This is a genomic window from Haloarcula amylovorans (genome assembly GCF_004681185.1).
Taxonomy (GTDB): domain Archaea; phylum Halobacteriota; class Halobacteria; order Halobacteriales; family Haloarculaceae; genus Haloarcula; species Haloarcula amylovorans.
Genome location: NZ_SRIF01000002.1, coordinates 1,035,960 through 1,089,679, shown reverse-complemented (window position 1 = coordinate 1,089,679; position 53,720 = coordinate 1,035,960). Strand labels below are relative to the sequence as shown.

Annotated in this window: 57 protein-coding genes and 3 tRNA genes (2 of these 60 cut by a window edge); 30 read left to right on the top strand and 30 right to left on the bottom strand. The window is 64.5% G+C overall.

What is annotated here, in order from left to right:
* The 8 genes in view from E4S61_RS12810 to E4S61_RS12775 are tightly spaced (at most 4 nt apart) and all read right to left on the bottom strand, a layout consistent with a single transcriptional unit that may run on beyond the window.
* Positions 1 to 273, bottom strand: the 5' end (the start) of a protein-coding gene (locus tag E4S61_RS12810) for a 30S ribosomal protein S3 (RefSeq protein ID WP_135304321.1). The gene continues 672 nt to the left of window position 1, outside the view; 273 of the gene's 945 nt are visible here — the first part of the coding sequence; its start codon is at positions 271 to 273; the stop codon falls past the left edge of the window.
* Complete coding sequence (locus E4S61_RS12805) at positions 273 to 734, bottom strand: 50S ribosomal protein L22 (RefSeq protein WP_135304320.1); 462 nt, start codon at positions 732 to 734, stop codon at positions 273 to 275. The genes E4S61_RS12810 and E4S61_RS12805 overlap by 1 nt, the downstream gene beginning before the upstream one ends.
* Positions 735 to 736: 2 nt before the next feature.
* Positions 737 to 1,159 carry a 30S ribosomal protein S19 gene (locus E4S61_RS12800; RefSeq protein WP_135304319.1) on the bottom strand — a complete coding sequence of 141 codons (423 nt, stop codon included), beginning with the start codon at positions 1,157 to 1,159 and terminating at the stop codon, positions 737 to 739.
* Positions 1,156 to 1,878, bottom strand: a complete 723-nt coding sequence (locus E4S61_RS12795; protein ID WP_135304318.1) for a 50S ribosomal protein L2 — start codon at positions 1,876 to 1,878, stop codon at positions 1,156 to 1,158. The genes E4S61_RS12800 and E4S61_RS12795 overlap by 4 nt, the downstream gene beginning before the upstream one ends.
* 2 nt (positions 1,879 to 1,880) lie before the next feature.
* Complete coding sequence (locus E4S61_RS12790; RefSeq protein ID WP_135304317.1) at positions 1,881 to 2,138, bottom strand: 50S ribosomal protein L23; 258 nt, start codon at positions 2,136 to 2,138, stop codon at positions 1,881 to 1,883.
* On the bottom strand, positions 2,135 to 2,875 hold the full coding sequence (gene rpl4p / locus E4S61_RS12785; protein WP_135304316.1) for a 50S ribosomal protein L4: 741 nt from the start codon (positions 2,873 to 2,875) through the stop codon (positions 2,135 to 2,137). Before rpl4p ends, E4S61_RS12790 begins: the two co-directional genes overlap by 4 nt.
* A 3-nt stretch (positions 2,876 to 2,878) precedes the next feature.
* Positions 2,879 to 3,895 carry a 50S ribosomal protein L3 gene (rpl3p, locus tag E4S61_RS12780; protein ID WP_135304315.1) on the bottom strand — a complete coding sequence of 339 codons (1,017 nt, stop codon included), beginning with the start codon at positions 3,893 to 3,895 and terminating at the stop codon, positions 2,879 to 2,881.
* 4 nt (positions 3,896 to 3,899) lie between these two features.
* Positions 3,900 to 4,745, bottom strand: coding sequence for a putative RNA uridine N3 methyltransferase (locus E4S61_RS12775; RefSeq protein ID WP_135304314.1), 846 nt, complete (start codon positions 4,743 to 4,745; stop codon positions 3,900 to 3,902).
* A gap of 278 nt (positions 4,746 to 5,023) precedes the next feature.
* Here E4S61_RS12775 and E4S61_RS12770 point away from each other — a divergent pair.
* The 5 genes from E4S61_RS12770 to E4S61_RS12750 all read left to right on the top strand — a co-directional run bounded on the left by E4S61_RS12770 (position 5,024) and on the right by E4S61_RS12750 (position 7,930).
* Positions 5,024 to 5,094: transfer RNA gene (locus E4S61_RS12770), tRNA-Gly, on the top strand.
* 336 nt (positions 5,095 to 5,430) lie between these two features.
* Positions 5,431 to 5,763, top strand: a complete 333-nt coding sequence (locus E4S61_RS12765) for an MTH1187 family thiamine-binding protein (protein WP_135304313.1) — start codon at positions 5,431 to 5,433, stop codon at positions 5,761 to 5,763.
* 24 nt (positions 5,764 to 5,787) lie between these two features.
* A complete protein-coding gene (mch, locus tag E4S61_RS12760) occupies positions 5,788 to 6,720 on the top strand; it encodes a methenyltetrahydromethanopterin cyclohydrolase (protein ID WP_135304312.1) in 933 nt (310 codons plus the stop codon).
* On the top strand, positions 6,720 to 7,202 hold the full coding sequence (locus E4S61_RS12755; RefSeq protein WP_135304311.1) for a hypothetical protein: 483 nt from the start codon (positions 6,720 to 6,722) through the stop codon (positions 7,200 to 7,202). Before mch ends, E4S61_RS12755 begins: the two co-directional genes overlap by 1 nt.
* An 83-nt stretch (positions 7,203 to 7,285) precedes the next feature.
* The gene (locus tag E4S61_RS12750; protein WP_135304310.1) at positions 7,286 to 7,930 is read left to right on the top strand and encodes a class I SAM-dependent methyltransferase; all 645 of its coding nucleotides are present in this window, start codon (positions 7,286 to 7,288) and stop codon (positions 7,928 to 7,930) included.
* Here E4S61_RS12750 and E4S61_RS25440 read toward each other — a convergent pair.
* The 4 genes from E4S61_RS25440 to E4S61_RS12735 form a co-directional block, all read right to left on the bottom strand.
* A complete protein-coding gene (locus tag E4S61_RS25440; protein WP_167768492.1) occupies positions 7,924 to 8,073 on the bottom strand; it encodes an NAD(P)H-binding protein in 150 nt (49 codons plus the stop codon). The two genes, E4S61_RS12750 and E4S61_RS25440, sit on opposite strands and share 7 nt — an antisense overlap.
* A 47-nt stretch (positions 8,074 to 8,120) precedes the next feature.
* The gene (locus tag E4S61_RS12745) at positions 8,121 to 9,800 is read right to left on the bottom strand and encodes a GTPBP1 family GTP-binding protein (protein ID WP_135304309.1); all 1,680 of its coding nucleotides are present in this window, start codon (positions 9,798 to 9,800) and stop codon (positions 8,121 to 8,123) included.
* A 238-nt stretch (positions 9,801 to 10,038) separates the two neighbouring features.
* Entirely contained in the window at positions 10,039 to 10,719 is a 681-nt protein-coding gene (locus E4S61_RS12740) for a phosphoglycolate phosphatase (RefSeq protein WP_135304308.1), read from the bottom strand.
* 43 nt (positions 10,720 to 10,762) lie between these two features.
* Positions 10,763 to 11,353 carry a J domain-containing protein gene (locus E4S61_RS12735; protein WP_135304307.1) on the bottom strand — a complete coding sequence of 197 codons (591 nt, stop codon included), beginning with the start codon at positions 11,351 to 11,353 and terminating at the stop codon, positions 10,763 to 10,765.
* A 109-nt stretch (positions 11,354 to 11,462) separates the two neighbouring features.
* On the opposite strand from E4S61_RS12735, the gene E4S61_RS12730 reads away from it, so the two are divergent.
* Complete coding sequence (locus E4S61_RS12730) at positions 11,463 to 11,675, top strand: hypothetical protein (RefSeq protein ID WP_135304306.1); 213 nt, start codon at positions 11,463 to 11,465, stop codon at positions 11,673 to 11,675.
* An 82-nt stretch (positions 11,676 to 11,757) separates the two neighbouring features.
* Here the strand turns inward: E4S61_RS12730 and pyrF are convergent, their stop codons facing one another.
* Positions 11,758 to 12,585 carry an orotidine-5'-phosphate decarboxylase gene (pyrF, locus tag E4S61_RS12725; RefSeq protein WP_135304305.1) on the bottom strand — a complete coding sequence of 276 codons (828 nt, stop codon included), beginning with the start codon at positions 12,583 to 12,585 and terminating at the stop codon, positions 11,758 to 11,760.
* 125 nt (positions 12,586 to 12,710) lie between these two features.
* Between pyrF and E4S61_RS12720 the strand changes: the two genes are divergently transcribed.
* A complete protein-coding gene (locus E4S61_RS12720; RefSeq protein WP_135304304.1) occupies positions 12,711 to 13,187 on the top strand; it encodes a hypothetical protein in 477 nt (158 codons plus the stop codon).
* Here E4S61_RS12720 and E4S61_RS12715 read toward each other — a convergent pair.
* Positions 13,184 to 13,552 (bottom strand): hypothetical protein, encoded by a 369-nt coding sequence (locus tag E4S61_RS12715; RefSeq protein WP_135304303.1) that lies wholly within the window; start codon positions 13,550 to 13,552, stop codon positions 13,184 to 13,186. The genes E4S61_RS12720 and E4S61_RS12715 overlap by 4 nt on opposite strands.
* Positions 13,552 to 13,992, bottom strand: a complete 441-nt coding sequence (locus E4S61_RS12710; RefSeq protein ID WP_135304302.1) for a DUF2240 family protein — start codon at positions 13,990 to 13,992, stop codon at positions 13,552 to 13,554. The genes E4S61_RS12715 and E4S61_RS12710 overlap by 1 nt, the downstream gene beginning before the upstream one ends.
* Before the next feature lie 126 nt (positions 13,993 to 14,118).
* On the opposite strand from E4S61_RS12710, the gene E4S61_RS12705 reads away from it, so the two are divergent.
* The 3 genes from E4S61_RS12705 (at position 14,119) to E4S61_RS12695 (ending at position 17,150) form a co-directional block, all read left to right on the top strand.
* On the top strand, positions 14,119 to 15,123 hold the full coding sequence (locus E4S61_RS12705; protein ID WP_135304301.1) for a deoxyhypusine synthase: 1,005 nt from the start codon (positions 14,119 to 14,121) through the stop codon (positions 15,121 to 15,123).
* Between the two features lie 71 nt (positions 15,124 to 15,194).
* Complete coding sequence (locus E4S61_RS12700; protein WP_135304300.1) at positions 15,195 to 15,701, top strand: GNAT family N-acetyltransferase; 507 nt, start codon at positions 15,195 to 15,197, stop codon at positions 15,699 to 15,701.
* A gap of 261 nt (positions 15,702 to 15,962) precedes the next feature.
* Complete coding sequence (locus tag E4S61_RS12695; protein WP_135304299.1) at positions 15,963 to 17,150, top strand: redox-regulated ATPase YchF; 1,188 nt, start codon at positions 15,963 to 15,965, stop codon at positions 17,148 to 17,150.
* Positions 17,151 to 17,162: 12 nt separating this feature from the next.
* On the opposite strand, the gene E4S61_RS12690 is transcribed toward E4S61_RS12695, so the two are convergent.
* Together E4S61_RS12690 and E4S61_RS12685 are read right to left on the bottom strand one after the other, a co-directional pair.
* Positions 17,163 to 17,708 (bottom strand): hypothetical protein, encoded by a 546-nt coding sequence (locus E4S61_RS12690; protein WP_135304703.1) that lies wholly within the window; start codon positions 17,706 to 17,708, stop codon positions 17,163 to 17,165.
* A 56-nt stretch (positions 17,709 to 17,764) separates the two neighbouring features.
* Entirely contained in the window at positions 17,765 to 18,418 is a 654-nt protein-coding gene (locus tag E4S61_RS12685; protein WP_135304298.1) for a DsbA family protein, read from the bottom strand.
* Between the two features lie 332 nt (positions 18,419 to 18,750).
* On the opposite strand from E4S61_RS12685, the gene E4S61_RS12680 reads away from it, so the two are divergent.
* Together E4S61_RS12680 and E4S61_RS12675 are read left to right on the top strand one after the other, a co-directional pair.
* Positions 18,751 to 19,398 (top strand): helix-turn-helix domain-containing protein, encoded by a 648-nt coding sequence (locus E4S61_RS12680; RefSeq protein WP_167768491.1) that lies wholly within the window; start codon positions 18,751 to 18,753, stop codon positions 19,396 to 19,398.
* Positions 19,399 to 19,456: 58 nt separating this feature from the next.
* Positions 19,457 to 20,773, top strand: a complete 1,317-nt coding sequence (locus tag E4S61_RS12675) for a cytochrome P450 (protein WP_135304296.1) — start codon at positions 19,457 to 19,459, stop codon at positions 20,771 to 20,773.
* A 147-nt stretch (positions 20,774 to 20,920) separates the two neighbouring features.
* Here the strand turns inward: E4S61_RS12675 and E4S61_RS12670 are convergent, their stop codons facing one another.
* From E4S61_RS12670 to E4S61_RS12660, 3 genes are all read right to left on the bottom strand, one after another.
* Positions 20,921 to 21,655, bottom strand: coding sequence for a universal stress protein (locus E4S61_RS12670; RefSeq protein WP_135304295.1), 735 nt, complete (start codon positions 21,653 to 21,655; stop codon positions 20,921 to 20,923).
* Position 21,656: 1 nt separating this feature from the next.
* On the bottom strand, positions 21,657 to 23,087 hold the full coding sequence (locus tag E4S61_RS12665; protein WP_135304294.1) for an APC family permease: 1,431 nt from the start codon (positions 23,085 to 23,087) through the stop codon (positions 21,657 to 21,659).
* 436 nt (positions 23,088 to 23,523) lie between these two features.
* The gene (locus E4S61_RS12660; RefSeq protein WP_245180718.1) at positions 23,524 to 24,777 is read right to left on the bottom strand and encodes a hypothetical protein; all 1,254 of its coding nucleotides are present in this window, start codon (positions 24,775 to 24,777) and stop codon (positions 23,524 to 23,526) included.
* A 90-nt stretch (positions 24,778 to 24,867) separates the two neighbouring features.
* Between E4S61_RS12660 and E4S61_RS12655 the strand changes: the two genes are divergently transcribed.
* The 3 genes from E4S61_RS12655 to E4S61_RS12645 all read left to right on the top strand — a co-directional run bounded on the left by E4S61_RS12655 (position 24,868) and on the right by E4S61_RS12645 (position 27,068).
* Positions 24,868 to 25,701, top strand: a complete 834-nt coding sequence (locus E4S61_RS12655) for a formate/nitrite transporter family protein (protein WP_135304293.1) — start codon at positions 24,868 to 24,870, stop codon at positions 25,699 to 25,701.
* Between the two features lie 91 nt (positions 25,702 to 25,792).
* Complete coding sequence (locus tag E4S61_RS12650) at positions 25,793 to 26,035, top strand: hypothetical protein (RefSeq protein ID WP_135304292.1); 243 nt, start codon at positions 25,793 to 25,795, stop codon at positions 26,033 to 26,035.
* Positions 26,036 to 26,111: 76 nt separating this feature from the next.
* Entirely contained in the window at positions 26,112 to 27,068 is a 957-nt protein-coding gene (locus tag E4S61_RS12645; protein WP_135304291.1) for a nucleoside hydrolase, read from the top strand.
* 361 nt (positions 27,069 to 27,429) lie between these two features.
* Here the strand turns inward: E4S61_RS12645 and E4S61_RS12640 are convergent, their stop codons facing one another.
* Positions 27,430 to 29,868 (bottom strand): amino acid permease, encoded by a 2,439-nt coding sequence (locus E4S61_RS12640; RefSeq protein ID WP_135304290.1) that lies wholly within the window; start codon positions 29,866 to 29,868, stop codon positions 27,430 to 27,432.
* 236 nt (positions 29,869 to 30,104) lie between these two features.
* Here E4S61_RS12640 and E4S61_RS12635 point away from each other — a divergent pair, with 236 nt between their 5' ends.
* Both E4S61_RS12635 and E4S61_RS12630 read left to right on the top strand, forming a co-directional pair.
* Entirely contained in the window at positions 30,105 to 30,599 is a 495-nt protein-coding gene (locus E4S61_RS12635) for a DUF892 family protein (RefSeq protein ID WP_135304289.1), read from the top strand.
* A 187-nt stretch (positions 30,600 to 30,786) separates the two neighbouring features.
* Positions 30,787 to 32,214: a DUF389 domain-containing protein gene (locus E4S61_RS12630; protein ID WP_135304288.1), complete on the top strand. Its 1,428-nt coding sequence runs from the start codon at positions 30,787 to 30,789 to the stop codon at positions 32,212 to 32,214.
* A gap of 14 nt (positions 32,215 to 32,228) precedes the next feature.
* Here E4S61_RS12630 and E4S61_RS12625 read toward each other — a convergent pair whose 3' ends face one another.
* Positions 32,229 to 32,750: a hypothetical protein gene (locus tag E4S61_RS12625; protein ID WP_135304287.1), complete on the bottom strand. Its 522-nt coding sequence runs from the start codon at positions 32,748 to 32,750 to the stop codon at positions 32,229 to 32,231.
* A 234-nt stretch (positions 32,751 to 32,984) separates the two neighbouring features.
* On the opposite strand from E4S61_RS12625, the gene E4S61_RS12620 reads away from it, so the two are divergent.
* Together E4S61_RS12620 and E4S61_RS12615 are read left to right on the top strand one after the other, a co-directional pair.
* Positions 32,985 to 33,308 (top strand): hypothetical protein, encoded by a 324-nt coding sequence (locus E4S61_RS12620; RefSeq protein WP_135304286.1) that lies wholly within the window; start codon positions 32,985 to 32,987, stop codon positions 33,306 to 33,308.
* A 241-nt stretch (positions 33,309 to 33,549) separates the two neighbouring features.
* Complete coding sequence (locus E4S61_RS12615) at positions 33,550 to 35,280, top strand: cation:proton antiporter (protein ID WP_135304285.1); 1,731 nt, start codon at positions 33,550 to 33,552, stop codon at positions 35,278 to 35,280.
* A gap of 64 nt (positions 35,281 to 35,344) precedes the next feature.
* Here E4S61_RS12615 and E4S61_RS12610 read toward each other — a convergent pair whose 3' ends face one another.
* Complete coding sequence (locus E4S61_RS12610; protein ID WP_135304284.1) at positions 35,345 to 35,872, bottom strand: HPP family protein; 528 nt, start codon at positions 35,870 to 35,872, stop codon at positions 35,345 to 35,347.
* A gap of 126 nt (positions 35,873 to 35,998) precedes the next feature.
* Here E4S61_RS12610 and E4S61_RS12605 point away from each other — a divergent pair, with 126 nt between their 5' ends.
* Positions 35,999 to 37,369, top strand: a complete 1,371-nt coding sequence (locus E4S61_RS12605; RefSeq protein WP_135304283.1) for a TIGR00341 family protein — start codon at positions 35,999 to 36,001, stop codon at positions 37,367 to 37,369.
* A 160-nt stretch (positions 37,370 to 37,529) separates the two neighbouring features.
* On the opposite strand, the gene E4S61_RS12600 is transcribed toward E4S61_RS12605, so the two are convergent.
* The 4 genes from E4S61_RS12600 to E4S61_RS12585 form a co-directional block, all read right to left on the bottom strand.
* Positions 37,530 to 39,026, bottom strand: coding sequence for an HPP family protein (locus E4S61_RS12600; protein WP_245180716.1), 1,497 nt, complete (start codon positions 39,024 to 39,026; stop codon positions 37,530 to 37,532).
* Positions 39,027 to 39,754: 728 nt separating this feature from the next.
* A tRNA-Ile gene (locus tag E4S61_RS12595) sits at positions 39,755 to 39,828 on the bottom strand.
* A gap of 82 nt (positions 39,829 to 39,910) precedes the next feature.
* The gene (locus E4S61_RS12590) at positions 39,911 to 40,453 is read right to left on the bottom strand and encodes an FxsA family protein (RefSeq protein WP_135304282.1); all 543 of its coding nucleotides are present in this window, start codon (positions 40,451 to 40,453) and stop codon (positions 39,911 to 39,913) included.
* Positions 40,454 to 40,525: 72 nt separating this feature from the next.
* Positions 40,526 to 41,905, bottom strand: coding sequence for a cytochrome P450 (locus E4S61_RS12585; RefSeq protein WP_135304281.1), 1,380 nt, complete (start codon positions 41,903 to 41,905; stop codon positions 40,526 to 40,528).
* A 120-nt stretch (positions 41,906 to 42,025) separates the two neighbouring features.
* On the opposite strand from E4S61_RS12585, the gene E4S61_RS12580 reads away from it, so the two are divergent.
* A complete protein-coding gene (locus E4S61_RS12580) occupies positions 42,026 to 43,636 on the top strand; it encodes a DUF255 domain-containing protein (protein WP_135304280.1) in 1,611 nt (536 codons plus the stop codon).
* A gap of 118 nt (positions 43,637 to 43,754) precedes the next feature.
* Positions 43,755 to 44,561, top strand: a complete 807-nt coding sequence (locus E4S61_RS12575) for a TrmB family transcriptional regulator (RefSeq protein WP_135304279.1) — start codon at positions 43,755 to 43,757, stop codon at positions 44,559 to 44,561.
* A gap of 41 nt (positions 44,562 to 44,602) precedes the next feature.
* On the opposite strand, the gene mptA is transcribed toward E4S61_RS12575, so the two are convergent.
* The 3 genes from mptA to ahbB form a co-directional block, all read right to left on the bottom strand.
* The gene (gene mptA / locus E4S61_RS12570) at positions 44,603 to 45,532 is read right to left on the bottom strand and encodes a GTP cyclohydrolase MptA (RefSeq protein ID WP_135304278.1); all 930 of its coding nucleotides are present in this window, start codon (positions 45,530 to 45,532) and stop codon (positions 44,603 to 44,605) included.
* 75 nt (positions 45,533 to 45,607) lie between these two features.
* Positions 45,608 to 46,195 (bottom strand): response regulator transcription factor, encoded by a 588-nt coding sequence (locus E4S61_RS12565; protein WP_135304277.1) that lies wholly within the window; start codon positions 46,193 to 46,195, stop codon positions 45,608 to 45,610.
* Between the two features lie 128 nt (positions 46,196 to 46,323).
* Positions 46,324 to 47,361, bottom strand: a complete 1,038-nt coding sequence (gene ahbB / locus E4S61_RS12560; RefSeq protein WP_135304276.1) for a siroheme decarboxylase subunit beta — start codon at positions 47,359 to 47,361, stop codon at positions 46,324 to 46,326.
* Positions 47,362 to 47,468: 107 nt separating this feature from the next.
* Here ahbB and E4S61_RS12555 point away from each other — a divergent pair, with 107 nt between their 5' ends.
* The 8 genes from E4S61_RS12555 to E4S61_RS12525 form a co-directional block, all read left to right on the top strand.
* Complete coding sequence (locus E4S61_RS12555; RefSeq protein ID WP_135304275.1) at positions 47,469 to 48,554, top strand: anthranilate phosphoribosyltransferase; 1,086 nt, start codon at positions 47,469 to 47,471, stop codon at positions 48,552 to 48,554.
* 45 nt (positions 48,555 to 48,599) lie between these two features.
* Entirely contained in the window at positions 48,600 to 49,526 is a 927-nt protein-coding gene (locus tag E4S61_RS12550; protein ID WP_135304274.1) for an alpha/beta fold hydrolase, read from the top strand.
* A gap of 73 nt (positions 49,527 to 49,599) precedes the next feature.
* Positions 49,600 to 50,148 (top strand): peptidylprolyl isomerase, encoded by a 549-nt coding sequence (locus tag E4S61_RS12545; RefSeq protein WP_135304273.1) that lies wholly within the window; start codon positions 49,600 to 49,602, stop codon positions 50,146 to 50,148.
* Between the two features lie 52 nt (positions 50,149 to 50,200).
* Entirely contained in the window at positions 50,201 to 50,977 is a 777-nt protein-coding gene (locus E4S61_RS12540; protein ID WP_135304272.1) for an MOSC domain-containing protein, read from the top strand.
* 412 nt (positions 50,978 to 51,389) lie between these two features.
* Positions 51,390 to 51,566 carry a DUF7501 family protein gene (locus tag E4S61_RS25435; RefSeq protein ID WP_167768490.1) on the top strand — a complete coding sequence of 59 codons (177 nt, stop codon included), beginning with the start codon at positions 51,390 to 51,392 and terminating at the stop codon, positions 51,564 to 51,566.
* A gap of 57 nt (positions 51,567 to 51,623) precedes the next feature.
* Positions 51,624 to 51,965, top strand: a complete 342-nt coding sequence (locus E4S61_RS12535) for a ferredoxin (protein ID WP_135304271.1) — start codon at positions 51,624 to 51,626, stop codon at positions 51,963 to 51,965.
* Between the two features lie 40 nt (positions 51,966 to 52,005).
* Positions 52,006 to 52,090 (top strand) — tRNA-Leu (locus E4S61_RS12530).
* A 255-nt stretch (positions 52,091 to 52,345) separates the two neighbouring features.
* A protein-coding gene (locus tag E4S61_RS12525; RefSeq protein WP_135304270.1) for a PAS domain S-box protein crosses the window boundary here: on the top strand, positions 52,346 to 53,720 show its 5' portion. The gene runs 638 nt beyond the window's last position; 1,375 of the gene's 2,013 nt are visible here — the first part of the coding sequence; its start codon is at positions 52,346 to 52,348; its stop codon lies off the right edge, out of view.

Sequence of the window (53,720 nt, the reverse complement as noted above, 5' to 3'; positions counted from 1 at the left end):
GTTGAGGTCCGGTTCGTCGACTTCCTGCACGTCGATCTGCGGGTCGTCGAGGTCGAACCGGTCTTCGAGTTCCGTCGTGATCTTGCGGATGTTCTTCCCGCCCTTGCCGATGACCATTCCGGGTTTCTCGGCTTTGAGGACGATCTGGGTCCCCATCGGGGTCTTGGCGACGTCCATGCCGCCGTAACCCGCACGACCGAGTTCGTCTGCGAAGAACTCGTCGATCTGGGTCCGCTGAAGGCCGTCTTCGATGAATTGCTGTTCGTCGGCCATCAGTTCTCGACCTCCTCAAGGATGAGTTCGACGTCGACCAGCGTGGAGTTCCAGGCGGAGGCCCGGCCCATCGCACGCGGTTTGCGACCCTGCTGTTCGCCGACCTTGTGGGCGGCGACGTGCATTATCTCCATGGCTTCACCGTCGAAGCCCTGGTGGTCGGCGTTGCCGACGGCGTTCTCCAGCAGGTCGATGAAGGCCTCGCTGGCCTTCTCCGGGTAGCGACCGGCGTCCCAGCCGTCGACCTTGCTCTTGTGGCCGACGCCCGAGTTGTGCTGTTTGAACGCGACCGGCTGGTCGCCCTCGATGACCGCTTCGAGGAACTCGACGGCGTCGCCCGCCGTCTTGCCCTTGATCTCTCGGGCGACGGCCTTGCTGTGCTTGTGGCTCATCTGCCGCTCCCGGAGCATGGCTTTCGCGGTGGTTTCCGGGTCGGCGTCGACTGAGTAGCTGATTCCCATGATTACTTGAGCGGTACGAACTTCGAGGAGCGTGTCGCCCCGATACCGGCCTGGCCGTGTTCGACGTCGCTACGGGTGAGCTGGAACTCACCGAGGTAGTGACCGAGCATCGCGGGCTCGACTTTGACGCGCTCGAAGCTCTGACCGGCGTGGACGGCGAAGGTGATGTCGACCATCTCCGGCAGCACCGGCATGTCGCGCAGGTGTGTCCGGATGGGGTCGTTCGCCGTCGCCTCCTCCTCGGCGTCGCGGGCCTTCTCGAGCAGTTTCTGCTTCTCCTCGGTCAGACCGCGTTTGATACTTCGCCGCTGGCGAGCGGGGAGCAGTTCCGCGACTTCTTCGAGCTCCATCTCCTGCAGCTCGTCGAGCGTGTGGCCGCGGAAGGAGAACTCTCCTTCGTGGCCGATTTGATATTCCGAACTCATTCGTTGCCACCTCGGCCGGTCCGCTTCGAGGCGATGTCCCCGACCTTGCGTCCCGGCGGCGTGTTACGCGAGACGGACTTGGGCTTGCCGGGGTGCTGGCGGCCACCGCCACCGAAGGGGTGGTCGACGGCGTTCATCGCCACACCGCGGACGTTGGGCCACTTCGTCCCGCGCGCTTTCATCTTGTGATACTTGTTCCCGGCCTTGACCATCGGCTTGTCAGTGCGGCCGCCGCCGGCGACGACGCCGACGGTGGCGCGACACTGCGGGTCCAGCCGCTTCATCTCCCCGGAGGGGAGCTTGACGACCGCGACGTTGCGGTCGTGGGTGAGCAGCGTAGCGTTGACACCCGACGAGCGGGCGAAGCGCCCGCCGTCGCCGGGGCTGGACTCGACGTTGCAGACCGGAACCCCTTCGGGAATCTCCGCGAGCGGGAGCGTGTTCCCGGGGGCAATCTCGGCGCTGACGCCGACCTGTAGTTCGTCGCCGACGCCGACGCCCTCGGGCGCGAGCACGAGGCGGCGGTCGCCGTCCTCGAACTCGACGGCCGCGACGGGTGCCGAGCGAGCGGGGTCGTGTTCGATGTCCACGACCGTCCCGGCGACGACGTCGCCGTCCTCGACTTTCCGGTGCTGTAGGTCTGCCTTGTAGCGGTGGGAGGGCGCCCGGAACGTGGACGTCCCGCGACCGCGTCGTTGTCCCTGAATTCGTCGTCCCATCGTTAGAACACCCCGATCCTGGAGGCGACTTCCTGGGCGTCGTCGTCCTCGGAGAGGCGAACGACGGCCTTCTTCTCGCCGTCCATCGTATTCTGTGTGTTCACGTTAACCACCGAGACCTCGTACTGGGACTCGATGGCCGTTGCCACGTCGCCCTTGTTGGCTCGGTCGTCGACGACGAACTGGAGCTTGTTGTCGAAGTCCATGTCGTTCATGGCCTTCTCCGTGACGTGCGGGTACTTGATGACGTCCCAACTCATCTGTCTGCGACCTCCTCGACGGCGGATTCGGTGAAGACGGTGAGCCGACCGGGCGCTGCGCCGGGTGCGAGGTCCTCTGCGTTGACCTCGCGGGCCGTCGCCACGTCGACGCCCGCAAGATTGCGGGCGGCCTTCGATGGCTCGTCGCTGGTCACGAACAGGATGGAAGATGGGCGGCGGTACTTCCGACCGCGTGCCTTCCCCTGTCCGGCCTTGATTTTCGTGTCGTCCGCGCGCTCAATGTCAGCGTGAAGCGAGAGTGCCTCCAGCAGGGAGACGACCTCTTGGGTCTTCACGAGGTCCTCGAAGTCGTCGGAGACGACGACGGGGACTTCGTCGCGGTCGAACTCGTGGCCGCGGTCGGCGACGAGTTCGGCGTCCGTCGTGGCGGCGAGCGCCGAGCGGACGGCGAGCTGACGTTCCTTGTCGTTGAGGTCGAGCGAACGGTCCTTCTCGGCTTTCGGCGGGTGGGCCGCGCGGCCCTTGACCGCCTGCGGGACGCGGCGGGCACGACCGTCCTGTTTCGGGACGTGTGCCTGTCCGCGACCGCTACCGAACGATTCGGCCGGAGTACGGAGACCGGCGTACTCGTCGGTCCCGTAGTCCTGCTTTCGGTTTGCCTGGGCGGCGCGAACGGCCTTCTGGATGAGGTCGGTCCGCACGGGCGTCTCGAAGACGTCCGGCAGGTCGACCTCGCCGTCGGCCTCGCCGTCCAGATCGTAGATAGTTGCCTGCATAGGTTATCCTTGGTTCGATTCGGTGGAGACGTAGCGCACCTCGGGGTCGAGGCGCGGTTGGTCGTTCGGACGCACCGCGGGGCGGAAGCGCACCAGGCGCTTGTCCGGCCCGGGCACCGAGCCCTTCACGAGCGTGTACGGCCCGTTGACCTCGCCATAGTTGACGAAGCCGCCGTCGACGGTCGCTTCGTCGCCCTCGCCGATGTCGACGAGACGCTTGTTCAGTTCGGTGCGCTGGTGGTAGCCGGTCTGGCCCTGCTGGGGGACCGTCGAGCGCACGCGGGAGGGGTTCCACGGGCCGAGGTTACCGATTCGGCGCCGCCAGCCCTGCCGGGCGTGCTTGCCCTTTCGCTTCTGGACGCCCCAGCGCTTGACGGGACCCTGCGTCCCTTTGCCCTTGGTGACGCCCGCGACGTCGGTGTACTCACCGGCGCGGAACACGTCGTTCATCGCGTGTTCCCCGCCGTCACCGACGAGTTCGAGCGCGTAGTCGAGGCGCTCTGAGAGCGAGCTACCGCCGACGCGAGTCTCCATCACGTCGGGCTTTTTCTTCGGGACGCTCGGGACGGCGTCGGGGACGGTGTGCGTGATGAGTCGCACGTCCCCGAGGTTCCCGTTGTCGAGTGCGTCGCGTACCTGTTCCTCTGCAGCGTCCGGGTCGTGGTCCTCCGGCAGGTCGAGAGTCCGGTCGAGTTCACCGTGGAACTCGTCGGTCCAGACCTCCGTCAGCGGACGCTTGCCGTACGGCGTATCTTCGTACGCTCGCAGGGCGATGGCGCGCATCGGCGGCGTCTCGACGACCGTCACCGGGACGGTCTCCTCCATCCCCTCTCGGGGGGAGTTGGGTTCGTCGTTGACGAGCACGACGTGTGTCATGCCAGCCTTGTAGCCGGCGAACCCTTGGACGCCCGCCTGCCCGTCGTCGGACGGCCAGCTGTTGAAGCGGGGCGTCTCGGTCGTCGAGCGCTTGCGCGGGCCGAAGCCCAGCGAGCCTTTGCGTGGTCTGCTTGGTTGTGGCATACGTTTACTCCGTGAGGGTTAGACAGGCAAGGGAGGCGAACAGTGCTTCTTCCGTTCGCACCACCTCGCTGCCCTGGTTCGGAACCGTATTCAGCCAGAGGTCGAACCCTGTGGGGTCGTCGCTTGTCTGGTCTCCGCCGACGGAGCCCGGGTCCACGTCGAGTATCGACGGTAACCCACGCTCGGGTGCCCCGAAGGCGACTGTCATGCTGCCCTCGGCATCCCGGCGCTCGGCCAGTTGGCCGAGACGCCGCGTCGTCGCCGGCTCACCGTATCGCGATGACGCGATGGTGAGTCCGGCGTCGTCACGCGAGAGTGCTGCATCGAGGTCCGCGGTAACGACGTCGAACCCCGGCGTGGGGTGATCGACGAGTTTCGCCCGGACCGGCCGTCGCGAAGAGACCCTGACGGTTACGCGCTCCCCCTCCGCCGCTTCCAGACCGTCTGGAACGGGGAGGGAGATCGGGTGTTGCATGCCGCAATTGACCCGGACGCGCCCATCAGCTCCGACCTCGGTCACGATTCCCTGTCTTAACGACCCCGAACCCTCAGATCCGGAGCCGGTCTGTGAACGCACGCGGAGCGGCGGCAGGACGCCGACGTACTCTAGTTCGTCCCGCTTGCCCCACATCTCCTTTCGGAGGTGCGGGGGCGTCGCGGCGTACCGCAGCACGGTTTCGACGAACCCGTCTTCCCATTTGCCCGCCCCGTCTGGGTCGGGAAACACTGTCAGCCGGTCGGCCCGGAACACGGTGGCCGCGCGGGCCACGTATCCGAGCTTGCGAGTCGCCTCACGGCGGTCTTCGGCTTCCCGTGTGAGGGAAGACGGCACGAGTACGCTGGTCGTCATGCCGTGACGCTTCCACGTCGCGCCACTAGACTGTGCCGATACTTCTCCGTCCCTACGGTAAAAAGACCCCGCTTCGCGCGTGCGTTGAGACGCGTTCACACGGCCCGTCGCCGCCGATAGCCCCCGAACAGCCCACCCGGTCTTTGCCGGTTCCGAAAGGATGGGTCGCCTAACGTGGCCGAACGACCCGGTAAGTAGAATGCCCTCACGTCCCACGATTTCCCCGGAAAAACGGAAGGCTTTTTACTGTCACCCTCGCCAGATTGTGATGTAACAGGGCGCTGGTAGTGTAGTGGTATCACGTGACCTTGCCATGGTCACAACAGGGGTTCAAATCCCCTCCAGCGCATCTTCTACGACCTTTTTCGTCGTCGGGTTTCCTCGTGAGCCTCCGGCTCACTGCGGAGAACCACTCCTTGAAAAGCGTCCTCAGAAGTCGAAGACTTCTGACGGGTTGCGTTAGAGCTTCGCTCTAACGAACGTCGGTGAAAAAGGCCGAATCCTCGCTTCGCTCAGATTCGGTGAACCGGCGGCTTCGCCGCCGGATGCTCTCAGCCTGCCCTTCCCCGTCTTCGCGGCACGGAGGCCGCTCCCGGCCACCGTTCATGCGTCGCACGCGAGACATACTATTAATTGAATCAGTCGGAACACCAGCGTTAGGTCGGGGCCGTTCGAACGTTCGATTATGACCTGTATCGGCTTCCTGTCCGTCGCACCGGTCGTCGAAGAGAGTATGGCACCGTACGTCGCCGACGCCGTCGCGGCGTTGGACGACTTCGACGTGGAGTACGAGACGACGCCGATGGGGACGATCATCGAGGCCGAGGACAGCGAGGAACTGTTCGCGGCGGCCCACGCTGCACACGAAGCCGTCGGCGCGCAGTCGGACCGTGTCGAGACGTTCCTGAAGATCGACGACAAGCGCGGGGTCGACCAGCGCGCCAGCGAGAAGGTAGATGCCGTCGAGAAGTCGCTGGGACGCGAGGCGCGCAGCGGCGCGTCCGAAGGCGGAGATTAAAAGGCAGGCTGTCAAAGGCCGAGTATGGACAGTCTCAATCGGATGGCCACGGAACTCGTCGACGAGGCCATCGACTTCGCGGACGAACTCACGATAGACGTACACGCGCTCTCGGGCGACGCCGCGGTACTGGACTTCGGCGTCGAGGTTCCCGGTGCCGTCGAGGCCGGGATGTTGCTCGCTGAAATTCAGACTGCGGGGCTGGCGACGGTCCAGACGACGATGGATTCCGTCGGCAGCGCACCGCTGACGCACGTCGAACTGTCGACCGACCACCCCGCGCTGGCCCTGCTCTGTTCGCAGAAGGGCGGTTGGGAGGTCGCCACCGACGACTTCGAGGGGCTCGGCAGCGGCCCGGCCCGCGCGCTCGTCGGCGAGGAGGACGTCTTTCAGCGCATCGGCTACCGCGAGGACGCCGACTTCGCCGTCCTCGCGATCGAATCCGACGAACTCCCCGACGAGGCCGTCGCCGGGCAGATCGCCGAGCGAACCGGCGTCCCCGAGACGGCCGTGTTCATGCCGACGTTCGCCACGGCGAGCGTCACCGGCAGCGTCGTCGCGGCCGCCCGCGCCGCCGAACTCGCCGTCTACCGTCTCGCGGAACTGGGCTTCGACCCCACGGCCGTGCTCTCGGCGAATGCGCGAGCGCCGATGGCTCCCGTCGCCGGCGACGAGGCGGCAGCGATGGCTCGCACGACGGACGCGCTGGCCTACGGCGGCGAGGTTCACCTCACCGTCGACGAAACATTTGACCGCTTCGACGAGGTGGCATCCGTCGCCGGAGAGGAGTACGGGCGACCGCTCGAAAGCGTCTTCGACGACGCTGACTGGGCGTTCGACGACCTTCCCGTCGAACTGTTCGGCCCGGCAACGGTCACCGTCGACGTGGTCGGCGGCGACACGCACGTCGTCGGCGAGACGCACGAGGACGTACTGGTCGAGAGCTTCGGCCTCTGATGCGCTACAAGGTGGCTCCGCCGGCCCGCTCGCTCGACTTCCTCGACGACGCGCGAGGGGCCGTTCCGCTGGTCCCCGACGGCGAGTCCGACTGCTGTCGCGCCATCCAGCGAGCCACCGACGTCGCCGACCGGGAGACGGCTCGGGAATACCTCACCTTCTTGCAGGCGCTGGGCCTCGTCGCCAAGAGCGACCGCGGCTACCACCGCACGCGAACGGAACTCGACCGAGTCGCGCTGGCGGCCGCCTTCCGCGAGAACGTCTTCGCCGCCGCGGAACTACTCGACGTACTCGAAGATGGCGACGGCCCGCTCACCTCGACGGACGCGTTCGAGCGGGTTCGAGATACTGTCCCGCGCTGGGAACGCGAGCGCCACGCGGATTGGGAGCGCGTCTGGCGAACGCGTGTCGAACACTTGCTCGGGTGGGCCAACGTGTTCGGACTCGCGTCGCGGACGGACGACGGGTACGATGCAGTGTAGGAATACCGGCAATCCTCGCGCAGTTTCTTGTCGGTGGCTTCCCTCAACAGAGACATGCTGTCACTCAGAGTAGCGGATCGGCGATGAGCGCCCCCGTCTGGCACGGGTTTCCGCCGTACCGGCCGGGCACTCGACCGGTTTCTGCCCGGGCCTACGGGTTCGATGCAGCGTACTCCGGCGTGCCGGCGTGGGACATCGGACGTCCGCAGCGGGCCTTCGCCGAACTCGCAGACGCCGGGGAGATTCGCGGGCGCGTCCTCGACATCGGCTGTGGCACCGGCGAACTGTCGCTGTATCTCGCCTCTCGGGGCCACAACGTCCTCGGCGTCGACTTCGCGCCCCAGGCCGTCGAGCAGGCCCGACAGAAAGCGCGGTGGCGCGATATCCCCGCAGTGTTCCTCGTCTGGGACGCGCTCCGCGTGGACGACCTGTCGATGCGCTTCGACACGGTGACGGACTCGGCGCTGTTTCACTGCTTGAACGACGCAGAGCGAGACAAGTACGTAGCGGCCGTCCACGCCGTGTTGAACCCCGGTGGACACTTGTTCGTCCTCGCGGCGGCGGCCCCCGAACGCTGGGGCCGCCAACCGGGCGGCGTCGCCTACTCGGAGTTCACAGAGCGGTTCGACGAGGGGTGGACTGTCGCGTGGGTACGGAACGCTCCCTTCGAGAATCGCCGGTATCCGTATCAACACCCGGCGTATCTCGTCAAGGTGGTCCGTCAGTAGGCGATGCCGACTCGCTCTCGATGATGACCGCCTCGAACCGCCGCGTCGCGGACGAACGCAGTGACGCCGTGGCCGTCGCTGTGGGCGTACTTACAGATGCGACGACCGACCCGGCCGCTTGCGCCGAAGACGAGCAGTTGCATGGTACCGGCGACGCATCTGACGGATAAACCGATGATACCTAACTGAGTCAGTCGGTCGTGACGTCGGTGACGGTTCCGACGCCCTTCGAGCGGCCTTCGCGGAAGACGAACTTCTGGCCTTCCTCGACGAAATACGACCGGAACTTGAACTCGACGGTGGTCTCTCCGGCATCGCCGGGCAGGAGCTGTCCGCCCTCCGGACGGAACGACGCCGCCTCGCTGATCGTCTCTAGGTGGACGACCGGCTCGTAGCCCTCGCCGATGCGCGTCGGGTGGTTCAACACCATCACCTCGGCCTCGAACTCGCGGACTCCTGCGGGGTCTGCGTCCGCTGGGAGGAGGACCATTCCGCGTTCGATGTCCGGTTCGCGGACTCCCTTGAGGGCGATGCCGACGATGCGACCGGCCTTGGCCTCGTCGACGCGATGATAGTGCATCTCGATGGAGCGCACCTCCACCTCACGGAACGCGCCATCTTGCATCGGTCCGAGCAGAAGCTGGTCGCCGGCCTCCACCTCGCCGGATTTGATAGTGCCCGAAGCGACCGCGCCGACGCCCTGGACGTTGTACGTCCGGTCGATGTACATTCGGAAGTCGCCGACTTCGCCGCTGGTCTTCGGAAGCGCCTCGAACATCGCGTCGAGGTCGAGCAGGCCCTCCTGCGTGACGGCGCTGGTCGTCACGACGGGCACGACCGTCTCGGAGATTTCCTCGATAGCGGTCTCGACGCCGTGGCGCTCGACCCGGAGCGGGGTCTTATCGACCTCACGCAGCGCCCGTTCGACGTCGCGTTCGACCTCCGCGACTCGCTCGTCGCTCACGATATCCACTTTCGTGAGGGCGACGATGGTCGGGAGGTCCGTCGCCAGCAGGATGCCGAGGTGTTCGCGGGTCGTCTCGGTGACGCCGTCGTCGGCGGCGACGGTAAGCAGCCCGTAATCGAGCTTCTGCCCGACCAGTCCCCGGATGGTCGTCCGGAGCCATGGTTCGTGGCCCACCGTATCGACGAACGAGACGAGTCGATCGGACTCCTCGACGACCCGCGCGCGGTCGCTCTTTCGATGCGGATTGTCCATCCGAATCGGGCCGTCCTCGTCGAAGCCGTAGACGCCGTAGGAGAGGTCAGCCGAGAGCCCGCGCTCGACTTCGTGAGGTTGCACGTCAAGGAAGCCGCGGGTCCCGCCTTCACCGTCGTCGGCCTCGCCGGTCACCAGCGACCCGACAAGCGTGGACTTCCCGTGGTCGACGTGGCCGGCGGTGCCGACGACGATGTGGTCGTCGTCTTCGAGTACCGCCCCTTCCCGGATGGTGGCGACGCCGACGATCCCATCGAGCGGGCTCTCGTTCGCCTCGCCTGTCACGCCGTCGGCAGAACCGTCGGTTCCGCCCCCTTGCGGGACCGACGACCCTACGCCGTCGACGCCCCAGGTCTTGACCTCCTCGATATGCGCGCCGGCCTCGTCGGCCAGCAGGCTCAGGACGTCCATCGACTCGGAGAACTCGTCTGACGAGATGCCCGCCAGGCCGCCGTCGTCGGTGACGCCGACCACGTAGGTCGCCTCCCCATCGCCGGAGAGCACGCGGTGGCGTAGCTGTGCCGCCAGTGATTCGAGCCGTCCCTCCGAAAGATGCAGGTCTTCGGTGAGCCGTTCTTTGAACTCGACGCTACCGCCCTCCTCCTCGCCGCGGTCGAGGGCGCGACGGAGGACGGCCCGGTCGGGGCTCATGGGGGTCCGTAGCGGGTGGCGAGATAAAAGCCTTCCCCGGGTTTGGGCCTGCTTACCGGTGTTTAGCGCAGTGAATGCGACTATCTATCACAATAGCCGGCGACGAGGGTTTATCAGTGAAAGCGGGACCAACGGAGCGTATGTGACGAGTCGCCACACGGGACGCCGCGAGCGTGTGACACCGCTCCCGTGCGGACGCGAGCGAAAATTCGGTGTCGCCAGTCCGCTACGGAGACTTCTACCGACGGTACGGCGCAACGGCTTCGAGAAACCCGTCGGCGTACTGAGCGTCGGTCACGCGGTCGGCACGGGCCTTCGCCGTCATGTCGGCATTGGCGACGGCGACGGACTCGCCAGCCACCTCGAACGCCTCCGCGTCGTTCTCCGAGTCGCCCACAGCCAGAAACGCCGCCGGGTCCAGTGACAGTTCCGCACACACCGCTTCGAGTCCGGTTCCTTTGTCCACGCTCGGGTCGGTGACGTGGTAGGCGAAGCCGGTGTCGAGGACGACGAGGCCGTACTCGGCAGCCAGCCGTTCGAGCGGTTCCAGCGGTTGGTCGAGGCTGACGACGACCTCCGTCTCGCGCCAGCGGTTGGCGAGGTCGACCGACCCGAACCCGAGTTCGTGACCCAGGTCGCGATACGCCTCGGCGACGGCCAGACACGCTTCGTGGTCGCCTTCGAACTGGAGTTCGTCAGTCGCCTCGACGAAGACGACGCCGCCGTTCTCCGCGACGACGGTTCGCTCGATGCCGAGAAACTCACAGAGGGCAATGGGGAACGGCATCGCCTTTCCGGTGGCGATGACGACGGGTTCGCCCCACTCTCGCAGGACGGGGAACACTCGCGGGTCGATGGCGCGGGATTCGTCGGTGAGCGTGCCGTCGATGTCGACGAGAAGCGGCGGCGTCTCGGTCATGTCCTCACTGACGCCCCGGTCGGTTTGGCCGTTGCGGTCGCGGTCAGTCGGTCAGCGTCTCGTAGGCGGCTTTCACCCGCTTGAACTCCGCCTCGCTGCCGGTGTCGGTGTCCGGATGAACCTCCTTGACCTTCTCGCGGTACGCCTGCTTGACCGCACCCTGGTCGGCACTCGCGTCCAGGTCGAGTCGGGCGTATGCCTCGCTGGGAGTCGGGCCGTTTGTCTGCTGGATGCGCTGGCCCTGTCGCTGGCGTCGCTGCTGTCGCGCCTGCTGTTGTCGGCCCTGTCGTCGGCGTCGCTGTTGCTGTCTGGCTTGCCGCGCCCGTTGGGCGGCCTCGCGAACTCGCTGTCCGCCCCGCGGTGCCTCCCACTCCTCGCGCGGGCCGGCACCGAACCCGCCGCGGGGCGCGCCGCGCTGTCGCCGCGCCCCGCGGGCGGCCCGCCGTTCGACTCGCTCGTAGACGTCCGCCGCCAGTTTGCCGCTGGCGTGGTAGTACATGAAGTACGCCGACGCGCCGAACAGCAGGGCCAGGAAGAGGACGGCCGGGTTCACTACCACCCCGACTACGGTGAGCATGCCTGTCAGGACGGCGAACACCGCAGCGACCCCCGTGATGAGACGGTCGTACTGCACACCCGGAGTTTGGACCAGAGAACCGTAAGCGTCTCGCTCGTCGTTGCGAGTCCGTCGTCTCGCAGTTGCAACCCGAGCGTTCAAGGCGAAAACCGTGCTATTACATCACATGAGTGTCTCCGGCCTCTGTAACATTTGTGAGAACGCAGACGTCGAACACGGCTGTGACCGCTGTGGCAAACTGGTGTGTGACCGGCACTGGGACGAAACAACTGGCCTGTGTACCGAGTGTAGCGCCGAAACTGGCGGTGGCCGCGGCAAGTCCGAGGAGCCCACGAACCCCGACGACATGCCCGACGGCGTCGACACCTACGAGTTCTGAGTTGGACGGACTGCTGTAGTTCGGTGCTGGTCGACCGCACGATGCCGTACAGCTGGCCTGGAAAGAGCCATGGCAGTCCGTCTCAGCGGAACTGGTTCAGTTTCGTCTTGAGTTGTTTCGCCGACTGACCGGCGGCCTCGAAGAACTTCTCCGGAGCCCCGCGGTTAGTCACGTCCTCGCCGGCGAAGATGATGCCGCGCGAGGAGTTGACGAGGCCGACGCCGTCGGCGAGGCCATGCTCGACGGCGGCCTCGGCGTCGCCGCCCTGCGCGCCGACGCCGGGGACGAGAAACGGGATGTCGGGGACGAGTTCGCGTATCGCTTCGAGTTCCTCGGGCGCGGTCGCGCCGACGACGAGCCCGACGTTGCCGTTGTCGTTCCAGAGATCCGCGAGGTGGACGACGCGTTCGTACAGTTTCTCGCCGGAGGCCAGTTCTAGGTCTTGTAAGTCGGCACCGCCAGGATTCGAGGTGCGACCGAGGACGAAGATACCCTTCTTCTCGTGCTGGAGGAACGGTTCCAGCGAGTCTCGACCGAGGTACGGATTGACGGTGATGGCGTCCGCGGCAGGGCCGTGGTCGTCTTCTAAAATCGTCGCGTACTGGCGGGCCGTGTTGCCGATGTCGCCGCGCTTGGCGTCTAAGAGAACCGGCACGTCCTTTCCGTGAGCGTAAGCGATGGTCTCTCGGAGCGCGCGCCAGCCGTCGGGGTCCTCGTAGAACGCGGCGTTTGGCTTGTAGCAGGCAGCGTGTTCGTGGGTCGCGTCGATGATGCGGCGATTGAACTGCCAGCGCGGGAGGTCCGCGTCTTGCACGCTCTCGGGGAGGCGGTCGGGGTCGGGGTCTAGCCCCACGGAGACGACGGAGTCGGCGGCCGCGATGCGGTCGTCGAGACGGTCGAAGAACTGCATAGGTAGCGCGGCGACGGGGACGAATACAAGCGTTTCCCTCTCTCAGTGCCAGTCAACGACCACCCAAAATCACATTTGAGAACTGGCCCCGCGGCTATTTGAGAGAGGAGGTGAAAGCGAGCGTCATGGACCGTTCCCTCGACGTCGGTCACGTCGCGGAGACACTGCCCGACGTGGGGCAGACGCTCGAAGACCCGCGACTGCGACCGTTCGGCGTGCTCGGTGGGACCGTGTTGCTGGCACTCGGTGCGTCACTGTCGCTCGCGCCCACCACCGGACAGTGGACCTTCTGGTCGAACGCGGTCGCCGCGACGCTCGTCTTCGTCGGCGTCCCGCTGTTCAGCCTCGGACTGGCGGCGGCCGAACCGCCGTCAGACTCGCGATTTCACATCGGTGTGAACCTCTCGACGAAACAGCGCCGCGCGGTCGCGATTGGCGCGCTCTGTATCACGCTCGCGCCCGTCGTGATGGCACTCGGCTCTCCGCTGGGGCTCTCCCTACTCGTGTTGGCGACGGCCGCGACGATGGCGTTCGTCGGGTCGGCGCTCGTGCTCACCGGATTCGTCGCGTGGACTGCCGAGACGCTGGGCGAACCGGCCTAACGGTCGAGTCCGTCAGCGAGCACGTCGACCAACGCCTTGGCCGCGGCCCCGCTATGTGCGACGACGACCGCCTTCTGGCTGGTGTCCCCGTTCGATTCTTCGACCGTCACGTCCGCTCTGTCGAAGTCTACGTCCCGTTGCTCTGTCAGCGTCAGCCGTGCGGTGTTGGGCGTGACGTGGACTTCGCCGAGCGACTGGCCGTCGGCTTCGATACCGAACGCGAACGCGCCGTCGGCCGTCGGTTCCACGTCCCGGTCGGCGTCCACGACCGAAACGTCGGCGAGCGGACCGCGTTCTAGTCCAGTCAACTCAGAAGCGAGCAGCTGTGCGATGCGTTTGCCGTCGGTGATTTGGTCTTCGACCATCAGAGTTCCTCCCGTGCATTGGCCGCGATATCCTCGACGGCCACGCCCTCGCCGCGGGCGTAGACTACCGCCGCAGCCTCCAGCGTCACGCCGAGATCCGACTGCAGCGAGTTGATGCCAGCGACGGCGTCCTGTTTCTCGACGCCGCTTTCGACGACAGCGTCCAGAATCCGCTCGAACGTCGACCGAGAGCGGAGAATGTCCTCGCTCGGCACGAATCCCTCTGGCACGTCCACCGCCGCGGCGTCGAACGTGACCGCGAGGGCGTCGTCCGCTCGCTCGACGAGGCCCTCACTGGCAGCGACGTCGACGAGCGTCTTCGCTTGGTCCGGTGAGAACCAACTCCGGTCTAACGACAGGGCGACGACGAACTCGCTCTCGGCCATTCGGTCGGTGCCACGCTGGCGGAACGGCGCGGCCACGGCCGTCTTCAGACTCATCGTTCCGGGAACGACGCGGGCAGGGCGTAACGGTTGCGGTTGGTGGCGGCTACCCGGCGCGCGTCGGCGTCGCACGTTCGATACGAACCGCGTCGTTCAAGCCATCGGCCGGACCAGAGGGGAGCAATGAGCGACCACGAGGACCGCGAGACGTTCAGACACGACCCCATCGGCCACGCGGAGGCCCGCGCGGGGATGACCGTCGGCGAGCTGGCCGAGAGCTACGGCGAGGCCGGAATCGGCGCGAACGACCTCCACGAGGCCGTCGACATCTACGCCGAGATGTTAGACGAGGACGTGACGACGTTCTTCGGACTGGCCGGCGCGATGGTCCCCTCGGGGATGCGCGCTATCGTCTCCGAGTTGATTCGGGACGGCCACATCGACGTGCTGGTGACGACGGGCGCGAACTGCACCCACGACAGCATCGAGGCCATCGGCGGGAAACACCACCACGGCGAGGTTACGCCTCCCGAGAAGACCGAGCGCGAACACGACGAGACGCTCCGTGACGAGGGCGTCGACCGCATCTACAACGTCTACCTTCCCCAGGAGCACTTCGCGCTGTTCGAGAATCACCTGCGTGAGGAGGTGTTCTCCGAACTGGAAGCGGCGAGTCCGGTCTCCATCCAGCGCATGACCGAGGAACTGGGCCGGGCCAACAGCGAGGTCAACGAGCGCGACGACGTGGCCGAGGACGCGGGCGTGCTCGCGGCCGCCTACGAGAACGACGTGCCGGTGTACTGCCCGGCGTTTCAGGACTCAGTGTTGGGTCTGCAGGCGTGGATGTACTCCCAGACCAGCGAGTTCACCGTCGATGCGCTCGCCGACATGACCGACATCACGGACATCGCCTACGAGGCCGACAGCGCGGGCGCGATGCTCGTCGGCGGCGGCGTCCCGAAGAACTACACGCTCCAGACGATGCTCGTCTCGCCGGACGCCTACGACTATGCCGTCCAGTTGACGATGGACCCCTCGAACACGGGCGGGCTGTCTGGCGCGACGCTTGACGAAGCGCGCTCGTGGGGGAAACTGGAGAAGGACGCCCGCAACGTGAGCGTCTACGCCGACGCGACCATCACGCTGCCACTGGTCGTCGCCGCGGCCCGCGAACGCGCTGGGGAGTAGCGGCTAATCGAACGCTGAGCGGTCCAGCGACCAGGCGTAGTTCTATGGTCGTCCGAGTCATACGTTCACATATGTCATTCCAGATTAGCGTTCGGCCAGCGACCGAACACGATATTACCGCGATTCAGCAGGTGGCACACGCCGCGTGGCACGCCGTCTACGACGACATTCTCGGTGAGGAGGCCGTCGACACGCATCTCTCGGAGGGGTACGCCCGGAACGTCCTCGAACGGATGATCGACGTAGACGATATCGGTCTGTTCGTGGCGACGGTCGACGACGATGTCGTTGGGTACGCCAGTTGCGGGATGACCGACCCCGTCGGCATCGGCGACTTAGACCTCTACGTCCACCCCGATTACTGGGGCGAGGGAATCGGCAGCGAACTGCTAGAGCGCGGGAAGAAACACCTGAAAAGCCTCTCCGTGCGAACGATTCGTGACGAGGTCTTGGTCGACAACGAGGTCGGCAACGCCTTCTACCGAACCCACTTCGACCACGTCGGCGAGCGTACTGCCCGTCTCGGCGGGAAAGAACTGCCAGTGAACGTGTACGAACTGTCGTTAGCGAGGGTCTGAGCAGCGAGGGACTGGCGCTCCCTCGGGCAGTCGGGCGGCAATGCCACCCGACGACGAAGCAAAGACTCCCGAACAGCGAGCGGAGAACGGAGTGATACGCGAGCAGTAGCGTGATCGTCGCGCCTCGCTCTCCCCGCTCTACCGAGTGTCCTCGCTTCTGCTTCGAGGGTCTGCATTACCGCTCAGACCTCGCTAGCCACTCTCACACGCTCTCCGTTCGTTTGGCAACGTTTTAGCCGCTCATTCGCTTGGTACCTCTCAATGAGCTACAAGATCGGACTCGTCGGCAAACCCTCCGTCGGCAAGTCCACCTTCTTCAATGCGGCGACGATGAACGACGTGCCCGAGGGCGCATACCCTTTCACGACCATCGACCCGTCGATGGGCGAAGCGTACGTTCGCGTCGACTGTGCCGCTCCGGAGTTCGAACACAGCTGTACGCCCAACCACGGCTACTGCACCGAGGGCGTGCGGTTCGTCCCGACGAAACTCGTCGACGTCGCCGGGCTCGTCCCTGGTGCCCACGAAGGAAAGGGGCTCGGCAACCAGTTCCTCTCGGACCTCAACGAGGCCGACGTGCTCGTCCACGTCGTCGACTTCACCGGCGAGACGGACCTGGAGGGCGAACCAACCGAGGACCACGACCCGCGCGAGGACATCGAGTTCCTGGAGAACGAACTCGACATGTGGTACTTAGACATCTTGGAGAAGGGTATCGAGCGCTACCGCTCGGGGTATCACGGCGAGGACAAAGCCATCGAGGCCGACCTCGCAGAGCAGATGTCGGCGTTCAAGATCAACGAAGACAAGATTAAACAGGTCGTCCTCGCGCTGGATCTAGAACTGGACCCCGACGAGTGGGACGACGAGGACCGGGAGGCGCTGGCCCGCGAGATTCGCATCCGCACGAAGCCGATGGTCATCGCGGCCAACAAGATGGACGCCGAAGCGGCACAGGAAAACTGGGCCGAGATCACCGAGGACTCCGACTATGAACACCTGACGTTCGTCCCCGTCTCCGCCCATGCCGAGAAAGCGCTGAAGAACGGCGACGAACAGGGCGTTCTCGACTATCGGCCCGGCGACGCCGACTTTGAAGTCACGGCGGACCTCCCCGAAGAGAAGGCTGCCGGCCTCGAACAGATCCGGGAGTTCGTCACCGAGTTCGAGGGGACCGGCGTCCAGCGGGCGCTCGAAACCGCGCTGTTCGAGGAGTTGGGTGCGATCGCCGTCTTCCCCGGCGCTCGAAAGCCACAGGAGGACGGCACCTTCTTACAGGACTGTTTCGTCCTCCCTGATGGCTCGACGGCCGAGGACTTCGCGTACTTCCTGCACACCGACATCGGCGAGGGGTTCCTCCACGCTCACGACGTGCGCTCCGGTCGGCAGGTCGGGGCCGACACGAAACTTGATCATCGAGACGTCGTCGAGATCACGACGACGAACTGACCGGGCGAGCAGTCAGACTTCGACCGGACAGCCGTTTATCTCGCCGCCGCGCATTCCGTCTGCGAGCCAGTGAATCGAGAGCGTGAGGACCACGAGCGCGCCCAGCGCGAACTCTAATCCGTTGAGCGGCAAGAAGACGAGCGAGGCGGAGACCCCCAGTAGCGAAAGCAGTCCGAGCAGGACCGCCGACCCACAAGCCGCACACCCCGCGCCCAGCGTCCCCAAGAGGACACCGGCCGCGCCGGCCCCGCCCTGTCTGATGGCGACGCCGTGCTCTCGGAAGTGATAGGTCGCCATCGCCACGTCGACGCCGGTCAGCACCGCGACGACCACCAACAAGAGACCCTGTGCTGGATGGAAGAAGGTGCCGACGAAGGGGTACAGTTCCGAGAGAACGGTCAGCCGGCTTTCGAGCGGAAGCGACCCGCCGACGACGAGATCTATCACCAGCGGGACGTTCAGCGAGACGACGAAGGCCGTCAGCGAGGCGACGGCGACGAGGACGGCAAGGGCAGCGTACGTCGGCAGCGTGAGGACGAGCCTGGCGGTTCGGCCCATCAGCCGCCAATCGCTCCGGGAGACCGGCGGGCGCAGGGAGCGACGCCAGCCCCGCGTCACGTCGCCTCACCCAGCGCCTCCGCGACCACCTCGTAGCTGACGCTCCCGTTGACCTTCGTGACGAACTCGCCGTTCTGAAAGAGGAGGACGACCGGCGTCGTCTCGCCCAGTTCCGCCGCTTTTGCGGCGTCCACGTCGGCTCGAACCGCGTCGGCGTACGCTCGGTTCTCGGCGTCGCTGACGACCGCCTCCGCGTCGAGGCTCGTCGTCTCGCGCAGGAACGCCCCCGTCCGGTCGAGGACGTTCTCGGCGGAGAACTGAGAGCGATTCTCGAAGTAGTGGCCCAACAGCGACCAGAACGCGGCATCGTCGCGGGCGTAGGTCGCCTCCAGCGCCTGGCTCGCCGGCTCACCCCACGGGAACACGACGGGGTACATCCGCACGACGTACGCACCGAGTCCCGGGTCGACGAGGTTCGACAGTATCTGTGGCACCGTCTCCGCGTGGAACGCCGCACACCGCTCACAGGAGGGGTCCTCGAACGTCAGCACGACGTGCCCGTCGAGGTCCCCCTGTCGCGGTTGGGCGTCGAGGCCCGCAGCCGCGGGATGGTCCTCGATGGATTCCCCCGTCGCCTCGCTCCCCCCACAGCCCGCGAACCCGCTGGCGAACCCCGCCCCCGAGAGCGCCAAGAAACGTCGTCGCTGCATACCGGCGGAAGGGACTCCCCGGGTTTATCGTTTGTTCTCCCGTGCGTCCCCGAGGGGCAACCGTCTTGCCGCCGCGTCCGGTAGAATCGCCCGGCCGATGACGACAGCGCGTTCCGAGCCCCGGTGACTCCGCGGCGGTGACGAACCCTATGAGTGCCGAGGCCGACGTTCTATCCATACATTTTCGAGGAACAGTGAACGAACGTCGTAGACTCGCGTCCACCGGTGTGGCGTAGGTGTCCTCGAACTGTCTCACGCCCTGCCGCCCGCAGACTCTCCATATGGCTCGAACCCAGCGACAGTGTATTGGGGTGGCCGATCCAACCACAGATATGCGGTACCTGACGCTCACCTTTCCACGGACGCCAGCGTCGGAGACCGATAACGCGCTGATTCCCGGGCTCGACGTCGACCGCGGCACGCTATGCAATATGAACTACCTCCACGACGGGACGCTCGTTCAACTCTGTCGGCTGGAGGCGTCCCGTGACAGCGTCGTCGCCGACCTCGAATCGTGGGCTGACGCCATCTCCTACGATGTCTTCGACACCGAGAACGGTGATCTGTACGTTTTCGTGCACTCCCACCCGAGACCGGAACTGGCCGAGTTACTGCGGATCGTCGAACGTCATCGGCTGCTCGTCGAACTACCGATCGAACTCGAAGCCGAGAGCGTGACGGTCCGCATCGCAGGTGCGTCTGCGGCGCTTCACGACGCGATGGACGACCTCCCCGCCGACGCCACGGCCGACGTCCGTATCGAGCAGTTGGGCGCGTACGACCCGGAGATCGACGCCGCTCGTTCCGCCCTGACCGACCGCCAGCGAACTGTCCTCGACGCTGCCGTCGACGTAGGATATTACGCGACGCCACGCACCGCCACTATCGAGGATGTCGCGGCCGCCGCGGAATGCGCCGAGAGCACCGCATCGGAACATCTCCGCAAGATCGAGGCCCGCCTGCTCCCCCGTCTGTCTTAAATGACCAGTCTTCGCCCGCAGTAGGCCGATTGGCCGTGGGCACGTTCCTCTACACACAATGGCAACGACGAATCACACCGACACGCCGCCCGGCCCGACCGGCTACCCACTCGTGGGCAACACGCTCCAGTTCGCTGGCGACCGACTCGGATTCGTCACCGACACCGCGACCGAGTACGGGCCGGTGGCGTCCTTCGAGGTCGCCGGCAGGACGATCTATCAGGTGAGCGACCCCGAACTCGTCGAACAGGTACTCGTCCAGCACAACCAGTCCTACATCAAGGGCGACCTCTTTCAGGAGGCGCTCGGTGACGCGCTCGGCGAGGGGCTGCTCACGAGCGAGGGGTCTGCGTGGCGTGAGCAGCGCCATCGGATGCAACCCGCCTTCCATCCAGGGATGCTCGAACAGTACTCCGAGCAGATGACCGACGGCGTCGTGCGCCTGCTCGACACGTGGGCTGACGGCGAGACGCGTGATATCCACGAGGACATGATGCACCTCACCGTCGAAATCGCCGCCCAGACGCTCTTCGATGTCGACGTTTCCGACGAGCAAGGCGACGTCAGCGACGCGCTCGAAGCCGTGATGGATTACGCCGAACGCCCGTACCATCCACCCAGTTGGCTCCCGACGCCGGAGAACCGCCGGTATCAGGCCGCCATCCAGACGCTCGAGGATGTTGCCGACCGCATCGTCGAGAAACACGACGAGGGTGACGGCAACGATATCGTTTCGATCCTCCTCGCGGCACAGGGCGAGGACATCACGCGCGAACGCGTTCGCGACGAAATTATCACCATCCTGCTCGCCGGCCACGAGACGACGGCACTGACGCTGACCTACACACTGCACGCCCTGGGCCGCAATCCCGAGCAACGCGCCCAGTTGCAGGCCGAACTCGACGATGTCCTTGACGGCCGGACTCCGACGATGGCCGACCTCGACGACCTGCCCTACACCGAACAGGCCATTCAGGAAGGCATGCGTCTCTATCCACCCGTCTGGGAACTGGTCCGGGAAGCCACCGAGCCCGACGACCTGGGTGGCTACGAGATCCCGGCCGGGACGACCGTCACGATGCACCCGTGGGTGGTCCACCACGACGACCGCATCTACGACGCCCCCACGACCTTCCGCCCGGAACGCTGGACCGACGAGTTCGAGAGTTCGCTCCCGAAGTTCGGCTACTTCCCCTTCGGCGGCGGCCCACGCCGCTGTATCGGCGACCGCTTCGCCATGCTCGAAGCTCGCCTCGTCCTAGGGACCATTGCACAGGAGTGGACCGTCACTCCCCACGACGACCTCTCCTTTGCCCCCTCGATCACCCTCCGCCCCGACGGTCCCGTCGAGATGACCGTCCGCCGTCGTGACTGACCGACCCCGAAGACAGACGCAAGTGCGTCTCGTCACCGGTATCGAAGTCGTGGATAGAGTGTAAGCCGTGAGTGCCGAGGCCACGTATTCTACGGGTAGACGGCGTCTCCAAGCGACGGTACTGGCTGACAGAGGCGCACTGTCCGTTCACTTACCCCCCTCTCGTTCGGGGCGTTCGCGCTGTACGACCAGCACAGAGCCGAGGAACCGATCGGCAACCTGATCAGCCGGCATACCGAAGACGAACGTCGTTAAAGACGGATCAGTTTCACCCATGACGACGGCATCGAACGCCTCGGCTGCATCGACGATCGCATCGAGTGGATCCTGGTTCCGTTCAACTCGTGTCTCGATCATCGACGCGTCCATTCCGAGCTCTCCCAGTCGTTCTACCATCCCATCGAGAAGGGTCGCTATGTCCTCGTCCGTTTCCTCGCTCTCGGCGACGTGATACAGCGTGATCGAGACGTCCATCGCCCCGAACATACCGGCAACGACGCGGGCAAGACGGTCGACTCCCACGGTCCCGCGGACGGCGACGAGCACGTCTTCGACCACCCCCGTCGCGTTCGGGACGAGGACAGCCAGACAGTCGTGCTCGTAAATCGTTCGATCGATCGTCTTCTGCCCATCGTGCGTGAAGACGAGTCGCCGTTCGACGGTCGCTCCCGCCGCCTCGAATATCGCCTCGTATTCGTCGAGACGGTTCGTAGCGCGCTCCTCGAACTGCATCTGTGCCTGTCCCGGTGCAGTCTGTTCCGGAATGATGTGATATCCGAGGAGGACGACGTGGGCGTTCGCGAGGAGGTCGGGAACTCCCTCCGGGACCGATTCCCTTTCGAGCACGCGAATCGGAACGAGTATCGCTGGACGGTCCTCCATGTTAGATGTCCCCTTTGAGTGTGACGTCCCCAGCATAATAACGGTACCAGAGGTACGAGACGAGCATCACCACGATGCCGATGCCGATGGAGGCTAGCTGCATGAACGCGATCAGTCCAAAGCTGGCTAGGGCACCGATGCCGGGCAACACCGGATAGCCCGGCACCCGGTAGCTGGGAGAGTACCACTCGGGATCCCGTCGTCGCAACACGAGCAGGGCGACACACATCAGCCCGTACATGATCAGGTGGAGAAACGAGGCGACCTCGGCGAGTAGTTCGACCTGTCCGGTCGCGACGAGGACCAGGATCGGCCCGCCAGCAGCGAGCAGGGCGACGTGTGGCGTACCGTAGCGGAGGTTGACTTCGCTCGCCTTTCTGGGGAGCAGGGCGTCACGGCTCAGTGCGTACACTGCCCGCGAGGCACTGAGAATCGACGCGTTCGCACTCGAAAACGTCGCCAGCAGTCCGGCACCCAAAATCGCGACCGCGCCGGGCTGGCCGAGGAAGTCACGGGCTACTTCGACCATCGCCGTCTCACCGAACTGACCCAGTCGGTCCGCACCGAACGCGCTGGTCGCGACGAAAATCGTCACGACGTAGAAGATAGTGACAACGAGAACCGATCCGACCATCGCCAGCGGGAGATTCCGCCCCGGTTGTTTGATTTCCCCGGCAACGGTCGCGACCTGGGCGAACCCCAGATACGAGGTAAACACCAACGCAGCTGTCGTCAGCACGGGGAAATGTCCTCTAGAGAAAAACGCCTCCGGAACGCTTCCGCGACCGAAGACGCCAAACGCGTCGAGGACGCCATAGGAGAGAAACACCGTAAGTACCACGAGGAGGATTCCCACGACGACGTTCTGGAGCTTTGCCGTGTTCTCCGTGCCGCCGATACTCAGCGCGGTCAGAGCTGCCCCGAACACCAGTCCAACTCCGATGACGGGGCTGAACGGGAGCCCGACGCCGAGTTCGGCGAATACGGCGCTCGCATAGTGGCCGAGTCCGACGAGATAGAACGCGGAGGCAAACACCAACCCCAGCCACAGGCCGAGGCCCACAATCGCACCGTATGCCGTTCCCATCCCGCGCGAGATGAAGTAGTAACCGCCACCGCTACGCGGCATTGCCGTAGCGAGTTCAGAGGTCGGTAGCGCCACGAGCAACGCGATGAGTCCGCCGATCGCGAACGACAGGGTGGCGGCGAGCCCTGCGTTGTTCGCCGCTAACCCCGGGAAAACGAAGATACCCGCACCAATCATGGTCCCGATTCCAATCGCCAGCCCGCCGACCAGCCCGATAGTCCGCTCGAGTTCGACGTCGTCGTCGTGGACCGTCGTCTCGTCGGTGACGGATTCCGGCTCCGCGACGGGCGCCTCACCAGCGACGTTCTGACCGCCCGGTTCGACGTCGACAGGCTGTTCGTCCATAGGAGTGATTGTTTCAACAGCTGGATAAAAACGACGGAAAACGAATCGAGCAGGTCCGACGGGTCAACGCCGTCGGAGCAGGCGTCGTCCTTTGCGAACGATGCGCCGTCGCACGCTACGCGGGAGTCGTCGCCAGGTTTTCATCGCCTTACGAAGTTTTCCCATTGAAAGACACCTCCGATTAGCTCGCGCCCGCTCTCGCTCGATGCGGGCACACGTCGCTACCTCTCGGACGGCCTTAACGCTACGCCCTGCAAGCAGGCTTTCGCCCCGCATAGCGCGACTTTCTATCGTACCGATCGAAGCGAGGGACAGGCCGACCGCACTGTTGTCGTGTGGTCGGGTGTGTGTTGAGCTTCGATGGCGACAATCGGCTGTTACTCTCCCCTCGTCGACCGTTGCGGTGGGTCGCGTTTTGCGGACACGCGGTGTTGAACTACGGTCGATCGGGGAACAGCGTGAGGTGGCTGACGATGGTTCGACTCTCCAGTCCACCAGCTAGCGCGCCAGAGAGGACACCGATGGTGCTGATGAACGCGCTCGTCCGGACGAGGTCCACGAGGTCCACTGCCGGATCCTCGAGGCTCGGCCAGTTCGACATCAGGTTCGGCGGGAAGACGACCAGTTCGATGACGAGGATAATACCCCAGACCAGCCCGAACAGGCCGAGCATCGCCAAGACGAGGACGAAAAAGACAGTGACGTTGACCAGAGCGGTGTGTTCGGTGACGACCCGGTGTCGCTTTCGCGGAAACGAGAGGTTCTGCGAGAACAGCAGGTAGACGGCGGCGACGAGGATGCTCGCGACGGCGAACAGCGCTGCGGTCACGTTGCTCATGTGGAAGCCGACGTCCCACGACTCGGCACTGAAGACGATGACGAGTGTCGGCGTCACCGCTGCCGTCGAGAGCTTCGGCAGCGACAGCGGCAGTAGGGGGGCCCGACTGTTGCCGAGCGCCTGCCAAATCTGCCCGGGGTTGCCGACGGCACTTCGAGCGTGGAACGCGAGGCGCGAGAGCGGCCCCCGAGGGTGGGCTTCGGTTGCCGGAATCTCTCCCGCTATCCGGTGAAGGCGAGCCTCTACGTCCGCGTCGATCGGTGGGACGTCTCGACGGTTCGGGGCAAACGCGAACGGTTCCATGACGCCGCCGTCCGCGTCGCGGTGACGAGCACCCAGGACGTGCCCGACGAGGTGGACCAGTAGCGTCGCCGCGTTCCAGCGGACGGCCTCGTCATCGAGCGAACGCAGCGGCTCGCCGCGGGGCGCGCTCTGCAGGTTCCGCGTCGAGACGACAGCGACGCGAGAGAGCGGTGACGACAGTCCGGGGACGAACCGCTCTCGGCTCGAGACGAGCGGAACGTCCGTCACGACGACGACCACGTCGTATGGCCCCTCGACCATCCGATGTGTCGCACGGTCGAGGAACTCCGACGGTCGGCGTCTGTCGTGGTCTGAGAGCTGTGCGGGGTCTTCGAGATAGAACCGCCACGTAACGTCCGTAGCCGACGACAGTTCGTCGACCGCATCCTCGGCCGCCTGTGCGGCGAACGACTGGAGTCGGCCGGGGTCGGTCCCAGGAGCATGAGTGACGAGCAGTCCGACGTCGATCTCGAGGTCGACCGGCCCCGCACACTCAGCCGCCACCAACTCGGGGTCCCCGTGGCACCCCGCCCGAGAAGCGTCGGTCACAGGAGAGCGTTCACAGCGAACGCACTTAACGGTCTGTGACCATCGCCTGCCCAAAGTTCGTATCCGTCGGGCCTGTGTATCCTCTGGCGTATGAGTCACGAAGAATACGATACAACTCGGGACTATCAGACTATCCTCCGCCTCCAAATCGAGGAGGGCGTGAAGGAACTCGAACGGCCGGGTCATGGTCAGTTCCTCTCGTCGCTTTCGTGCGGGCTCACGCTCGGTATCGGTGTCTTCGGGCTACTCATGTTCACGACGGTGCTCGGGCCCCTGCTCGGCGAGGGAGCGGTCCATCTTCTGCGGTCCGTTACGTACACGTTCGGGTTCGTGCTCGCCATCATGAGTCAAACGGAGCTATTTACCGAACACACGACGCTCGCCGTACTGCCAGTTCTCTCGGGTGACGCCACGCCACGTAGCCTCGGTCAGCTGTGGAGTCTCGTGCTCGGAGGCAACTTGATTGGCGGAGCGATCTTTGCGGGGTTCATCTTCGTGAGCGGGCCGTCTCTCCATCTAATCGAGAATCAGGCCTTCGTCGACGTCGCTACCACGTTCATCGACCTCGCTCCGACGGGCGTGTTTACTGGCGCAATCATGGCCGGGTGGTTGATGGCGCTGTTGTCGTGGATTCTCACCTCCGTCGGCGACAGTATCAGTCGTATCCTCGTCATCATCATCTGTACGTTCCCAATCGGCTTCGGGCATCTCCCCCACTGCGTCGCCGGCAATATCGAAGTCATCGCCGGAATGCTCGCGGGCGCGGACATCACTGTTCTCCAGTGGGCACAGTTCCTCACAATCACTACAGCAGGTAATATCGTCGGCGGGGTCGTCTTCGTGGCTCTCCTGAACTACAGCCACGTCGTCTGGGGGACCGAAGGCGAGGACGTAGCGGAATCCATCGAAGCCGCCGAAGAGTGAGAGAACGGGACGTTTTTGTGAACCGACCCGTTGGTGACTGAAAGCCTTGCAAGCCGCAGACATTACTGCCGTCCTGTCGAACGATTTGTCGATGACAGTCACGTTCACCGAAGCCGACGAAGGCAAAGAAGTGGTCGATGCGAGCGGCAACACGCTCGGATTAGTCACGGAGATAGAACAGGACACGGCATACGTCGATCCCGACCCGGGACTCACCGAAACCGTGAAGGCCGACCTCGGGTGGGCTGAGGCGGACAGCGACGAGTACACCGTCAAACAGGACGCCGTCGAGACGAAGGCCGACGAGAAGCTCCACCTTCGAGGTAACCTCTAACTCGGCGTCGGTCACGGCGCTGTCCGGCAGTCCGCCCTCGCGGGAGAGTTAAGTTCACACCGAGCGATGTGATACCGTGGGACAGAGACTTATCATCGATACGGACACCGCTGGCGACGACTCGCAGGCGCTTCTCATGGCCGCACTCGCCGACTCCATCGACATCGAGGCGGTCACCATCGTCGCCGGGAACGTCGAGTTCGACTACGAAGTCGAGAACGCGAAGTACACGTTAGATCTCGCTGGCATGGCCGACTCGGTCCCGGTCTACGAGGGCGCGCGCCGCCCGCTCCTCAAAGAGTTCGACCACGTCGACCACGTCCACGGTGAGGGGGGACTGGGCGGCGAGCTCTACCCCGACACCGGGATCGCCTCCGCCGACGGCCACGCCGTCGACGCCATCGTCGATATCGCCCGCGAGTCGCCGGGCGAGGTGAGTCTCGCTTGCATCGGCCCGCTGACGAACGTCGCGCTGGCGATTCGGCGGGAACCCGACCTGAACGACCTGCTGGACGAGGTGGTGGTGATGGGCGGTGCGGTGAACACGCTCGGCAACGACACCCCCTCGGCGGAGTTCAACTTCTGGGTCGACCCCGACGCCGCGAAGATCGTGATGAACGAACTCGACGTGACGCTCGTCGACTGGGGGCTGACCGTTCGACACGGCAAGATTGGGGCGGACGACCTCGACCGGTTCGCCGAGGCGGAGACGCCCTACGCGGAGTTCTTCACGACAGTCACCGGCCACGCCCGCGAGTTCTCGAAAGAGCGTCTCGGCGTCGACGCCGCGACCCAGCCGGACACGCTCGCGCTCGCCTGTCTCCTGAACCCGGACCTCGTGACCGAGGCGGGGACGTACTTCGTGGACGTCGACGAACGGGAGGGGATGACTCGGGGGTATAGCCTCGTGGACGAACTCGGAATCACCGACGGCGAACCGCGAACGCGCGTCGTCGAAGCCGTCGACGAATCAGTGTTCGAGCAGATGGTCGCGGACATGCTCCTCCACGGCGACCCCGAGCGGTCGCTGTAAGCGCGGTCGGCAAGCGTGACGGTAAGTCTGGTCGATTTCCTTACACCCGTTCGCTAGCTCTGCAGTCGATAGGTTCTATCGGACACTGACTGGTGACTGCCCACTACTGGCTCTTCGAGAAGGAGAATCAGTCGCCACTAACCCATTGGCGTATCTGACCAGACCGAGTGTCTCCAGAATCGCTCCGAGAAGACCGATATCTCGATCGAGTTCGTTCTCGACCGAGCCGCCACTCGCACTCATACTGGTTCGTTTCGGAGATAGACCGATAAGAAGGAAGCCTGCCATTAAACAGATGCCGATAACTATGAAGAAGTCAGATGGGGGACTCGTCTCAGTAGAGAGATGGGATAGCAGCTATTCAGTCGGGCGTCTGCTCGCTCCCTGTTGGATGGCGCGTCGTCGTTAGTTGTTTGTAATACCGGTAGACCGGGAAGAGCCGGTTCCCCATTTGTTGCGAAAGGCCGGTCTCACTTGCGTATACAAGTACTGGCACGTTCGCACCTTCGGCTAAGTTGATCACTCGGTCCGGCGTACTTCCGAAGACCCACCGCTTCAGTCCACGGGTCCGAGTAGCCCCGATGATGAGTGGGCCGCCGTTTTCCGCGGCGGTCGAAACGAGCCCCTCGGCGACCGATGACGCAGTGACTTCCTGGACTTCTATCGACCCCGTCTCCGGGAGTTGCTCGACCGTGTCCGTCGCATCCTCGGCCGTTCCGCCGTCGCCGGACGGCGTGACGTTGATGACGTTGACGTGCGACCCCGCTTCCGCCATCGCACGGACGAGCGAGAGGGACGCGCTGTGGTGTGGTCCACCGCCAGCGCCGACGTTGATTGTCGAGATATCCGTGGGGTCCTCGAACCCCTGCGCGTAGAGGACGTCACAGGGGGCCTCGTACTCCACTTCTTGTGCGATCTCTGGGTGATCCTCGGGGTATCCCATCACGATGCGGTCGGCCTCGTCGTCACGGGCCGTCTGGAGGATGTCGAACGCGATGTCTCGGCAGATGTGTCCTTCCACCGTGTATTCGACATCGATGTCTTCGGTACCCAGCGACTCCGTGATCCGCTCTACGCGTCCGTTGGCGTCGTCGACGACTATCTCGTTGGGCGTCTGGTCCGGGATGTGAGTGACGTTGACAACCTGCACGATCGGGTTCTCATCGTACATCTTCCCAAGGGTCGCCGCGAGTTTGACGTGCGTCGCCGCCCGGTGTAAGCGCCCGACGGGGACCAGGATTCGGAAGCGGTCGGACTCGTCAGCGGTTGTCGATTCTGTTCCGCTGTCAGTCGCTGTGGTGCCACTGTTGGCGTTGATGGGCGACCGCGCAGAGACCGTGCGTTCGAACAGTTCCTCTACGTCCGGTGCGCCGCCCCAGAGAAGGTAGACGCCGATAAGCGCGATCGTCAGCACGAGACCGACTGCGACGCCGACCACCGGGAGATTGTAGATCAACGCGACGTTCGCGATGATACCCAGTATCGGCACGGCGGGGACACCGGGGACCCGAAAGCCCCGTCCCATGTCGGGGTACTTCCGGCGCGAGTAGATGAGCGCGCCGTTGACAAACGCCAGCGGTAGGAGCAAGTTGAGCGTCGCGAACCCGGTCAGCGCGTTCAGACCGAGCGCGAACTCCTCGATGACGACCGAGAACCCGGCGATACTCGTCTCGAAGTTTACCGGAATCGGTGTGAACATCCCGTTCTCGCCGAACAGCGTCAGGAACGCCACGATGAGTACGACGATGACGCCAGTCGCCGTCGTAGTGCTCCAGAACGGCGTTCCATAGTTCGGGTGAATCCGCGAGAGCCGACGGGGAGCTTGGCCCTGTCGCCCCATCAGTGAGCCGATGCCCGACGCGGCGAGAATCGACGCGTTCGACGCCGAGACCATGCTGAAGATAGCGCCCGCGACGATGAGATACGTCCCGACTGGCACGCCGGCGACGCTGATCGGGATGAACGCTTGGGCGACCGCGCCCATCGCCGTCTCGCCGAGTTGCAGAATCTGGTCGGGCGAGCGCGCGAGTCGACCCGTCACGTTCGTGATGTTCACCATCGCCACGATAACGAACGTATACAGAACGGTGACGGTGAGAATCGAAGCCGCGATCGCTCGCGGAACAGTCTTCCGCGGTTCGATGATCTCCCCGGCTGAGGCCGCGATGGCCGAGAAACCGAAGAACGTGATGAACGCGAGCGCGGCCACCGAAACCGTCCCGACAGGTTCGACCTGGAAGCTCCCGGTGAACTCACCGATTGCCGGCCCGACGCCGACGCTTGCAAACATCCCACCGATGAAGATTATGAGAACGGCGACTTTCGCCGCCGTCACGATGACCTGGAAGGAGCCCGATTCCTCGGTCCCGCGGGAGTTGAGCACACCCAGTAGAATCGCGGTGAGAACGCCGAACGTTCCGTGGGGGAGGAAGTGGAAGCTCTCCGGTATTAGAAACCGGAAGAACCAGTGGTCCATCGTCGCGAGATAGAACGCCGTCGTTCCGGTATACCCCAGAAAGAGAGACATCCCGATACTGTACGTCAGTAAATCGCGGTTGTCGAAGGTGCGGGACGTGAACAGATACCCCCCGCCGTTCTCGGAGTAAATTGACGCGAATTCCGAGTACGATGCCGCAGTGATTCCAGCGACGATAGCCGCGAGAATGAATGCGATGACCGCCGTCGAGCCGATCTGATACACCGCAATTCCCGACAAAGAGAAGATGCCGGCCGCGATCATCGTTCCGAGCCCGATCGCGAAGGCTACGGGAAATCCGAGTGTCCGTGTATGCTCTACCATTGGCCAGCGTTATGCCATTCCCTTGGATAAGCCCTGACCTTGAATTTGAATAGCGAAAACTCGGCTTTCAATCTCTAACGACCCCTCCACAGAAGACAGTCTGTATGGCTCACCAATCCGCGTGGCCCGACGACTTGCGGCCCGAACGACTGCTGACATGTCGTGTCACCGCCTCGCCCATATCCCTGCCTTCGCAGGCAGACCGCTTACCGAACGAGCGCCCCTCTCTTCTATCGATGGCACCATCCGACCTACACGACCTGTTCACGCACAACCTCGAAGACATCTACTACGCAGAGAACGAACTCCTCGACGCCCTCGACGAACTGGAGAGCCAGACGGAGAACGAGGACATCGCGTCCGCGTTCAGCGAGCACCGCGAGGAGACGCAGGGCCACATCGACCGGCTGGAGGAAGCCTTCGACATCCTCGGCAAGGAACCCGAACGCGAGGAGTGTGAGGGCATCGAGGGTCTCATCAAGGAACACGAGGAGTTCACCGACGAGGGCCCGGAACAGGACGTGCTGGACGTCCACAACCTCATCGCGGCCCAGAAGACCGAACACTACGAGATCGCCGCCTACGGGAACCTGGCGATGCTCGCCGACCGACTCGGCGAGGACGAGGTCGGCGACCTCCTCCACGAGAACCTGGAAGAAGAGGAGGATGCGCTCGACGAACTCTCCTCGCTCGCGGAGAGCTTCGACTACGGGCAGATCGCAGCCGACTGACGCAGCACGGTTCTCCGTCTCATCGCCGCTCGTTTTTTCGCTGAAACGGTCACGTCGATGCCCGTAATTACGCGAGCGCCTTCCCGACAGTAAGCTCGACGGCGCGAGCGACAGCTATCGCTTTAACCAGGTGCTAATCCAGCGATAGCGCCCACATATACAACTGGCCTCGTTTTGAGACGTTCCTATGAAGCTCATCCAGTTGTTCGTCCCGACCGAGGACCGCACGGCGGTTCGGGACGAGCTGGCGGAGATGGATATCGAATTCGTCTTCGCCGACGAGGACACGCACCGGGGCGGCAGTATCGCACAGATACCGGTCCCGGCGGGCGCTGTCGATACCGTTCTCTCGCGGCTGTACGACGTCGGGCTCGACGAGGACACCTACACCGTGGTCACCGACGTCGACCGCGCGACGGTTCCGAACGTCGACGAGTTGACCGAGAAGTACGTCGACGGACCGAAAGGCGCTCGCGGCGCGTCCCACCCGGAAATTCGAGAGCGCGCGGCGGACCTCACGCCGGATACGGCGACCTACACGGCGTTCGCGGCGCTGAGCGCTATCGTCGCGGTCGGCGGCCTCTTGCTCGATTCGGCCATCGTCATCGTCGGTGCGATGGTCATCGCGCCCTTCGCCGGGTCGACGCTCTCCGCGAGCGTCGGTCTGGTCATCAGCGACCGGGAGATGGTCGTCGACAGCGTCACCTCGCAGGTCGTCGGGCTGGTCATCGCGTACGTCGGTGCGGTAGCGATGGGCGTATTCTTACAGCAGACCGGGTTCGTTCCCTCGACGCTCGACGTCTCGCTCGTCACGCAGGTCGCCGCGTTCGCCACGCCGAACTCGCTGACGCTGGCTATCGCAATCGCGGCCGGTCTGGCGGGCGCGCTCGCACTGGCGACGGACCTCCCCGTCTCTATCGCCGGCGTGGCCGTCGCCGCGGCCATCGTCCCCGCTGCCGCCGCTGCCGGCATCGGGACGGCGTGGGGCGAACCGCTGCTCGTCCTCGGTGCAGTCGTACTCCTGTTGATGAACATCGTCTTCATCAACCTCGCCGCGTATCTCGCGCTTGTCTCGCTTGGCTACCGCTCGTCGGTCATCCGGAGCGTCCGCGAGAACGCTGCCGTCTCGGTCCGGTCGGGCGCGTACGCGGCCGTCATCGTCGTCTTCGCCATCGTCATCGCGCTGACGAGCGTCGGAACCTACCAACACGTCGTCTACGAACAGGAGGTCAATCAAGAAGTGGAGGCGGTCCTCGCCGATTCGGAGTACCGCTCGATCGAACTGGTCAGCGTCAAGACGGGGTACAACGACATGAATCTCCTCGGCCGCGACGAGTCGGTGACGGTGACGGTCAGTCGGTCGAGCGACGCCCAGTACGAGTTACTCGACGAGAACATCCAATCGAACGTCTCTCGGGCGACCGACCGTCCGGTGACGGTGCAGGTCCGATTCCTCGACTTCCAGCAGGCACAGGCTCAATCACAGGGGGCCGACGAGACGCCGCAGGTCGACGGCTTCGGGACTCGAATCGCCAACTGGGCCGACGCGGTGTGGGAGCGACTGACCGGTGTAGTCGGCACCGCGGGCACCGCTCGGTGTGTCGGCGTCTGTTGAGCGAGGTCCGACGGTTACGACGGGAGTTCGGCCGTCACGCTGGGGAGGTCACGCTGAAGCGTTCCGAGAGGGATACGCTTCGTCGAAGGGATGTCCAGCCACGCCTCGGTCGTGAGCGACCCGTCGACGTGGAGCGAGTCTGTCGGCCCCTCCGCGGGGAGGTGCCGTTCGACGCGGACGGCCTCCTCGGTGCCGCTCTCGATCATCGACCGCGAGATGTTCACTGGCGGCGGCCCGTGGGCATCCGCCGACCAGAGCACGTTCGCGACCGTCTGTGACTCCTCTGTGTACCCCAGTCGGACGTTCACGGCGTTGACGGTGAGGTCGACTGGCAGTTCGTTGGTGACCGAGACCTGAATCCGAACGTCCGAGGCGTCGTCGCCCTCGAACTCGACGGTCATGTCACCGATATCTATGTCCCGTTCCATCCTGTCTTCGAGATTCTGGACGATGTTCTCAGAGAACCGCCAGCCGAGGATGGGGACGTACCTGAGGTAGCGTGCTGCCCACGCCAGTGCCCACAAGCGAATGATCATACCACTTGGTGACTACGGCGGCCCAATAGGCTATCGCCTGCGTGTTCGGCTCTCCGAATCGGCTCCAGCCGAGAGAACCTACCTGTGCGACCGGGTCGCACACTCGCCTCCGTTCCTGCTTGCGATTGGCACGCTCGAGACCGTAGCTGCCGCAGATCGTGAAACGGTTGGAACGTTGTATTACTGTATCGATAACTACGGTATGCGCTCGTCTACCAAACGTTGGGGTCTCCTATGACCCAAGCACGGAACGGATCCAACGACACCAACCAGCACAGGGACGAACAGAAGAAGTCCGCGCAGACCCAACAGCAGCCGCGGCAGGGCGACGACTCCGTCGAAAACGCGACGTCTTGGTTCGCTAACGCGGCGGTCAGAACGGGACTGACGCTCATCGGTGGCGTCGTCCTGCTGTTCGCGCTCGGTCAGGCGGTCGGTCTCCCGCTCCTCGAGCTGGTGACCGATGCACTCACCTCCCAGACCGGGCAGTGGCTCGTGGTCGCCTTCTTCGCAGTCCTGCTCATCGGTGCGGCCCAGAAGGCCAGACCGGCAGGTTGACGTTCGTGGTTCTGCTCCCGACCAATTTTTGTGCGACAGACGCGCCCGCTACCGTGCTATCTGTCTCGTAGAGTACCGACCGTGACGGGCCTGAGAGCGGTGTTGGACGAGGCACAGTCGATACGTAACGCATCTTCAGTCGGTCTGTACGCTCGTCTTCGACCGCACGTCCGCGAGCAACGGACCGAACGCCTGCAACAGGCAGGCAACTTATCCGGAAGCGACGAGTCGTAGCGAACACATGGACCCGGTCGTGCTTGCCGTCGAGACCAGCCCTATCGAGAGTCTGTTGTTGGAGTTGCTTCCCGTCTTCATCATCGCGGCTGGCGTCGGGATCTTCGTCGCCAAGATCGGGCGCTTTCCCTATACTATCGCGCTCTTGCTCGCCGGGTTCGCCATCTCAGTGCTGGGTGTGGATATCGACATCAATCTCACGCACGACCTCATCTTGCTCGTCCTCCTCCCGCCGCTGTTGTTCGAGGGGGCGGCGACGACGGACCTGGAACGACTGCGGCGCAACATCGGCCCGGTGCTGGCGATGGCCGTCGTCGGATTGGTCATCTCCATCGCGATCCTTGGGTATATCGGCCAGTACGCGTTTGGATTCCCGCTGCTCACCGCGCTCCTGTTCGCCGCGATGGCGCTCCCGACCGACCCCGTGAGCGTCCTCGCTCTCTTCGAGGAACTGGGCGCACCCGAACGCCTCTCCGTGCTCGTCGAGGGCGAGTCGCTCGTCAACGACGGCGTCGGCGTCGTCATCTTCTCGACGTTCTTCGTCCTGATACAGGACGGAGCGGACCCAGCGGAGCTGTTCACCGTCGGCGGACTGACCGAGTTGGGACTACAGATGGTCGTCTCCAGCGTCGGCGGCCTGCTCGTCGGCTTCGCGGCCGGGTACGCCGTCTACACCGTGATGGCGAACCTAGACGAGAACATGACCGAGACGGTGCTCGCCTTCATCCTCGCCTACGGGTCGTTCCTGCTGGCCGAACACTACCTCGGCGTCTCGGGCGTGATCGCGACGGTCGTCTCGGGGCTGCTCATCGGGAACCGCGGCGCTGAGAAGGCGATGACTCCCCAGACGAAGATCACCGTCTTCAACTCGCTGGAGACCGGGGCGTTCATCGTCAATACGTTCATCTTCCTGATGATTGGCGTCGAGACGCCCATCGGTGACTTCCTGCAGTACGGAGAACACGTCCTGCTCGCCATCCCACTCGTCCTGCTGGCGCGGACGGCCGCCGTCTACCCGCTGACGGCGCTGGTCAACCGCGTCACGAAACCGGAAGTCCCGATGGGCTACCAGCACGTGATGCTATGGGGCGGCCTCCACGGGTCGATTCCCATCGCGCTCGTGCTCGGCCTGCCCAACGGCTTCCCGATGCGTCAACAACTGCTGGCGATGGTGTTCGGCGTCGCCGCCTTCTCACTGGTCGTCCAGGGGCTCACGATGGGAACCTTGCTCGACCGTCTCGGCGTCGTGACGCGGTCTGACGCCGAGGAATTGTACGAACTCCTCGTCGGCCGCGCTCGTGCGGTGGACGCGGCGCTGGAGGCCGCCGAAGAACTGGACGCCAGCGGCGACATCCCGACGGAGGTCTATCAGGACTTCAAAGCGGAGTACAGTCGGGAGAAAGACGCGCTCAACGACGCCGTCGCCGAACTGCTACGCGAACACCACGAACTCCGCCACGAGCAAGTGCTCCAAGGCGAACGGCGCGTCCTCGCTGAGGAGAAGAGTGCCATCATGGATGCCGCCCGCCGAGGTGTCATCGCCGACGACGTGGGCGAACGCCTGCTGGAGGAGACGAACCTGAAACTCGACCGCGTCCGAGGCGGCGAATCGACGGTCCATGGCGAACACGAAGGATACGAGGAGTTCTGGCGCTCTCGTGCCGACGAGTTCGGCCTGCAAATCGACGAGAGCGAGGACGAAGCGGAGGGCGACGACGGCGACGCCAGTCCGTCGTAACACAAGAGCAACAGCCGCCCCGAAGCGGTGACAGCCCACGCTTCGACGGCCCGGACCGTGGACGTTACTGCGGTGGTTCCTCGACACCGGTCGTCGGGAGGAGGTGGTCGGCGACGACGAGGACACAGATGGCGAACAGGATGATGCCGGCTTCGAGGGCGCTGGTGAGCAGGCCAAGCCCGACGATGAGCGTCGTCGCACAGGCCGGCGCGTGCCGGAGGTCGGTTCTGAGCATCGCAAAACTCGTCAACGCCACCGAGAGGAAGCCGGCGGCGACGAGTTGGAGTCCCGGCATCGACAACGCGGGCGGGATGTCGGTGACCGACAGACCAGGTGCGATAGTGTGGTACGCAAGGAGGCCGCTGACGACGCCGAAGAAGTGACCGCCGAGCGCGCGCTGCCACTGACTCGTCGCTGCCGACGGCGTCACTGCGAGCGCGTACGCCGACGGCCCGAGACTTGGAAAGAGGAACGGCTGTCCCGTTCCCCACGCCAACAGGATGAGCACGACGAGGAGACTGCACGTCCGCCCCGTTGAGAGGAGCGCGTCACTCGTCGTCGGCTGCTCTTCGAGTGGCTCGAAAACCTCCATAGTGCCGCGCTAGCCATCCGGACTGAAAGGAACAGTGGTTGCAAATCCCGAGCGAGAGCGCCGGTAGCCGAACTCCCCTTGGAGTGCAGGCGACGCTTTCTTTCCGCTGGTTGGGCAAGAGACGGTGTGCGACTCATCCAGCTACGTGTCGGTGATGAGGAAGAAGACGCAGTCATCGACGTGCTGGACGAGGAAAACATCGAGCACATCGCCGCTGCCGAACGCGACGACAGCGACGCGATCATCCTCTACTTCCCGCTCCCCGATGGTGCGGTCGAGAAGGTGCTGGACCGCCTCTACGACGCCGGACTCGACGAGGACGCCTTCACCATCATCACCGACATCCAGTCGGCCACCACGCCCACGTTCGACGAACTGGAGAGCAAGTACACGCAGGGACCGGACGACGAAGTCGGCCTCTCGCATGCGACGCTTCGAGCGAACGCCCGCGAGGTGACGCCGGGACGAGCGATGTTCGTCATCTTCGCCGCGCTCAGCGCCATCGTCGCCGCCGCGGGACTGATGCTCGATTCGGCCATCGTCATCGTCGGCGCGATGGTCATCTCGCCCTTTGCCGGCTCGGCGCTGTCGGCCAGCGTCGGGGCGGTCATCGGCGACTACCCGTCGATTCTCGACAGCATCAAATCGCAACTGCTCGGTCTCGTCGTCGCCGTCACCGCCTCGACGGCGGCTGCCGCCGTCTTCAAGTGGGGCTACCTCGTCCCGCCGAACCTTGCGATCGAGAACATCTCGCAGGTCAGCGCCTTCTCGATTCCCATCGTGCTCACCTACGTCATCGCCATCTTCGCCGGCGCGGCCGGCGCGCTGGCACTGGCGACTGACCTCGACGTCTCGCTCGCCGGTGTCGCCGTCGCCGCAGCCATCGTCCCCGCCGCCGCCGCTGTCGGTATCGGTATCATCTGGCGAGACCCGACGGTGGTCTTCGGCGCGCTGGTCTTGCTGTTGATGAACCTCCTCCTCATCAACCTCTCGGCATACGTCTCGCTCATGCTGTTTGGCTACCGCTCGTCTCCCTCGACACGGCTCGTAGAGTACGTCACTCTCGACCCACGAGCCGTCGGCTACGCCGTCGTCGGTGCGGTCGTCCTCGTTGCCCTCCTCGGGGCAATCGCCAGCACGTATCAGTACCTCGCCTTCGTCGAGACGGCCAATCACAACGTCGAGGACGTCCTGACCCAACAGCGCTACGAGGAACTCGAACTCATCGACGTCCAGACCGACTACGGGGCACAGCTCCTGCGAAAGGGCGACAGCGACACCGTCTCCATCGTCGTCGGCCGAAGCTCGGATCGGAACTATTCGGCACTGTCGGCGACGCTCCAACGGGAGATCGCCGAGGATACGCCGCGGGAGGTTGCGGTGGAGGTGCAGTTTGCGGACTACCAGCGAACTGGGCCGGCGACGCCACAGTCGTCGCTCTCGGCGACGAGGCCAGGGCCTCGATCGGTAATACTGGAACCCGGTTTCTCGACCTGACCTACCTCATCTCTCTCGGAGGCCGAACGTATCACACGGACAGCGTGTTCGAGTGGCTCGACGGTCACCGAAAAGACGCGCTCGCAGAGTGGCTACGGGATTCGATACCTTCCGATAGCACCTCGGGAGCGCCCGTCTCGCGCACACAGATTAGTGTGCATCAGCCGCGGTGGACGAGAGCCAGGTCGCAGTCGATATGGCCGATGCTCTCGAACGTCGGCGGGGTGACAAATCGCGAGGCGACGCTGCGGTCGGTACTCGCTCCGAGCATGACCAGATCGTACTGCGGGGCGACCGTTCCGAGGAAGTCTTCGATAGACGACCGCGGGATGCGCGTTTCCACGTCACCCGAGAACGGTTCGATCAGATAGCTGAGCATGCTCTCCGCGCGGTTCCGTTCTGCTTCGCTTTCGATACAGTGACAGACGCTGACCTGTCCCCACGACCCGACGAGCGTGGTCGCGAACTCGATCATCCTGTTGGCGAGGTCGCCGCCGTGACGCACCGGAGCGAGGACACGTTCCCAGCGCGAACGGCCCTCGACGGCGCGGTGAATCACCGCGTCGGTATCTCCGGTGAACAGTTCGGTGATAAACGGCGACAGGCTCCCGTCCTGTTCCTCGTAGGCCGTTACGATCAGGTCGCAGTCGGCGTCCCGGGCCGTCTCTAACACTGTGGTTGCCGGATTTTCGCCGGCAGCGACGATCACTTCACAGGGGATATCCAGCCTGCTGGTGATGTGATCGGCTTCGGCTTCGAGCCGGGCGACTGCCTCTTCGCACGCGCGTTGGGTGGCGAGCTGCGTCGGCGTCATTCTCCTGGCGGCCGATGGGCTCGGTGCGTCACTGTTCTCGCGAGTTCTCTCGTAGATGTCGCGTTCGCGCTCGGCGATCGCCGCGTCGTCGACGATGTCCAACAGCACTACCTCGCCGGGGTCATCACCCCCGACGAGTCGCCCGGCCAGCAACGAGGTCGACCGCTGGTGGTTCTCGCGCACCGGGACGAGCACCCGGCTCTCTTCAGTCGTCGTCCGGTAGAGATACCGCGACCGCTGCCGGAAGAACCGCTGTTTCCAGACCACGAATACGCTGGCCACGAGCACGGACGAGACGACGATACTGGTGACATACGCCAGTTGTGAGGTCTTCGTGACGAGCACCAGTAGAGCCGTCGAGAACGCTGCCGGCTCCTCGATGTCGAAGCTCCAGGTGACGACGCCGGTCAGTAACACGCTCAAGGCCGCGCCAGCCGCGTCGATGCGGAGCGCTCCGATCGACATGCCGTGGATGAGCACCCCGACTTCGAGTGCGATCCACCCACAGACCGCGCCGGTCGTGAGGCCGGCGACGAAGCGCTTGGGCGATGCGAACCTCCCCGTGGGATTCGCAAAGAGCGTGTACGTTCCGGATGCCAGTGGCGGAAACAGGAGAAAGGAGAGCTGACTGACGGTGTTCGAGATGAGTGTCACGACGCCGATCAGCAGCGGGACGAACAGTACGATAGAGAGATGGATGAGGTTCTGGGTATTCTCGATCCAGGCGCGGAAGAGCTTGAATTTCCGTCGTTCGAACCGCCTCGCTCGCCTGACGTTACGCCGCTTGAACCGTTTCACGGAGCGATAGAGGGAGTGAAACCGCTCTCTCAACATATCGTTCATGATTATTAGTTGAAGACAACGACAGTAAAACCATTGCGGGAGAGCGAGCCACCGCTCGGTAGCGCTCGGTGAGCGTCCGAACGCTCAGTCCCAGGTTCGTTCAGGACGGCTGTGACGCTGTGGTCGCACTCGGGACAGGACTGCATCTCGTCGACAATGGACACCGTTTCACAGTTCGCGCATTCGTAGAGAGTCGCTGCGTTCTGCGGCGCGGTCTGTTCTGGGGCTCCGTCGCTGTCGTTGTCCGGGAAGATGGTTTTCAACCGATCCAGAGAGGAGGGCCATACAACACCACGCACCTGCTGTCGGCACTCACGGGCACGGGCGTAGACGGACTCGATCTTGTTGAGGCAGTTGTCGTGACAGTGGATACACCGATAGGCCGTGTACCGACTCCAGTCGGTCGTCTCGTCGTGTGCATGGGGAACGTTGGGCTTGTGTTTCTCCGGCAGGTGCTCGTGGGTCGTACCGAGTCAAGCCGGGCTTGAACCAGACCCCAGAGGCTCACCGAAGGCAGCGTCGTCGGGATTACTCATCCCGATCGCCTCGGAAAACGCCACGGACCGCTGGTGAGCCGTAGTAAACGCCAACGGCAGACGTGCCGACAAGGCGAGCTTGCGAATTGCGCAGAATCGTCTCGGCGGTGGTTTCTCGAAACCGTCGAAAATCGACGAAAGACCATCTGTCGGGCGTAATTCAGTGGGGCCAGAAACGGGACGGAACGGGTATGGGCCAACGCGGATTTGAACCGCGAACCTCCCGGTTATCAGCCGAGCGCTCAACCTGATTGAGCTATTGGCCCAGATGAGCGCGTTTTGGTGTACCCGAGGGGTATAGAAAAGGGTAACGTTTCGGAATACCGGGTGGGAAACCGCACCAGGGCGTCAGTTCCCGTCGCGTTCCTCGAAGTCCACGTCGGTGGCGTCGTCTCTGTCGAAGCCAGCGTCGTTCGGGGACCCACCGCTCGGGCCGGTCGGGCCGTCGGAGCCGGTCGCCTGGCCGCCCTCGTTGGGGAAGCCGCCGATGTACACCTGGCCGCTGGCGAAGCCGCCGGTTTTCGCGTCGATGTAGGGGCGGACGACCCAGCGGCGCGTCGCGGCGCGGATGGGGTAGCGCGTGAGCGGCACCGCGAGCAGGAGGCCGACGAAGTCCGTCACGAGGCCGGGCGTGAGGAAGAACGCCCCGGCGGCGATGAGCAGGCCGCCGTCGATGAGTTCGTCCGTCGGTACCTCGCCGGTCGCCAGTTTCCGCTGGATGGACTGTAAAGTCGCGCGTCCTTCCGCACGGACCAGTAGCATTCCGACGAGCGCCGTGAGGACGACGAGCGCCACCGTCACCAGCGACCCGAGGAACGGAATCGCCACCGTCACCAGCAGCACGATGTCGAACAGCGGGATGAGCAACAACAGCCCGATGACCCGGAGCATACCCTCGCTTGCAGGTCCGGCCCCAAACGCCTTTCGAGAGGTGGCGAAGAGACGGGGCCGTTGCCCGGCTACTCAGTCCCGCTCGTGGACGCGGACTCGCACCGGGTCCGTCGGCGAAAGCGTGATCCGCATCGCCAAGTTCAGCGGCGGTTCGGTCACGGCCTCGAAGCGAAAGCGCTGGGCGAGCGTAGCGATGGCGAGTTTGGCCTCCATCCGGGCGAAGCGCATCCCGATGCAGTGGCGCGGGCCGCCGCCGAAGGGGTAGTAGGCGTAATCGGGCAATTCAGCCTCGAACTCGTCGGTCCAGCGCTCGGGCCGAAAGGCGTCGGGGTCGTCGTACCACCGCTCGTCGCGGTGGACGAGCCATTGGGGAATCGTCAGCTGCGCGTCTGCTTCGATGTCGTACCCGCCGAGCGTCACTGGACGTGTGGGCTGCCGGAACGTCGTAAACGCCGGCGGGTAGAGACGTAACACCTCGGTCAGCACCGAGTCGAGGTACGGCAACTCGAAGAGGTCGGCGGGCGTCGGGTCGTCGTCGCCGAGCGTCTCGTCGAGTTCCTCGTGGAGCCGCCGCTGTCTCTCTGGATTGTTCCCGAGCAGGAACCACGCGTAGGTTAGCGTCAGCGCCGTCGTGTCGTGACCCGCCACCAGAAACGTCAGCAGCTGATGGCCCAGTCGCTCGCGGTCCATCGTCTCCTCGTCGAGCGAGAGTAACAGCGAGAGCACGTCGTCGCGGGCCTCGCGCGTTTCGGCGGCCTCGGCCTGTCGTTCGGCGATGACATCGTCGAGCGTCGCCTCGAAGGCCGCGCGGGTCCGCTTGACCCGGCGGTTGCTCGGTGTCGGAACGTCGAGGGGAACGTACGCCGACAGCGAACTGGGGTCGGTCCGCGTTCGAAGCGAGTCCAGCAGGGGTTCGAGCGTCGCGGCGGTCCGCTCGACGTTGATGTCGAGCAGCGTCTTCCCGAGGATACGAAGCGTGAGCGACTGCATCTCGGGCAGCAGGTCGAACCGCTCGCCGTCGTCCCACCCGGCGGCCGTCTCGGCGGTGAAGTCGGTCATCGTCTCGCCGTAGGTGGCGATGCGCTCGCGGTAGAAGGCCGGTTGCAGCGCGGTCCGCTGGCGCTGCCACTCCTCGCCCTCCAGCAGAAAGAGGCCCTTTCCGATGAACTCCCCGAGCGTGTCTCGGAGGAGTCGGCCCTTCTCGTAGTCGCCCTCGTTAGTGACCAGCACCTCCTCGACGAGGTCGGGGTGGGTGAGGAAGTAGCCCGTCGTCCTGGCGACGTTGTAGCCGACCACATCGGCGTCCATCGCGCCGACTCGATCGTAGAAGCCGAGCGGGTCCCGCAGCATCGAGAGCGTGTTGTCGAGGAGGGGGACCCGACCGAGGCGGGGCGGTCGGTCGCCCGGTGTTATCGGTCCGCGCTGTGTCGGCTGGACCTGTTCGGGGCACATACTTGGAGTTGTCACTCCGACGGAATCGGTCTTTCGCCGCATCCTGGTCGCTAGCGTTCCCGAAACTGCGAATCGTCCCGGAGTGAGAGGGCCTTTGTACGGCCATCACCGAGACGGCGTATGGACGAGTTCGCGGCGGAGACGAAAGTCGAGTGGCGCGAGTGGGGACCGGCGGCGTTCGAACGCGCCGCCGGCAGCGGCAAGCCCATCCTGCTGTCGCTGACGGTTCCTTGGAGCGCCGAGTGCCGGGCGATGGACCGCGGCGTGTTCGGCGAGCCGCGCATCGCGGCCAACATCAACGACGGGTTCGTCCCCGTCCGCGTCGACGCCGACCGGAATCCCCGCGTGCGCGAACGCTACACGATGGGTGGCTTCCCCTCGACAGTGTTTCTCACTCCTGAGGGAGAGGTCATCACCGGCGCGACGTTTCTCGGTCCCGAGGGGTTCCGGGGCATCCTCGATAGCGTGCGCGAGTCCTGGGATGCGAAAGGAGCGGCGGCCGGGTCGATTCCACGGCAGCTGCGGGACGAAGAACCCCCGGCCGGGGAGATGCGCCCGCGCATCGAGGAACACATGATCGAGCAGTTGCTCGGCGCGTTCGACGAGGAGTTCGGCGGCTGGGGAACCGACGTGAAGTTTCCGCTCCCTCGCACTATCGAGTTCGCGCTAGTGCGCGCCCGCGACCAGGCGACGCGCACACTCGAAGCTGTCCGAACGCATCTCCTCGATACCTACGACGGCGGCTTCTTCCGCTACGGGACCGGTCGCGACTGGTCGAACCCGCGCCGGGAGAAACTCACGGACGAGAACGCGGCGCTGGTGCGGGCGTTCGCCCACGGCTATCGCTACACCGGGACCGACGCCTACCGCGACGCCGCCCGGCGGACCGTCGAGTACCTGACGACCGACCTCTGGACCGGCGAGGCTTTCGCGGCCAGTCAGGCCGGCGACGACGACTACTATCAGCTCGGTGCGAGCGAGCGGGAGTCGCGCGAGGCCCCACACGTCGACGAGACGGTGTTCGCCGGCCGGAACGGACTGGCCATCGACGGATTGCTGTGGTTCCACGCTTACACGGACGACGAGCGCGCCGAGCGGTACGCGCAACGGGCGCGCGATCACGTCTGTGAGACACTCGTCGCCGACGGCGAGGTGGCTCACTACGCTGACGGCGACAGCGACGCCGGCCTCCTATCGGACCAGGCGCAGTTGCTCCAGGGACTGACCACGAGTTGGCAGGTCCTCGGCGAGGGCGGTCCGGCCGAGGCCGTCGCCGACTGGACTATCGAACACCGCCAGCAGGACAGCGGCGCGTTCCGCGACGGTCCCGATACGGGCGCGGGACTCTGTGGCCGCTCGCTCCACCCGCTCGACGCCACGGTGGAACTGGCAGACGCGCTCGTCGACCTCTCGGCACTCACCGGCGAGGACCGCTACCGCGAGGTGGCGACCGAGGCCGTCGAGTCCTTCGCCGGGGCGGCCGAGCGCATGGGCGTCGAGGTGGCCGGCTACGCCGGCGTCGCGGCCCGGCTGCTCGACCCGCAGCGACTGGTCGTCGGCACCGAAGCCGGCACCGACCTCCACCGGGCGGCGCTCCGACTGGCCGACCACGAGACGACGGTCGTCCCCGATCCCGACGGCGACGGGACCGCCTGCCGATACGAGGGTGACGCCGTCACGGCCGAGGCGTCCGCTCCCGCCGACCTCGAAGCGGCACTGACCGGCGACTAACTGATCGGCGACTGGGCGGCGACCAGCCGCCGACTACCCCCGCGCGATGAACCGTGAGCAACGTGGACAAACGGTAAACCTTCGCTGAGTTTATACCCTCTGAATAATATTAGAGAATATGGCGAGTCTGAGAGACCTCGGCCTCTCCGAGTACGAGGCCAGAGCGTACCGGTCCCTCCTGGAGACGGGACCGACGACGGCGAAGGACCTCTCGCGAGCGAGCGACGTTCCGATGGGGCGCATCTACGACGTGTTGAACAGTTTAGAGACCTACAACCTCGTGCGGAGTCAGACGGCGAGTCGGCCCAAGAAGTACGTCGCCGTCGAACCTGACACCGCGCTGGACCGGCTGTTAGACGACAAGAAGCAAGAACTCGCAGAGAAGGCGAATCAGTACGAGGGCATCGTCGACAACCTCTCCGAGCAACTGGAGACGGCTGACCCCGTCGACGAGCCGTTCTGGACTGCCGCCGTCGGGCAAGACGAGACGTTGGACCTCCTCTTAGAGCGACTGGCGGCCGCCGACTCCCGCATCGTCATGGTCGGGTCGATTCCGGCCAGACAGGTGGACATCGTCGAGGCCACCGAGCGCATCGTCGACGAACTCGAAGCGGCGCTCGAACGCGGCGTCGAGGTATCGCTGCTCGTCCGGCCGGACCTGTTCAAGACACTCCCGCGGGAGGTCAACCGCGAGTACTACGAGCGACTCAGCCCCCACGAGAACTACACCGCTCGCGCCAGTCCTAACGTGACGACGACGTTCGAACTCATCGACGATGTCGAAGTCTGCATCGAGGTGCCACACCCGCTCGGCCGCGACGAGATGTTCGGCGTCATCGACCTCAAGGACCCGGAGTTCACCGCCGACATCAGCGACGCCTTCGCCGACCACTGGGCCGAGGCCCAGACGATCAATCCGCCCTGATTCCGTCTTCGCTCGCCGGTCGTAGACGCACTTTCGCCCTCTCAGGCCGTTTCGAGTTCGCTCCGCAGGTCGCCCAGTTCCGCCACCCGTTCGGCGTGGGCGTTGTGCTGGTGAATCGACTCGTCGTTAGACTGTTTCATCGTGACGATCGCGTCGTCAGACAGATCCGGGAAGTGCTCGACCACGCCCTCGGCGAGCGCTCTGACGCAGTCTTCGACGAACTTCGCGTTCTTGTGTGCCTCGTATGTCATGTGGTCCTCGTCGGGCCGCTTCGCGAGGTTGTAGATGCGGGCGCTCATCGAGTCGCGGGCCACCTCGATGAGTTCGTTGAGGTCCACTTCCGGCGCGCCGTCGCTCTTGACGGTCAGCGTGGCGTGACCGCGCTGGGAGTGGCCGGCCTGTGGCATCGTCTCTAAAAACTCGTCGATGACCTCGTCTTCGACGTTCATGCTCCGAAGCGTCTCGCGGGCGCGAGCGGCGGACATCCCCTGCGAACAGGGACACACCGTCATCCCGGTGACGCGGGCACCGATCTCCTCGCTGGTGCCCTCCTCGGTGGCCGTCGCCGAGGCGATGATGTCGGCCGTCGACTGGGTGGCCATTCCGCTTTCGGGCGTCTTCTCGTGTGTGACATACTCAGCTTCCATCCGAACCTCCGCTTTCGTCGTGTAGTCGTGTTTCTCCAAGAGGAGGTCGGCGGCGTCACCGCAGACATCCTCGACGCGGTAGGCCTGTTCGGAGACCGCAGTCTCTAACGTCTCGTCGATGACCTCCATGTTGCGGGACATGTCCGCACCCTTCCGCCAGGACGGGAGGTCGACGAACACCTCGAACTCGGCCATCAAGACGATCGGGTCGCGGTCCCGCCGACCGAGTTTGACGAGTTTCTCGACGCCCGTCACGCCGACGCGGTTGAGACCCACTGTCACATCCGGACTCGACGCCTGCACGTCCGGCAGTTGCTGGCTCATTGAACACGGTTATGGAAGAGACCGGGTTAGGACTTTCGAAACCCGTGGTTTCGCCGTTCGGCTGCGCTCGTCCTATTACTCCGCCGCTGCTGACGCTTGGTTCAGGTCGCGAAACACGGTCTCGAAGTCGGTCTCGTCGAATCCCGCAGTGATGTCGTCGAGGGTCTCCCGGACGACGTCGAGTTCTCGTTCGAGGGACTGGAACTCCTCGCTCGCGGCGAGTTCGGCCTGCGTCTTGTTCGCCACCAGCGCCGCGCGTTTCCTCGTCAGCGCGTAGTACTCCCGCATCTTCTGCTCGTAGGCGGCACACCGCTTGAGGTGTTCTATCACCTCGTACAACGCTCCCCGTGAGACCGGCTTGACGACGTAGTCGTCGAAGGGCATCTCGATGATGTCAAAGCCCGGTTCGACCGCCGTCACCATCGCTACCCGCGTCCCAAGCCCCCGCTCGCGGATGGCCGACAACACCTCGTCACCGGAGACCCCCGGCATCCGCCGGTCGAGCAACACCACGTCGACCGACTCGTCCAGGGCGTCGAGCGCTGATTCACCGCTATACGCCGTCTCGACAGCGTATCGCTCGCGGAGCTGTGCGGCGTACGCGTCGGCGACGTCGGTCTCGTCGTCGACGACGAGAATCGTATCTTCCCCACCGGTTGTCATCTGTCCACCTATCGGTGTGTCAAATGATGATAAAAGCGTTCCGCTACCGGTCATTCGATTTACAGTTTCTGCGGATCTCGAACCGGAGACACTACGCGAGCGTAGTATGCGTACTGAACTGTCGACGATTACTCCCCGACGATGTCGTCGTACTGCGCGCCCGTCTGCTTCAGTGTGGACGTCGAATAGAGGCGGTCGTGGTCGTACGGCAGGAACTCCGTCGCCAGTTCGTCGATCTGCTCGTCGACAGCATCGGCGTCCCGGCCGTGAATCATCGTAAAGAGGTTGTACGGCCAGTCCTGTTCGGGTCGACGCGGTCGATGATAACAGAGCGTGACGGACGGTAACGCCCCGACTCGCTCGCCGCGGTCGTCCAGTTGGTCGTCGGGGACATCCCAGACGACCATGCAGTTGTTGTCGAAGCCGGTCGTGAGATGATTGACCACACACCCGACGCGCTTGATGCAGCCCGACTCGCGGAGCGTCCGGATGGCGGCGAGTACGTCGGCGACATCCGCGTCGATAGCCGCTGAGATATCCCGGTAGGGCGTCGCAGAAAGCGGAAACCCCTCTTGAATCGCCAACAGGAGCCGTCTGTCCAGTGCTGTGAGGTCGGCCGCGGCGTCCTCACTGATTCGGGTCGCGCTGGCGTCGGTCCCCTCGATCGACTCTCTCGCGAATCTGTCGCGGTTCACGACCGGGAACTCCAAGTCGATGTAGTAGTCGGTCAGCATCGGCAAGATCAGCACGTTACATCCCGTGCGGGCCTCGATGTCGGCGAGAATCTCGTCGCGTCTGTCTCGGGACCCAGCGGTGACGACGAACCACATGTTCCACTCGTGGTCGCGTGCGTAGTTGTGGTTCACCTGTCGGTAGTCGTTGACGACGGCGGCCACCTCGTCGAAGCGGTCGGGCGGGACCGAGACGGCCGCGAGCGTCGACGAGCCGATGACTGGCGGATTCAGTACTGGACCGAATCGCCGGAAGATGCGCTCTTCGTGGAGGCGTTCGACCCGTTCGAGGGCTTCTTTGCCCGTGATACCCACCTGCTCACCCACCACCTCGAAGGGGCGTTCACACACCGGGAAGCCGCTCTGGAATCCGTCGACCAGCGCGGCGTCCACGTCGTCGATGCGCTCGCGCCAGTCACCCGACGGGAGGCTCATTGGCCGGGCTTAGGAGCGAATACGTGTATCACTTTCGGGCCGGCGGCGTCCCCGCAACATGGGAGGGAAACACAGGGGCTTTCAAACTCCGTATCGAACCCACTCGCATGGCACAAACGACCCCTGAGTACGGCGACTGGCCGCTCAGACGGCTGATGACCGAAGTCGTCGGCTCCGGACACAAGTCCGCCGACGACATGACCCGCGAACAGGCCCGAGAGGCCTTCCAGCGCATCCTCGCCGGAGAGCCGGACCACACGACGCTCGGTGCGTTCTGGCTCGCCAATCGATGGAAGCGCAACACCCCCGAGGAACTGGGCGCGTACGTCGACGTAATGGCCGAGGAGTCCGTCGTCACCGCCGAGCCCGACGCCGACCCCGTCGACTGCGGCGCGAACTACGACGGCAAGGGTCGCTCGGCAATTTTCGGCGTCGGTGCCGGCCTCGTCGCCGCCGCCGCTGGCACGCCCGTCGTCGTCCACTCCGGCGACCGCGTCCCTACCCAGAAACAGGACGCCTACAAACACGTGCTGGACGAACTCGGTGTCCGCACCGACCTCGAACCCAAAGACAGCGCCGAGATGGTAGACGACGTGGGCTTTGGCTTCTACTACCAGCCTCGGTTCAACCCCGGTATCGAAGAACTGTCCGAACGCCGAGAGATGATGGGCGTCCGCACGTTCGTCAACACCGTCGAGACGCTCGCCAACCCCGCCAACGCCAGCGTCCACCTCGGTAGCTTCTACCACCTGCCGTTCGCCAAGAAGATGGTCCGTACGCTCGGCAACGCCGAGACGAGCACCGTCTCGCGCGCCCTGTTCTTCCAGGGAATGGAAGGTTACGACGACGTGCGCCCCGGCGAGACGGTGGTCGCCGAGTGGCCCGTCGAGGGCGACGAGTCCGACGACGAGAATATCGCCGACTTCGAGATTCGCACCGCCGACTACGGCATGGACGTGACGAGCGAGGACCTCGAAGTCCAGAACGTTGCCGGCGACTCCGCCGACATCACCGAAGCGGTCCTGACCGGTGAGCGGACGGACGGCTTCGCCGACGCCGTCGCGCTCAACGCCGCCTTGCGCATCTACGCCCGCGAGGACGCGGACAGCATCGAAGACGGCTTAGAGCAGGCCCGCGGCGCTATCGAGGACGGCAGCGCGGCCGAGGCGCTCGAAGCGCTGCAAGAGTTTTAAGCAGTCCCCGGAACCGACTTTCGTCGCGCGTTCGAAGCCGCGGATATGCCAGCGACCGACGCGGCCGCCACCGAGTGGACCGTCCCTGCGGACGGGGAAGTGTGGGCTCACGACACCGTCGAGACGAACGGCGTCGAGTTACACGTCGTCACCGCGGGACCCGAAGACGGCGAGTTGGTCGTCCTCTTACACGGCTTTCCGGAGTTCTGGTACGCGTGGCACCACCAGATTCGGACGCTTGCCGAGGCCGGGTATCGCGTCGTCGCACCGGACATGCGCGGGTACAACTGTTCGGAGAAGCCCGACGGCGTCGACTCCTATCACATCGACGAACTGGTGAGCGACGTGGCGGGGTTGGTTCGAGCTGTCGACCGCGAGAGCGCCCACGTCGTCGGCCACGACTGGGGCGGCCTCGTGGCGTGGCAGACTGCGATCGACCGCCCAGGTATCGTGGACCGTCTCGCCGTCTTGAACGCGCCCCACCCCGCGCGGTACGAGGAGTTGCTCCGCCGCTCGCCTACCCAAATCGCGAAGTCGTGGTACGCCTTCTTCTTCCAGGTGCCGCGTCTCCCTGAGTGGAGTCTGCGGCGGGGCGACTTCGCCGTGGTGAAGCGGATGCTCCGCGAGAAGCCTATCCGGCCGGACGCGTTCACCGAGACGGACATCGAGCGCTACGAGACCGCGCTCGGCCGTCCGGGTGCGCTGACCGCCGCCATCGACTACTACCGGGCGCTGTTCCGCCGAAACGCGCGGCTGACGCTCACACAGGGAGGACTCGGCGACACGTCCATCGAGGTGCCGACGCTGCTGGTCTGGGGCGAGCGAGACGAGATGCTCGACGTGCGTCTCACGGAGGGCCTCGACGAGTGGGTCGCCGACCTCCGGGTCGAACGACTTCCCAACGCCAGCCACTGGGTGCAGTTCGACGCGCCAGCGCGCGTGAGCGAGCACCTGCGTTCTCACTTGCCGTAGCCCATCGGCCGATGCGACGACTTCCCGAGCGGTGAGGGGCAGGCTTTTCTGCCGTGCTTTCGTCCGGCCGGGTATGAGCGACCTGACCGCGACGCTACACACCACCGAGGGCGATATCGAGATCGAACTGTTCGAGGACGAGGTTCCCAACACCGTCGAGAACTTCGTCGGCCTCGCCGAGGGCGCAGACGACTACGACGAGGCGGAGGTCGGCCCGGGCACCGGCGCGTGGGAGGACCCCGACTCCGGCGAGAAGCGCATCGACCCGCTCTATACGGACATCGAGATTCACCGCATCATCGACGACTTCATGGTCCAGATGGGCGACCCGACGGGGACCGGCCGCGGCGGTCCCGGCTACACATTCGACGACGAGTTCGACGACGACCTCTCACACGACGGCGCGGGCGTCGTCAGCATGGCCAACCGCGGCCCCGACACGAACGGCTCGCAGTTCTTCATCACGCTCGATGCCCAGCCACATCTCGACGGCAAACACGCCGTCTTCGGTAAGGTCGTCGACGGCATGGACGTCGTCGAGTCCATCGCCAACGCCGACACGGACATGAACGACGCGCCGACTGCCGAGATTCTCCTCGAATCAGTCGAGATCAGCCGCTGAGATACCGCGAAAAGAGTAACTGCTATCATCGCGGCGGGCCTTCGACCCGTCAGTGGCACACATCGAGCGACTCACCGTCTACCCAGTGAAGGCGCTGGCCGGTCGTGACGTAGAACAGTCACGCGTGCTCTCGGGCGGGACGCTCGCGCACGACCGCGAGTTCGCGTTACTGGACGCCGACGGCGACGTCGTCAACGGCAAGCGGACCGACCGCGTCCACGACGTCGAGAGCTCCTACGACCCCGAAACGCGAACTCTGGACGTGAGTGTCCCGGACATCGGTACCGAGCGATTCGAACTCGCGACCGGGTCCGGCCGCCAGCGCGCCGCCGACTGGTTCGGCGAGGTGTTTGGTCTGGACGTGACGCTGACACGGGACACCACCCTCGGCCACGTCGACCGCCGTGAGATGGGGCCGTCGGTCATCAGCACTGCGACCCTCGAAACGGTCGCGTCGTGGTTCGACGACGTGACTATCGATGGGGCACGCCGTCGCCTCCGCGCGAACGTCGAGGTAGGCGGTGTCGAAGCCTTCTGGGAGGACCGTTTCGTCGGCGAAGCCGCACCCGCATTCGAGGCCGGCGACGTTCGCATCGAGGGCGTCACTCCGTGTGGTCGCTGTGTCGTCCCCGAGCGAGACCCAGACACCGGCGAGCCGACGCCCGAGTTCCGCGAGCGATTCGTCGAACGCCGCCGCGAGACGTTCCCCGACTGGGCCAATCGCGACGCGTTCGACCACTTCTATACGCTGATGCTCATCGCTCGCGTTCCGGAAGCAGACCGAGAAAAGGTGATAGCGGTCGGTGACGACGTGCGGACGCTGGAGTGAGGATGGTGATGCGGGGCGAGACGCCCCGTTCGTCTGAGACGCCGAGATTCAGTCGGCGCTCCGTCGCGGGACGTATCCACACTCACAGGGTGAGTCCGCCAGTGCAAGTACGTCGCTACATTCGGGGCATCGGTACGATTCGACCGCGGTTCGCTGGTGCGTTGCCATTACCGGATGAGAGCTACTCGCGGTATATGAGGGTTGTTATAATATTGGCGAATGAATAATAGGATGTATAGAGAGGGGTAGTGAGCCGTGTATGGCTGTTCTATCGCGACAAAGCTCTCTCAACGGCTTCTCCACGGGGCATGTCACAATCTCTCGTATACATATTAGTGGCATATAATCCCATAATGAGTAATATACGTCTTACCAGCTGAAATTTATATATCACCGACGGGGACTATCGTGTATGTCCACTACCGAGACGTGGAGCGACCCGAACCGCTGTCCGTTCTGTGACGACGCGCTGGACTCGCCGGGAGCAGGCTTCGTCGCACACATCGAAGAGGCACCAGACTGCGAAGCGGCCTTCGGCACCTGGCGGAGTCGCATTACCGACGACGTCGCGGGCGGCTGGAGCGGGTGACCCGTTTACCGACGCGAAATCGACAGTCGAAAGGTCGTTCGAGACGAACCGCGTGACATGACAGAGGCCGACGAGCCAGTCGACCCGAGCGAGATCGGCGAGCAGGGCGGCCCGCCCGTCGAGGAGAAGCCCTACAAACTCATCTTCGAGGCCAACAAGTGCTTCGGCGCGGGCAAGTGCGCCGAGGTCTCCGAAAACTGGTCGCTGGATCTCGACACCGGCATCGCCACGCCCGAGACGTACTTCTTCGGCGAGGACGAACTCGACCACAACGTCAGAGCCGCCGAGGTCTGCCCGGCGAAGAAAGACCGCGGCGTCATCCACGTCGTCGACCGCCGCACCAACGAGGAGATTGCCCCCGACCCCCACGGCGACGGCACCCTCTCTGTCGACTGGTAATCGAAACCCGTTTTCCCTCTCGGTGTGGAGAGGGGAGTGCGCGAGGGTCGCCTAGCCTGGCCAATGGCGGTGGGCTTAAGACCCGCTCCCGTAGGGGTCCATGGGTTCGAATCCCATCCCTCGCATGAGTGCGCGGCGCAACTCCGCGCCGCGTCGAATCGTCTGGATGGATCCGAATCACGGAAATCCGAGCGTATCGAGGATTTGCTTCGGGTTCGAATCCCATCCCTCGCATTTTTCGACTCGAACGAACATGAGAGCTACTGCAGTCGTGTCGGCCGCAGACGCAGTCTTGGGGATGACGGGACGACTGTGCGATAGCCGTTCCCCGCTCAGGGCCTGCAACGGACTTTTAACCCTCACGCGCGGAAAGCAGGAAAATGAGTTCCGGCCGAATCACGCCCGACGACGTACTCGGTGCCTGTGACGCCGCAGGGGCGGCTCGGGAACCAGTGACGGCGGGCGAGATTGCCGACCATCTCGGATGTCGCCGCGACACTGCCCGGAACCGGCTCGAAGAACTGGCCGACCGAGGCGAGCTCCGCAGTAAAGCCGTCGGAGAGGGAGAGCGAGTGTGGTGGCGACCCACGACGGAGAGTCGGTCTCTCGGTGAAATCGAGGAGATGCTGACCGACGAGGCGAAACACGATCATCTCACGACGGAGCTACGAGACGTCTTCAGTCGGATTTCGGACGGGTTCTACGCACTTGACACCGAGTGGCGGTTCACGTACGTCAACGAGCGCGCGGAGGCTCTCATCGACTATCGAGGCGAAGGACTGGTCGGTGAAAACATCTGGGAGGTGTTCGAGTGGGCGGCCGACTCGAAGTTGGGCGAGGAGTACCACGCCGCGATGGAGAGACAAGAGCCAACCGTCTTCGAATTTTACTATCCCGAACCACTCGACGCGTGGTACGAGATCAACGCGTATCCATCAGAGACCGGCCTGTCAGTGTACTTCCGTGACATCTCCGAACGGAAAGCGCAGACACGGGCGCTTCAAGAGCGAGAGGAACAGCTCTCGCGACTGATGGAGAACGTCCCGGGGATGGTGTATCGGTGCTGGAACGAGCGCGGGTGGCCGGTGGAGTTCGTCAGCGACGCCTGCCGTGACCTCACCGGCTACGCGCCCGACGCGCTCGAACGCGGCGATGTCGCGTGGGGTGAGGACGTTATCGTCGACGCCGACCGCGAAGCCGTCTGGGAGGGGATTCAGACCGCTGTCACCGACCGCGAACCGTTCTCCATCACCTACCGCATCGAGACCGTCGATGGCGAGCGACGGTGGGTCAGGAGTCACGGACGCGGCATCTTCGACGACGACGGCGAACTGGTGGTGCTGGAAGGCATCATTTCAGATATCACGACGCAGAAGGAACGCGAACGCGAACTCGAAGAGCATCGGTCCTGGTACCGGACGCTGGTCGAGAACTTCCCGAACGGCGCCGTCGCGTTGGTGGACCGGGACCTCCGATACGTCACGTTCGGTGGGACGCCGGAGGGGGACTCCGGTGTGACGAGAACTGAGTTGGAAGGGGAACTGCTCCGGGACGCGTTGCCATCGGAACTGGCAGACGTCGTCGTTCCCCACTACCGAGCAGCACTCGACGGCGAGATATCCACGTTCGAAGAGTCTGTCGGCGAGGAGACGTACCAGTTTCACTTCCATCCGGTTCGTGACGACGACGGTGACATCTTCGCGGCGCTGGGGCTGTCACAGGATATCACCGACCGGCGAGCGTATCAACGGCAAC

What these genes read in the sequence shown, in the direction of transcription:
- E4S61_RS12580 (WP_135304280.1), top strand. Translation starts at nt 42,026, where the DNA reads ATGGACGAGTTCGCGGCGGAGACGAAAGTCGAGTGGCGCGAGTGGGGA.
- ahbB (WP_135304276.1), bottom strand. Translation starts at nt 47,361, where the DNA reads ATGAGCCTCCCGTCGGGTGACTGGCGCGAGCGCATCGACGACGTGGAC.
- E4S61_RS12680 (WP_167768491.1), top strand. Translation starts at nt 18,751, where the DNA reads ATGCGGTACCTGACGCTCACCTTTCCACGGACGCCAGCGTCGGAGACC.
- E4S61_RS12805 (WP_135304320.1), bottom strand. Translation starts at nt 734, where the DNA reads ATGGGAATCAGCTACTCAGTCGACGCCGACCCGGAAACCACCGCGAAA.
- E4S61_RS12635 (WP_135304289.1), top strand. Translation starts at nt 30,105, where the DNA reads ATGGCACCATCCGACCTACACGACCTGTTCACGCACAACCTCGAAGAC.
- rpl3p (WP_135304315.1), bottom strand. Translation starts at nt 3,895, where the DNA reads ATGCCACAACCAAGCAGACCACGCAAAGGCTCGCTGGGCTTCGGCCCG.
- E4S61_RS25440 (WP_167768492.1), bottom strand. Translation starts at nt 8,073, where the DNA reads ATGCAACTGCTCGTCTTCGGCGCAAGCGGCCGGGTCGGTCGTCGCATC.
- E4S61_RS12675 (WP_135304296.1), top strand. Translation starts at nt 19,457, where the DNA reads ATGGCAACGACGAATCACACCGACACGCCGCCCGGCCCGACCGGCTAC.
- mptA (WP_135304278.1), bottom strand. Translation starts at nt 45,532, where the DNA reads ATGAGCCAGCAACTGCCGGACGTGCAGGCGTCGAGTCCGGATGTGACA.
- E4S61_RS12755 (WP_135304311.1), top strand. Translation starts at nt 6,720, where the DNA reads ATGCGCTACAAGGTGGCTCCGCCGGCCCGCTCGCTCGACTTCCTCGAC.
- E4S61_RS12620 (WP_135304286.1), top strand. Translation starts at nt 32,985, where the DNA reads ATGACCCAAGCACGGAACGGATCCAACGACACCAACCAGCACAGGGAC.
- E4S61_RS12800 (WP_135304319.1), bottom strand. Translation starts at nt 1,159, where the DNA reads ATGAGTTCGGAATATCAAATCGGCCACGAAGGAGAGTTCTCCTTCCGC.
- E4S61_RS12575 (WP_135304279.1), top strand. Translation starts at nt 43,755, where the DNA reads ATGGCGAGTCTGAGAGACCTCGGCCTCTCCGAGTACGAGGCCAGAGCG.
- E4S61_RS12685 (WP_135304298.1), bottom strand. Translation starts at nt 18,418, where the DNA reads ATGCAGCGACGACGTTTCTTGGCGCTCTCGGGGGCGGGGTTCGCCAGC.
- E4S61_RS12710 (WP_135304302.1), bottom strand. Translation starts at nt 13,992, where the DNA reads ATGAGTCTGAAGACGGCCGTGGCCGCGCCGTTCCGCCAGCGTGGCACC.
- E4S61_RS12745 (WP_135304309.1), bottom strand. Translation starts at nt 9,800, where the DNA reads ATGAGCCCCGACCGGGCCGTCCTCCGTCGCGCCCTCGACCGCGGCGAG.
- E4S61_RS12670 (WP_135304295.1), bottom strand. Translation starts at nt 21,655, where the DNA reads ATGGAGGACCGTCCAGCGATACTCGTTCCGATTCGCGTGCTCGAAAGG.
- E4S61_RS12585 (WP_135304281.1), bottom strand. Translation starts at nt 41,905, where the DNA reads ATGTGCCCCGAACAGGTCCAGCCGACACAGCGCGGACCGATAACACCG.
- E4S61_RS12535 (WP_135304271.1), top strand. Translation starts at nt 51,624, where the DNA reads ATGACAGAGGCCGACGAGCCAGTCGACCCGAGCGAGATCGGCGAGCAG.
- E4S61_RS12550 (WP_135304274.1), top strand. Translation starts at nt 48,600, where the DNA reads ATGCCAGCGACCGACGCGGCCGCCACCGAGTGGACCGTCCCTGCGGAC.
- E4S61_RS12640 (WP_135304290.1), bottom strand. Translation starts at nt 29,868, where the DNA reads ATGGTAGAGCATACACGGACACTCGGATTTCCCGTAGCCTTCGCGATC.
- E4S61_RS12665 (WP_135304294.1), bottom strand. Translation starts at nt 23,087, where the DNA reads ATGGACGAACAGCCTGTCGACGTCGAACCGGGCGGTCAGAACGTCGCT.
- E4S61_RS12545 (WP_135304273.1), top strand. Translation starts at nt 49,600, where the DNA reads ATGAGCGACCTGACCGCGACGCTACACACCACCGAGGGCGATATCGAG.
- E4S61_RS12730 (WP_135304306.1), top strand. Translation starts at nt 11,463, where the DNA reads ATGAGTGTCTCCGGCCTCTGTAACATTTGTGAGAACGCAGACGTCGAA.
- E4S61_RS12775 (WP_135304314.1), bottom strand. Translation starts at nt 4,745, where the DNA reads ATGACGACCAGCGTACTCGTGCCGTCTTCCCTCACACGGGAAGCCGAA.
- E4S61_RS12600 (WP_245180716.1), bottom strand. Translation starts at nt 39,026, where the DNA reads ATGAACGATATGTTGAGAGAGCGGTTTCACTCCCTCTATCGCTCCGTG.
- E4S61_RS12740 (WP_135304308.1), bottom strand. Translation starts at nt 10,719, where the DNA reads ATGACCGAGACGCCGCCGCTTCTCGTCGACATCGACGGCACGCTCACC.
- E4S61_RS12610 (WP_135304284.1), bottom strand. Translation starts at nt 35,872, where the DNA reads ATGGAGGTTTTCGAGCCACTCGAAGAGCAGCCGACGACGAGTGACGCG.
- E4S61_RS12625 (WP_135304287.1), bottom strand. Translation starts at nt 32,750, where the DNA reads ATGATCATTCGCTTGTGGGCACTGGCGTGGGCAGCACGCTACCTCAGG.
- E4S61_RS12565 (WP_135304277.1), bottom strand. Translation starts at nt 46,195, where the DNA reads ATGACAACCGGTGGGGAAGATACGATTCTCGTCGTCGACGACGAGACC.
- E4S61_RS12695 (WP_135304299.1), top strand. Translation starts at nt 15,963, where the DNA reads ATGAGCTACAAGATCGGACTCGTCGGCAAACCCTCCGTCGGCAAGTCC.
- E4S61_RS12795 (WP_135304318.1), bottom strand. Translation starts at nt 1,878, where the DNA reads ATGGGACGACGAATTCAGGGACAACGACGCGGTCGCGGGACGTCCACG.
- E4S61_RS12690 (WP_135304703.1), bottom strand. Translation starts at nt 17,708, where the DNA reads ATGGGCCGAACCGCCAGGCTCGTCCTCACGCTGCCGACGTACGCTGCC.
- E4S61_RS12720 (WP_135304304.1), top strand. Translation starts at nt 12,711, where the DNA reads ATGGACCGTTCCCTCGACGTCGGTCACGTCGCGGAGACACTGCCCGAC.
- E4S61_RS12630 (WP_135304288.1), top strand. Translation starts at nt 30,787, where the DNA reads ATGAAGCTCATCCAGTTGTTCGTCCCGACCGAGGACCGCACGGCGGTT.
- E4S61_RS12555 (WP_135304275.1), top strand. Translation starts at nt 47,469, where the DNA reads ATGGCACAAACGACCCCTGAGTACGGCGACTGGCCGCTCAGACGGCTG.
- pyrF (WP_135304305.1), bottom strand. Translation starts at nt 12,585, where the DNA reads ATGCAGTTCTTCGACCGTCTCGACGACCGCATCGCGGCCGCCGACTCC.
- E4S61_RS12615 (WP_135304285.1), top strand. Translation starts at nt 33,550, where the DNA reads ATGGACCCGGTCGTGCTTGCCGTCGAGACCAGCCCTATCGAGAGTCTG.
- E4S61_RS12705 (WP_135304301.1), top strand. Translation starts at nt 14,119, where the DNA reads ATGAGCGACCACGAGGACCGCGAGACGTTCAGACACGACCCCATCGGC.
- E4S61_RS12750 (WP_135304310.1), top strand. Translation starts at nt 7,286, where the DNA reads ATGAGCGCCCCCGTCTGGCACGGGTTTCCGCCGTACCGGCCGGGCACT.
- E4S61_RS12700 (WP_135304300.1), top strand. Translation starts at nt 15,195, where the DNA reads ATGTCATTCCAGATTAGCGTTCGGCCAGCGACCGAACACGATATTACC.
- rpl4p (WP_135304316.1), bottom strand. Translation starts at nt 2,875, where the DNA reads ATGCAGGCAACTATCTACGATCTGGACGGCGAGGCCGACGGCGAGGTC.
- E4S61_RS25435 (WP_167768490.1), top strand. Translation starts at nt 51,390, where the DNA reads ATGTCCACTACCGAGACGTGGAGCGACCCGAACCGCTGTCCGTTCTGT.
- E4S61_RS12790 (WP_135304317.1), bottom strand. Translation starts at nt 2,138, where the DNA reads ATGAGTTGGGACGTCATCAAGTACCCGCACGTCACGGAGAAGGCCATG.
- mch (WP_135304312.1), top strand. Translation starts at nt 5,788, where the DNA reads ATGGACAGTCTCAATCGGATGGCCACGGAACTCGTCGACGAGGCCATC.
- E4S61_RS12765 (WP_135304313.1), top strand. Translation starts at nt 5,431, where the DNA reads ATGACCTGTATCGGCTTCCTGTCCGTCGCACCGGTCGTCGAAGAGAGT.
- E4S61_RS12715 (WP_135304303.1), bottom strand. Translation starts at nt 13,552, where the DNA reads ATGGTCGAAGACCAAATCACCGACGGCAAACGCATCGCACAGCTGCTC.
- E4S61_RS12655 (WP_135304293.1), top strand. Translation starts at nt 24,868, where the DNA reads ATGAGTCACGAAGAATACGATACAACTCGGGACTATCAGACTATCCTC.
- E4S61_RS12650 (WP_135304292.1), top strand. Translation starts at nt 25,793, where the DNA reads ATGACAGTCACGTTCACCGAAGCCGACGAAGGCAAAGAAGTGGTCGAT.
- E4S61_RS12590 (WP_135304282.1), bottom strand. Translation starts at nt 40,453, where the DNA reads ATGCTCCGGGTCATCGGGCTGTTGTTGCTCATCCCGCTGTTCGACATC.